Annotated in this window: 43 protein-coding genes and 1 pseudogene (1 of these 44 only partly in view); 18 read left to right on the top strand and 26 right to left on the bottom strand. The window is 69.0% G+C overall.

The window, feature by feature from the left end; translation table 11 throughout:
• The 3 genes and pseudogenes from AB0P11_RS03980 to AB0P11_RS03970 form a co-directional block, all read right to left on the bottom strand.
• A pseudogene (locus AB0P11_RS03980) lies at positions 1-442 on the bottom strand (carbohydrate ABC transporter permease); the annotation flags it as partial.
• On the bottom strand, positions 439-1,416 hold the full coding sequence (locus AB0P11_RS03975; RefSeq protein ID WP_053098892.1) for a sugar ABC transporter permease: 978 nt from the start codon (positions 1,414-1,416) through the stop codon (positions 439-441). The pseudogene AB0P11_RS03980 and the gene AB0P11_RS03975, both read right to left, overlap by 4 nt.
• A 14-nt stretch (positions 1,417-1,430) precedes the next feature.
• Positions 1,431-2,723 carry a sugar ABC transporter substrate-binding protein gene (locus AB0P11_RS03970; RefSeq protein ID WP_363519935.1) on the bottom strand — a complete coding sequence of 431 codons (1,293 nt, stop codon included), beginning with the start codon at positions 2,721-2,723 and terminating at the stop codon, positions 1,431-1,433.
• A gap of 222 nt (positions 2,724-2,945) precedes the next feature.
• On the opposite strand from AB0P11_RS03970, the gene AB0P11_RS03965 reads away from it, so the two are divergent.
• The 3 genes from AB0P11_RS03965 to AB0P11_RS03955 all read left to right on the top strand — a co-directional run bounded on the left by AB0P11_RS03965 (position 2,946) and on the right by AB0P11_RS03955 (position 4,989).
• Positions 2,946-3,806: a fused MFS/spermidine synthase gene (locus AB0P11_RS03965; protein ID WP_053098890.1), complete on the top strand. Its 861-nt coding sequence runs from the start codon at positions 2,946-2,948 to the stop codon at positions 3,804-3,806.
• 100 nt (positions 3,807-3,906) lie between these two features.
• On the top strand, positions 3,907-4,434 hold the full coding sequence (locus AB0P11_RS03960) for a hypothetical protein (protein ID WP_056277172.1): 528 nt from the start codon (positions 3,907-3,909) through the stop codon (positions 4,432-4,434).
• A 66-nt stretch (positions 4,435-4,500) separates the two neighbouring features.
• Positions 4,501-4,989, top strand: coding sequence for a SprT-like domain-containing protein (locus AB0P11_RS03955; protein ID WP_053098888.1), 489 nt, complete (start codon positions 4,501-4,503; stop codon positions 4,987-4,989).
• A gap of 51 nt (positions 4,990-5,040) precedes the next feature.
• Here AB0P11_RS03955 and AB0P11_RS03950 read toward each other — a convergent pair whose 3' ends face one another.
• The 11 genes from AB0P11_RS03950 to AB0P11_RS03900 all read right to left on the bottom strand — a co-directional run bounded on the left by AB0P11_RS03950 (position 5,041) and on the right by AB0P11_RS03900 (position 14,926).
• Positions 5,041-5,559, bottom strand: coding sequence for a DUF3054 domain-containing protein (locus tag AB0P11_RS03950; protein WP_363519930.1), 519 nt, complete (start codon positions 5,557-5,559; stop codon positions 5,041-5,043).
• 137 nt (positions 5,560-5,696) lie between these two features.
• Positions 5,697-6,353 (bottom strand): 2-phosphosulfolactate phosphatase, encoded by a 657-nt coding sequence (locus tag AB0P11_RS03945; RefSeq protein ID WP_187250011.1) that lies wholly within the window; start codon positions 6,351-6,353, stop codon positions 5,697-5,699.
• 80 nt (positions 6,354-6,433) lie between these two features.
• On the bottom strand, positions 6,434-7,906 hold the full coding sequence (locus AB0P11_RS03940) for an ABC transporter permease (protein WP_363519926.1): 1,473 nt from the start codon (positions 7,904-7,906) through the stop codon (positions 6,434-6,436).
• The gene (locus tag AB0P11_RS03935) at positions 7,903-8,664 is read right to left on the bottom strand and encodes an ABC transporter ATP-binding protein (RefSeq protein ID WP_056277163.1); all 762 of its coding nucleotides are present in this window, start codon (positions 8,662-8,664) and stop codon (positions 7,903-7,905) included. The genes AB0P11_RS03940 and AB0P11_RS03935 overlap by 4 nt, the downstream gene beginning before the upstream one ends.
• 94 nt (positions 8,665-8,758) lie before the next feature.
• Positions 8,759-9,394: a response regulator transcription factor gene (locus AB0P11_RS03930; protein WP_053098884.1), complete on the bottom strand. Its 636-nt coding sequence runs from the start codon at positions 9,392-9,394 to the stop codon at positions 8,759-8,761.
• Positions 9,391-10,587 carry a histidine kinase gene (locus tag AB0P11_RS03925; RefSeq protein WP_363519921.1) on the bottom strand — a complete coding sequence of 399 codons (1,197 nt, stop codon included), beginning with the start codon at positions 10,585-10,587 and terminating at the stop codon, positions 9,391-9,393. Before AB0P11_RS03925 ends, AB0P11_RS03930 begins: the two co-directional genes overlap by 4 nt.
• 43 nt (positions 10,588-10,630) lie before the next feature.
• Complete coding sequence (locus tag AB0P11_RS03920; protein WP_320491004.1) at positions 10,631-11,422, bottom strand: methyltransferase domain-containing protein; 792 nt, start codon at positions 11,420-11,422, stop codon at positions 10,631-10,633.
• A 42-nt stretch (positions 11,423-11,464) separates the two neighbouring features.
• Positions 11,465-12,625: an AMP-binding protein gene (locus AB0P11_RS03915; protein ID WP_363519918.1), complete on the bottom strand. Its 1,161-nt coding sequence runs from the start codon at positions 12,623-12,625 to the stop codon at positions 11,465-11,467.
• Positions 12,626-12,641: 16 nt separating this feature from the next.
• Entirely contained in the window at positions 12,642-13,553 is a 912-nt protein-coding gene (locus AB0P11_RS03910; protein ID WP_053098880.1) for a 1,4-dihydroxy-2-naphthoyl-CoA synthase, read from the bottom strand.
• A 79-nt stretch (positions 13,554-13,632) separates the two neighbouring features.
• Positions 13,633-14,592: a permease prefix domain 1-containing protein gene (locus AB0P11_RS03905; RefSeq protein ID WP_363519915.1), complete on the bottom strand. Its 960-nt coding sequence runs from the start codon at positions 14,590-14,592 to the stop codon at positions 13,633-13,635.
• A gap of 1 nt (position 14,593) precedes the next feature.
• Positions 14,594-14,926, bottom strand: coding sequence for a helix-turn-helix transcriptional regulator (locus tag AB0P11_RS03900; RefSeq protein WP_082586537.1), 333 nt, complete (start codon positions 14,924-14,926; stop codon positions 14,594-14,596).
• A gap of 78 nt (positions 14,927-15,004) precedes the next feature.
• Between AB0P11_RS03900 and AB0P11_RS03895 the strand changes: the two genes are divergently transcribed.
• Complete coding sequence (locus AB0P11_RS03895) at positions 15,005-16,024, top strand: GNAT family N-acetyltransferase (RefSeq protein WP_363519911.1); 1,020 nt, start codon at positions 15,005-15,007, stop codon at positions 16,022-16,024.
• Between the two features lie 58 nt (positions 16,025-16,082).
• Positions 16,083-17,060: an o-succinylbenzoate synthase gene (locus tag AB0P11_RS03890; RefSeq protein ID WP_056277139.1), complete on the top strand. Its 978-nt coding sequence runs from the start codon at positions 16,083-16,085 to the stop codon at positions 17,058-17,060.
• Between the two features lie 19 nt (positions 17,061-17,079).
• Here AB0P11_RS03890 and AB0P11_RS03885 read toward each other — a convergent pair whose 3' ends face one another.
• Positions 17,080-17,703 carry a helix-turn-helix domain-containing protein gene (locus AB0P11_RS03885; RefSeq protein ID WP_363519906.1) on the bottom strand — a complete coding sequence of 208 codons (624 nt, stop codon included), beginning with the start codon at positions 17,701-17,703 and terminating at the stop codon, positions 17,080-17,082.
• A 121-nt stretch (positions 17,704-17,824) separates the two neighbouring features.
• Here AB0P11_RS03885 and AB0P11_RS03880 point away from each other — a divergent pair, with 121 nt between their 5' ends.
• From AB0P11_RS03880 to AB0P11_RS03870, 3 genes are all read left to right on the top strand, one after another.
• On the top strand, positions 17,825-20,626 hold the full coding sequence (locus tag AB0P11_RS03880) for an MMPL family transporter (protein ID WP_363519903.1): 2,802 nt from the start codon (positions 17,825-17,827) through the stop codon (positions 20,624-20,626).
• On the top strand, positions 20,623-22,587 hold the full coding sequence (locus AB0P11_RS03875; protein ID WP_363519900.1) for a YhgE/Pip family protein: 1,965 nt from the start codon (positions 20,623-20,625) through the stop codon (positions 22,585-22,587). Before AB0P11_RS03880 ends, AB0P11_RS03875 begins: the two co-directional genes overlap by 4 nt.
• A 165-nt stretch (positions 22,588-22,752) precedes the next feature.
• A complete protein-coding gene (locus AB0P11_RS03870) occupies positions 22,753-23,334 on the top strand; it encodes a 2'-5' RNA ligase family protein (protein ID WP_083569431.1) in 582 nt (193 codons plus the stop codon).
• Positions 23,335-23,349: 15 nt separating this feature from the next.
• On the opposite strand, the gene ccsB is transcribed toward AB0P11_RS03870, so the two are convergent.
• The 5 genes from ccsB to AB0P11_RS03845 all read right to left on the bottom strand — a co-directional run bounded on the left by ccsB (position 23,350) and on the right by AB0P11_RS03845 (position 28,123).
• On the bottom strand, positions 23,350-24,336 hold the full coding sequence (gene ccsB / locus AB0P11_RS03865) for a c-type cytochrome biogenesis protein CcsB (protein ID WP_363519897.1): 987 nt from the start codon (positions 24,334-24,336) through the stop codon (positions 23,350-23,352).
• A gap of 4 nt (positions 24,337-24,340) precedes the next feature.
• Positions 24,341-26,176: a cytochrome c biogenesis protein ResB gene (locus tag AB0P11_RS03860; RefSeq protein ID WP_056277738.1), complete on the bottom strand. Its 1,836-nt coding sequence runs from the start codon at positions 26,174-26,176 to the stop codon at positions 24,341-24,343.
• A gap of 28 nt (positions 26,177-26,204) precedes the next feature.
• Positions 26,205-26,984 carry a cytochrome c biogenesis CcdA family protein gene (locus tag AB0P11_RS03855; protein ID WP_056277130.1) on the bottom strand — a complete coding sequence of 260 codons (780 nt, stop codon included), beginning with the start codon at positions 26,982-26,984 and terminating at the stop codon, positions 26,205-26,207.
• A gap of 16 nt (positions 26,985-27,000) precedes the next feature.
• On the bottom strand, positions 27,001-27,654 hold the full coding sequence (locus AB0P11_RS03850; protein WP_363519893.1) for a TlpA disulfide reductase family protein: 654 nt from the start codon (positions 27,652-27,654) through the stop codon (positions 27,001-27,003).
• A gap of 64 nt (positions 27,655-27,718) precedes the next feature.
• Positions 27,719-28,123 (bottom strand): MerR family transcriptional regulator, encoded by a 405-nt coding sequence (locus AB0P11_RS03845; protein ID WP_053098869.1) that lies wholly within the window; start codon positions 28,121-28,123, stop codon positions 27,719-27,721.
• Between the two features lie 61 nt (positions 28,124-28,184).
• Here AB0P11_RS03845 and AB0P11_RS03840 point away from each other — a divergent pair, with 61 nt between their 5' ends.
• Entirely contained in the window at positions 28,185-29,084 is a 900-nt protein-coding gene (locus AB0P11_RS03840) for an NAD(P)/FAD-dependent oxidoreductase (protein WP_363519890.1), read from the top strand.
• 30 nt (positions 29,085-29,114) lie between these two features.
• On the opposite strand, the gene AB0P11_RS03835 is transcribed toward AB0P11_RS03840, so the two are convergent.
• On the bottom strand, positions 29,115-29,744 hold the full coding sequence (locus AB0P11_RS03835; RefSeq protein WP_053098867.1) for a histidine phosphatase family protein: 630 nt from the start codon (positions 29,742-29,744) through the stop codon (positions 29,115-29,117).
• 1 nt (position 29,745) lies between these two features.
• Positions 29,746-30,120, bottom strand: a complete 375-nt coding sequence (locus tag AB0P11_RS03830; protein ID WP_363519887.1) for a DUF5684 domain-containing protein — start codon at positions 30,118-30,120, stop codon at positions 29,746-29,748.
• 116 nt (positions 30,121-30,236) lie between these two features.
• On the opposite strand from AB0P11_RS03830, the gene aspS reads away from it, so the two are divergent.
• The gene (gene aspS / locus AB0P11_RS03825) at positions 30,237-32,018 is read left to right on the top strand and encodes an aspartate--tRNA ligase (RefSeq protein WP_363519884.1); all 1,782 of its coding nucleotides are present in this window, start codon (positions 30,237-30,239) and stop codon (positions 32,016-32,018) included.
• Positions 32,019-32,264: 246 nt separating this feature from the next.
• On the opposite strand, the gene AB0P11_RS03820 is transcribed toward aspS, so the two are convergent.
• Entirely contained in the window at positions 32,265-33,092 is an 828-nt protein-coding gene (locus tag AB0P11_RS03820) for a TSUP family transporter (RefSeq protein ID WP_363519881.1), read from the bottom strand.
• Positions 33,093-33,261: 169 nt separating this feature from the next.
• Here AB0P11_RS03820 and AB0P11_RS03815 point away from each other — a divergent pair, with 169 nt between their 5' ends.
• The 5 genes from AB0P11_RS03815 to AB0P11_RS03795 all read left to right on the top strand — a co-directional run bounded on the left by AB0P11_RS03815 (position 33,262) and on the right by AB0P11_RS03795 (position 37,478).
• Entirely contained in the window at positions 33,262-34,401 is a 1,140-nt protein-coding gene (locus AB0P11_RS03815) for an extracellular solute-binding protein (RefSeq protein ID WP_053098863.1), read from the top strand.
• 128 nt (positions 34,402-34,529) lie between these two features.
• Positions 34,530-35,348, top strand: coding sequence for an ABC transporter permease (locus tag AB0P11_RS03810; RefSeq protein ID WP_363519958.1), 819 nt, complete (start codon positions 34,530-34,532; stop codon positions 35,346-35,348).
• Positions 35,345-36,139, top strand: coding sequence for an ABC transporter permease subunit (locus tag AB0P11_RS03805; protein WP_363519877.1), 795 nt, complete (start codon positions 35,345-35,347; stop codon positions 36,137-36,139). The genes AB0P11_RS03810 and AB0P11_RS03805 overlap by 4 nt, the downstream gene beginning before the upstream one ends.
• A complete protein-coding gene (locus AB0P11_RS03800) occupies positions 36,136-37,215 on the top strand; it encodes an ABC transporter ATP-binding protein (RefSeq protein WP_363519874.1) in 1,080 nt (359 codons plus the stop codon). The genes AB0P11_RS03805 and AB0P11_RS03800 overlap by 4 nt, the downstream gene beginning before the upstream one ends.
• 86 nt (positions 37,216-37,301) lie before the next feature.
• Positions 37,302-37,478, top strand: coding sequence for a YegP family protein (locus AB0P11_RS03795; protein WP_363519871.1), 177 nt, complete (start codon positions 37,302-37,304; stop codon positions 37,476-37,478).
• Between the two features lie 84 nt (positions 37,479-37,562).
• Here the strand turns inward: AB0P11_RS03795 and AB0P11_RS03790 are convergent, their stop codons facing one another.
• The 3 genes from AB0P11_RS03790 to AB0P11_RS03780 are packed head-to-tail and all read right to left on the bottom strand — an operon-like array spanning position 37,563 to position 39,962.
• A complete protein-coding gene (locus AB0P11_RS03790) occupies positions 37,563-38,318 on the bottom strand; it encodes an amino acid ABC transporter ATP-binding protein (RefSeq protein ID WP_053098859.1) in 756 nt (251 codons plus the stop codon).
• The gene (locus tag AB0P11_RS03785) at positions 38,315-39,112 is read right to left on the bottom strand and encodes an amino acid ABC transporter permease (RefSeq protein WP_053098858.1); all 798 of its coding nucleotides are present in this window, start codon (positions 39,110-39,112) and stop codon (positions 38,315-38,317) included. The genes AB0P11_RS03790 and AB0P11_RS03785 overlap by 4 nt, the downstream gene beginning before the upstream one ends.
• A gap of 34 nt (positions 39,113-39,146) precedes the next feature.
• On the bottom strand, positions 39,147-39,962 hold the full coding sequence (locus tag AB0P11_RS03780; protein ID WP_053098857.1) for a transporter substrate-binding domain-containing protein: 816 nt from the start codon (positions 39,960-39,962) through the stop codon (positions 39,147-39,149).
• A gap of 239 nt (positions 39,963-40,201) precedes the next feature.
• Here AB0P11_RS03780 and AB0P11_RS03775 point away from each other — a divergent pair, with 239 nt between their 5' ends.
• The 3 genes in view from AB0P11_RS03775 to AB0P11_RS03765 are tightly spaced (each overlapping or abutting the next) and all read left to right on the top strand, a layout consistent with a single transcriptional unit that may run on beyond the window.
• Entirely contained in the window at positions 40,202-40,867 is a 666-nt protein-coding gene (locus AB0P11_RS03775) for a hypothetical protein (RefSeq protein WP_363519866.1), read from the top strand.
• Positions 40,857-44,786, top strand: coding sequence for a Pls/PosA family non-ribosomal peptide synthetase (locus tag AB0P11_RS03770; RefSeq protein WP_363519863.1), 3,930 nt, complete (start codon positions 40,857-40,859; stop codon positions 44,784-44,786). Before AB0P11_RS03775 ends, AB0P11_RS03770 begins: the two co-directional genes overlap by 11 nt.
• Positions 44,783-45,217, top strand: partial view of a M1 family metallopeptidase gene (locus AB0P11_RS03765; RefSeq protein ID WP_363519860.1) — the 5' portion only. The gene runs 867 nt beyond the window's last position; only the first 435 of its 1,302 coding nucleotides appear in the window; the start codon lies at positions 44,783-44,785; its stop codon lies beyond the right edge, outside the window. Before AB0P11_RS03770 ends, AB0P11_RS03765 begins: the two co-directional genes overlap by 4 nt.

Below are 45,217 nucleotides of genomic sequence, written 5' to 3'. Positions count from 1 at the left end.
GCGCGACGTACACGACCATCAGGCCGAGGATGCTGTTGAGCAGCCCGAGGCTCTTGACCTGCAGGAAGAGCGGGATGACGAGGGCCTCGAGCGGAACCATCTGCACGACGAGGATCATCATCAGGATGGTCGTGCGGAACTTGAAGCGGAACCGGGCGACTGCGACAGCCGCGAGCAGACACACGAGGGCGCTGACCAGGACGGTGACGAGAGCCACGATCGCGGAGTTGCGGAGGTAGGTGCCGAAACCGCCGTCGGTGAGGACGAAGGCGAAGTTGTCGAACGTGAACTCCTGAGGCAGCAGCGACTGCCCTCCGCTGGACGCCTTGGCGTCGAGCGCACTGGAGACCATCCAGTAGACGGGGAACAGCGTGAAGATCAGGACGGCGGCGATCGCGATGCCGGTGCCGACGCGCGACATGACAGACGGGCGGGGGTTCACAGCTCGTCCTCCTTCATGAGGGAGCGGATGTACACGATCGTGATGCCGATCAGCACGAGGGTGAGCAGCACGGCGAGCGCGGCACCGAAGCCGTAGCGGTTCTGGCCGAAGGATTCGACGTACGACCAGACGCCGAGGTTCAGCACCGATCGGTTGCCGCCGCCTCCACCGGGCATCAGGTAGACCTGCGCGAAGACCTTGAAGTCCCAGATCGTCGACAGGATGATCACGACCGAGAAGACGGGCTTGAGAGTGGGGAAGATGATCTTCCAGAACCGCATCCACGCGTTCGCGCCGTCGAGCGCGGCCGCCTCGAGCATCTCCTTCGAGACGCCGAGCAGGCCCGCGAGCACCGTGATGGCGACGAACGGGAAGCCGTGGTGCACGACGTTCAGCAGCACGATCGCGTAGAACGACCACTGATTGGTGAACCAGTTCACCGGGTCGTCCATCAGGCCGAGATCCTGCAGGACGGTGTTGAAGATGCCGCGGTCGGCATCGAAGATGAACGTCCAGACGTAGGTTCCGGTGACGGCGGGCATCGCCCACGCCACCATGATGCAGCTCGAGACGATGGTGCGCCACACCGTGCCCAGCTTCGCGAGCAGCAGCGCCACGAGCGTGCCGACCGCGACCGTGACGAACACGGCGACGGCGGCGAAGCCGACGGTGTTCGGCAGGACGACGGTCCACAGTGTCGGGTTGGTGAGCGCCTCGACGTAATTGTCGACGCCGATCCAGTTGTTCTCGCCGGTGTTGATCTCGCGAAGACCGTAGTCCTGCAGCGAGAAGATGACGACCTGGATGAGCGGCCAGAGCATGAGCACCGCGAGGATGACCAGCCCGGGGGCGAGAAGAAGCCAGGGGCGGGCCGTGATCAGCGAGAAACCCCGCTTGGGCGGCCGGCCGCCGGCCACGGAGGCGGAGGTGGACTCCGCCTTCGTGACCGGCAGTGGCGCTTGCACCATCGACATGAAGGGATACAGCCTTACTGGTTGAGCAGATCGGTCATCTCAGCGGCGGCGTCCTTCGTCGCGGTGGCGACGTCCTTCTGCCCGCTGAGGATCGCCTGGATCATCGAGTTGGTGGTCTTCTTCGCCTGAACGGCACCAAAGTTCGGGGTGACCGGCACGGATGCGCCGCCCTCGACCATCTGCTGCGCGAACGGAGCGACGAGCGGGTCGGTCGAGGCCAGGGCCTCCTCCATCGCGGACTGCACTCCCGGGAAATATCCGGTCTCGTCAGCCCACTTCTCGGCGAACTCGCCCGTGGTCATCAGCTTGACGAACTCCCATGCGAGGTCGGCGTTCTCGGTCGTGTTGAAGACCGACAGGTGCGAGCCGCCGAGCACGGACGGAGCGATGCCGCCGTCCTCGCCGGGGATCACGGCGGCGCCGATCTTGCCCTCGAGCTCGGGGTTGGCCTCGATCAGAGCCTTCGGGGTCCAGGAGCCCGAGAGCATCATGGCGACGTTGCCCTGCGTGAACGAGTCACGGAGGTCCGTCTCCTTCCAGGTCGTGGCCCCGGCGGAGGAGAAGCCGTGCTCGGTCGCGAGTCCGGTGTAGAAATCGATGCCGGCCTGCGACTCCTTGCTGTCGAGTTCGCTCGTCCAGGTCTTGCCGTCGAGGGTCGCGACCTCGCCGCCGGCGCCCCAGACCCAGGGGTACACCTGGAACTCCGCGTCACCCGCGACGGGGAACGGCAGCATGTCGGGCTTGGCGGCCTTGATGGCCTCGCCAGCGGTGACGATGTCGTCCCACGTCTTCGGGGCCTCGAGACCGAGCTCCTCGAACACGTCGGTGCGGTAGACGATGGAGCGGACTCCGGCGTACCAGGGCATGCCGTACAGCTCGTCTTCGTAGGTGCCGGCGACCGCGAGGCCCTCGACGAGGTCGTCACGCAGGCCGTCTTCGGCGTCGACGTACTCGTCGAGCGGCTCGAGGGCACCGGCGTCCGCGAACTCCGCGGTCCAGGTGGTTCCGGTCTCGGCGATGTCGGGCGTGGTGCCGCCGGCGATCGACGTGACGAAGCGATCGTGAGCGTCCGCCCACTGGATCTCCTCGATCTTGACCGTGGCGCCGGTCTCGTCTTCGAAGGCGCTCGAGACCTCGTCGTAGAACGCGCTCGCGTCCGGGTTCGTGCCCTTCATGATCCAGACGGTGAGCTCCTGGCCCTCTCCGTCGACGGCTCCGCCGGTGTCGGCTCCGCCGCCGGCACAGGCCGCCAGGCCCAGGGTGGCCACGGCGCCCAGCGCCACGACCGGAAGAATGCGCTTGTGCATCAGGGATCTCCTCTTTGAACGTCCTGGCGGCATCGGGTGCCTACCACGTAGGAAAAAGTATTCATCACTAACTAATTCCCTGCAAGTTATTCTCGGAAACGTCATGCGGCCGTAACATCGAGCCTCCGCGGCAGACTCGCGGCGAGTCAGCAGCCCTCAATCCTCCCATCGCGTGAGCCGACCACACGATGTCGAGGCGGAGTGAGCGCGTAGTCTCGGAGGATGGGCAGGACGCGAGCGAAGGACACCGAGCACCCGCAGGTCCGTCTCGACCACGGAGGCATCGCCCGCATCGTGCCGTCGGAGTTCACCAGCGGATTCGAGCTCATCGTCGACGACACCCCGCAGTCGCACGTCGACCTGGATGACCCCACGCACCTGCACTTCGAGTACATCGTGCGGATGGGCGCCGTGATCGACCAGCTCGCCGCCGGTCCCCTGACGGCGGTGCACCTCGGCGCGGGCGCACTGACGATCCCCCGCTACATCGAGGCGACCCGCCCCGGTTCCCGGCAGCAGGTGATCGAGCTCGAGGCACCGCTGGCCACCCTCGTGCGCGAGCACCTCCCCCTGCCGCGAGGCGCGGCCATCCGGCTCCGCATCGGAGATGCCCGCGAGGGCGTCCGCCGCCTCCCCCCGGCGATCGTCGGCACCTGCGATCTGGTGGTGTCCGACGTCTACTCCGGAGCCCAGACGCCGGCCCACCTCACTAGCATCGAGTTCTACCGCGAACTCGCCGAACTGCTCGCGCCCGCCGGCGTGCTGCTCGTGAACGTCGCCGACGGGCCGGGCCTCGCGTTCGCCCGGCGACAGGTCGCGACGATCGCGGAGGTTCTGCCCGAGATCGGCGTCCTCGCCGACACCCAGGTGCTGAAGGGGCGCAGGTTCGGCAACCTCGTGATCGCCGCATCGGCGGCTCCCCTGCCCACCGAATGGCTGCCCAGGATGCTCGCCGCGGGGCCGCATCCGGCGAAGATCGCGCAGGGTGCCGAGGTGACCGCCTTCGTGCAGGGTGCACGCGTGGTGACCGATGCGGATGCCGTCGCCTCCCCTCGTCCGGACGCCTCGCTGTTCCTCCGCTGAGGCCTCGATCGAGATCGGATGCGGGGCCGTGGGGCGTGCCGCCCCGACGACTGCGCCGACGCGAGGCACACTTGACGGGGGACGCTGCGGAAGGAGAGCAATGAGTTTCATCCAGGGATACGACCCGGAGAGCCTTCGCGAGCTGGTCGACCTCGGTGAATGCGCCGCACGGCTGGAGGAGATCGAGAGCCAGCGGAGCCTTCCGGCACTGCTGGAGCGGGTCTGGCTGCTGAAGGTCCTCGACCGTCTGGACGAAGCGCTCCCCCTCGCCGATGAGGCCGTGCGCCAGTCGCGCATGGCGGGCACACGCAAGGACGTCCTGCGCTCGAGGGTGCTGCACGCCACGATCCTGCAGCACCGCGGCGCCCACGCCGCCGCCGAGCAGGAGCTCGCGACGTGCGCCGCCGAAGCCGAGGGACAGCGCTGGCTGTCGATCGCCGCGTTCGCGCACCACCATCACGGCAGGAACGCCTACGAGGCCGGCGACTACGAGACCGCTCGCGAGAGCTTCAAGCAGTCCCTCTTCCTGCGCCGCGAGGCCGGGGCCGAGGACCGAGAGCTCGAGACGGTGCTGCTAGCCATCGAAGCCGCCGAGCGGCGCCGCACGACGCAGCTCGTCGCGGGCTGACGGCAGCACACGCCCGCCGGTGCCCCGCTGAGGGGCAATGTCGGCGGTATGGCTTAGCCTGATCGCATGGCGGAACTTGACCGGGTGCGCGTCTGGGGCGAGGCACTGATCACGCTGCACCTCGACGACAGCTGGTCATTCGGCTTCGACCACGCGAAGCGTCGGGCGGGGCAGTGCGACTACACGAAGAAGCGCATCACCGTGTCGCGGTATCTGGCTGCGCGGTTCGAGGACGACGAGATCCATCAGGTGCTGCTGCACGAGGTGGCGCATGCCCTCGCGGGTCATGAAGCGGCCCACGGCCCGACCTGGAAGCGCGTGGCCCGAGACCTGGGCTACGTCGGCGGAACCACCCACCATGGCGAGACGGCGGTCGAACTCGCGCCGTGGGTCGGCCAGTGCCCCGCTGGTCACGTGACCTACCGCCACCGGCGTCCCTCACGCGCCACATCGTGCGCGCGGTGCTCCCGCTCGTACGACGCGCGCTACCTGTTCGACTGGACTCGGCGCGAGATCACGGCCGACACGAGGCTCGCGGCGCAGATGTCGCGCTGATCCGCGCACGACGTCGACCCGCCCCGAGCGCCGCGAACCCGCAGAGTGCGGTCAGCGCGCGTGAGGACCTGATTCCGGATCGGCCTCGGGCGAGGGTTCCTCCTGCGCTCGCTCCGAGGCTGCCGCGTCGGCGGGTGCGTCCCGGTCGACGGGAGTGTCGTCATCCTCCCGCTCCTCAGGCCGCCCGCGCGCCGCACCGGCATCGCTCGCACGCCCCGCACGCCGACGCAGGAGCGCTGCCAGGGCTCGCCACCCGACGAGGAAGACGCCGAGCACGAGGGTCGTGACGATGATGAACGCGATCTGCGCGGTGTCCCCCGCCACGACGCGCAGCAGCAGCCCGCCGACCACGGTGACGAGCCAGACGACGGCACCCCAGGCCAGCGACCACGGTCGACGCGGCCTCGCCGGCATAAGCGCCGCCACGACGTGACCCAGCAGGAGGGCGACGATGAACGGCCAGGCGGTGAGCAGGAACCCGCCGGGATCTTCTCCGTGCGAGGCACGGCCGATCACGGCGAAGACGAGCACCAGGACGGCATCGACGATGAAAGCGGGGACGAACCTCATGCCATGACCCTACGTCGCGGAACACGAAACCCGTGCCGGATGCACGGCCTGTTGCCGAGCGCGTGCAGGGACGAGATCCACAGGCGCCTCACCCCCGAGCGGGGATGGCCTGCGCGCCGGGGACGACCGCAGACCGCTCAGTCGAAGGCGACGAAGAGCCCGTCACGCAGCACGGGGACGACATCCAGGGCGTCGAGCTCGGCGGCGTCCGACACCGTCGTCGGCGCGGCACCGGATGCCCGCATCCGCTCGGTCGCGGCGACCCCGTCCGCGAGCTCACGCGCCGAACCGCTCGCGCTGACCATGTGGCGCAGCGCTCTCTTCAGCGCGCGGAATCCCTCGGCGGCCACGGCCGCATCGGGCGCCGTGTGGTCGATGCCGAGTTCGGTGAGCGCGGCGACGATCGCGCCGGCTCCCAGGTGGTCTTCGACCGCGAAGCGCACGGTGCCCGCGGCGTCGGCTTCGCCCGCGGCGATCACGCTCACGGAAGTACGTGACTGGTTGCGCTCCTGCAGCGTCGCGATCGCTCGTGCCACTGCCGCCGCGTTGCGGAGACTTCCGATCAGCACGACCGCGTCGCCGGCGCGGGCGGCGACCGCGGCACCGTTGCGGGACCATTCACGCGCGTCGTCGAGCGAGACCGCGGAGCCCGACGCGACAGCGTCTGCCACCGTCGACGAGAAGCGGAGCACGTCGACCACGACGACGACATCGGCGGGCGCGACGCGATCGAGCCCGTCGACGCCCCACTCGAGACGCACCTGATACGTGGACTGGTCGAACGGAGACGGCATCCGTCCAGCCTAGAACGACCGCCCGGGTGCCGATGCCCCGATGACGGATTCGGTCATCGGGGCATCCTCAGGCGTCGTCGTCAGTCGGCGGCCAGTGCGTCGACGGGCGCCACGCGGGTGGCGAGGCGGGTCGGCGTCGCGGCAGCCACCAGGGTCAGCACAGCGGTCGCCGCGACGATGATGACCACGGGCAGCCAGGGCACGTGCGGTGCGACGAGCCCGGCGGCCTCGAAGTCGGGCAGGGTCGGCACGGAGCCGAGCAGCGACTGCGCCGCGATCCATCCGTAGGCGATGCCCAGGATCAACCCGGTCAGCGTAGCAGCCACCGTGATGTGCGCCGCCTCGAGCAGCACCATGCGGCGCACCTGCCCATTGGACAGGCCGATGGACCGGAGGAGTCCGAGCTCGCGACGACGCTGCACGACGCCGATCGTCAGAAGATTGACGAGACCGACCGCGGCGATCACCGCCGACACCGCCACGAGCACCATCATCACCGATGCGAAGGCGTCGAACGGGGTGAAGAACTCTGCAGGCGTCTCGCCCTCGACCTGACCGATCAGCATCTGCTTGACCGATTCGAGCGCGACCGCGAACATCGTGACCAGTGTGACCCCCATCACGACGCCGATCGCCATGCGCGACGAGCGCTCGGGATAGCGGAGGGCGTTCTCGGCCGCGAGTCGTGCCGTGGCAGTCGATCCGAACATCCGCCCGACCAGACGCAGAACGGGAGGCATGAACAGCACCGATCCGAGCGCGAGTCCGGTGAAGGAGAGCAGCCCGCCGACGAAGGCGACGACCACCCCGAGCGGGTGCACGAGGCCGACGACGACCCCTGCCGCCAGCAGCACGGTGCCGGAAGCCAGCAGGATCCATGCGCCGATGTGCCGCCCGGGGCGGGACAGCTCTTCGTGAGTGCGCTCGACCGACCCGCCGATCGCCTGCAGCGGCGTGACGGCGAGGACGCGTCTGGAGCCCACCCATGCCGCCGCCCAGGTCGTGAGCGCGACGCCGACGACCGGCAAGGCGATGAACGGCTGGGCGAGAGAGAACCCCTGCGGCACGTTCTCGATCAGTCCGGAACCGATCTGCACGCCGACCGCGGCGATCACGAGGCCGGCGAGAAGCCCGAGTGCCGCGCCGATGACCCCCACCGCGAAGCCCTGCCGGCCGACCACGGCCCGCTGGGACCTCGCGGTCGCGCCGATGAGGCGCATCAGGGCGATCTGACGCGTGCGCCCGGCGATGATCGTCGAGAACGTGTTCGCGGTGACGATCGCGGCGACGTACATCGCGACGCCCGTGAGCAGAACCGAGAGCAGTCCCACGATGAACGCGAGCGTCTCGCTGTCGCCGATGAAGGGGTCGGCCTGCAGCACGGCTCCGAGGTAGGCCGTGGTCTCGACCAGCACCACTCCGAAGGCGGCCGAGAGCGCTGCGACCAGGATGCTGGCGCCCATGCCCCGGTCGCGCAGCCAGGCGAGGCGCGGACCGGTCGCGGACGTCTGCGGTACGACGGCGAGAGTCGGAGACTCGATGACGGCGCTCATGCCGCGACCTCGGCGGCGAGCATGTAGGCCGAGATCTCCTCGGCGCTCTGGCGCGGGTGGTCGGCGACGATCCGGCCGTCTCCGAGGAACAGCACCCGGTCGGCATGGCTCGCCGCGATCGCGTCGTGGGTGACCATGGCGATGGACTGTCCGTGCTCGCGGCTCGCGGTGGCCAGCAGCTGCAGCACCTCGCGCCCCGTGCGGGAATCGAGATTGCCCGTGGGCTCGTCGGCGAACACGAGATCGGGCGCCGTGGCGAGCGCACGGGCGATGGCGACGCGCTGCTGCTGACCCCCAGAGAGCTGATGCGGTCGGTGCTGCAGACGGGATCCGAGCCCGAGCGTCTGGATCAGTCCGTCGATGCGCGCCTTCTCGATCGCGCTGGGTCGCCGCCCGTCGAGCTCGAACGGCAGCATGATGTTGCCGAGGGCGGTGAGCGTCGGCACGAGGTTGAACGCCTGGAAGATGAAGCCGACCCGGCGGCGGCGCAGGATCGTGAGATCGAGGTCTCCGAGCTCCGTGATCTCGGTGTCGCCGATCCAGCTCCTCCCCTGCGTCGGGGTGTCGAGGCCGGCCATGATGTGCATGAGCGTGGACTTGCCCGAACCGGACGGTCCCATGATGGCGGTGAACTGTCCGCGGCGGATGCCGACGCTGACGTCGTCCAGCGCGTGGACGGTGCCCTCGCCGGCGCCGTAGGTCTTCTTGAGGTGCTGGACGCGGGCTGCGAGCCCGAGGTCGGTGGTCGTGATCTCCATGCCTTCGACGCTACGGACGCCGGCTGCTCCGCCGCGTCGGCCTGACGGCGCATCCGCCTACATCGTAAGGATGATCCCGCGGACAGGAATCGGGTCAGGCGAGTCCGTGCTCGAACGCGAAGACCACCAGCTGCACCCGGTCGCGGAGGGTGAGCTTCGTCAGGATGCGGCTGATGTGGGTCTTGACGGTCGCCTCGCTGAGATATTCGCGAGCGGCGATCTCGGAGTTCGAGAGCCCCCGGGCGGCGAGCGCGAAGATCTCGCGCTCACGCTCGGTCAGCGCGGAGAACTGCACCGGCACCGGCTTCGGCTCCTCGGCGAAGTGCTCGAACAGCTCGCGGGTCGCCGACGCGGCGATGACGCTCGAGCCCGCGTGGACGGTGCGGATCGCGGCGAGGAGGAACTCGGGGTCAGCGTCCTTCAGGAGGAATCCGCTCGCCCCCTGACGGATCGCGCGAGCGGCGGCCTCGTCGAGGTCGAAGGTCGTCAGCATGACGATGCGCGGCGGGTCGGGCTGAGCGAGGATCTCGGCGGTCGCAGCGAGCCCGTCCATGACCGGCATCCTGATGTCCATCAGCACCACGTCCGGTCGAGTCGCGTGCACGAGAGCGACGGCTTCGCGGCCATCGCCCGCTTCTCCGACGACGTCGAGATCGGGCTGCGAGGCGAGCAGCATGCGGACTCCGGCGCGGAACAGCGCCTGATCATCGACGAGGACGACCCTGATCATGCGACTTCTCCGATCGGGAGCGAGGCGCGGACGACGAACTGCGCTCCCTGGCGCTCCGCCTGAAGGCTACCGCCGACGAGCTGCGCCCGTTCACGCATGCCGATCACCCCGTGACCGCCGCCGATCTGCGGCTGATCCCGTCCCACGGTGTTGCGCACCTGGATGTCGACACGGTCGGGAAGCCACGCGAGGTGCACGTCGACCGCGCCGTCGCCGTGACGGATGGCGTTCGTGAGCGCCTCCTGGAGAATCCGGTACACCGCGAGCTGGATGGCTCCCGGCGGCTCCCCCGGGGGCATCGGATCGACGGTGATCCGGGGCTCGACTCCTGCCTGACGCACCTGCGCGAACAGCGACTCGAGGTCTGCGAGCGTCGGCTGGGGACCGTCCCCCTGTCGGTGGCGCAGCTGCGTGAGCAGCAGACGCACGTCGCTCAGGGCGCTGCGAGCGGTCTGGGCGATGGTCCCGAGGGCCTCGGTGGCCATCTCGGGCTTCGCGGCGGCCGCATACCTGGCGCCGTCGGCCTGCGCGATCACCACGGCCAGCGAGTGCGCGACGATGTCGTGCATGTCGCGGGCGATCCGCACACGCTCCTGCTCCTCCGCCGCGAGCGACTCCGCCTTCAGCTGCGCCGAACGGGTGCTCCGCGCGCGCAGCACCACCCGCCACAGCAGACCGCAGACCCACGCGAATCCGAGCGCGAGCACCGAGACGACCAGGAGCAGCGTGCCGGTCGTCAGCTGATCCCACCCGCTGGCGCCGGAGGTGACGCCCGTGACGACGACCAGGTAGACCGCCGAGACCAGAGCACCGAGCAGCGCCGAGCCGAAGCCCCACCACAGCACCGCGCGGGACCCCCAGGCGGCGGTCGCGTAGAGCACAAGGAGGATCGCCACATCGATCGGCAGCGGACCGAATCCGGACAGCATCTGCACGATCGCGCCCGCCCAGGCCACGGCGAGCGCGAGTCCGGGGGCGAGCCTGCCGATCGCGACTCCGCCGAACATCAGGATGCCCGCGGTGACGATCGCCGCGACCGCCGCACCGCTGATCCCCTCGCCGACCGCCCCCGGGCCGTAGAAGACGACGGAGAACGGTGTGAGGATGATGAAGAGCAGCGCCGCCCCGACGATGTCGAGCACGAGCGCCGTACGGGAGAGCGGGCGGATCACTCCCCCCACGCTACGCGGCACGGCATCCGCCTCGCATCCGCCTGCAGATGTATCCGCGGTCCGGTCAGGCGCGGGCGATGATCTCGCCGTGCGGCACGAGGTACCAGCCGTCGCCGTCGTCGGCCCAGCGCTTCCATGCGTCGCTGATCTCCTGCAGGTCGCGCCGCGTCGCCATCTCGCCGTCGACCAGCTGCCGGGCGAGCGCGGACTCGAGGATGCGATCGGCCCACATGCCGCCCCACCATGCGCGGTCCTCGGGGGTCGCGTATGTCCACGTGGAGGACGTCGCCGTGATGTCGTCGAATCCGGCGGCCCGCGCCCAGGCGAGCAGTCGACGCCCCGCATCGGGCTCGCCGCCGTTCGCTCGGGCAGCGCGACGATAGAGGTCGAGCCATCGATCGAGCTCGGGCAGGATCGGGAACCAGAGGAAGCCCGCGTAGTCGGCGTCGCGCACCCCCACGACACCACCCGGCGCCGTCACCCGACGCATCTCCCGGAGCGCCTGCACGGGGTCGCCGACGTGCTGCAGCACCTGGTGCGCATGCACGACGTCGAAGCTGTCGTCGGCGAAGGTCAGTGCATGCACGTCCTCGACCGCGAAGTCGAGGTTGTCCAGTCCCCTGCGCGATGCGAGATCGCGCGACAGCGAGAGTGCGTTCTCATCGATCTCGGTCGCCGTGACATGGGCGACGGTGCCGGCGAAGTCGATCGTGATGGTGCCTGGCCCCGCTCCGACATCGAGAAGCCGGGTGGTCTCTGTCAGGTGCGGGCGGAGGTACTCCGCCGAGTTGGAGATGTCGCGACTGCTGTGCGAGCGGAGGACGGTCTCGTGATGCCCGTGGGTGTAGGTGGCCATGGCTCAGTCTGGCAGTGCTCTTCTCGCCGCTGAAATCCGCCGTCAGTGCAGTTCGGCGACGGCCCGCCTGATCGACTCGCGGTCCGGCTTCCCTGAGGCCAGCACGGCCAGTTCGTCGACCATGATCAGCCGAGCCGGTCTCGCGTGCCTGCCGAGCTCGGCGGCGACGAGATCCCTCGCGTGCGCGAGCTGCTCGGCCTCGCTGCGCCGCAGCGCCTCGCCTCTCGGGGCGACGATGACCGAGGCCTCGCCCCATCGCTCGTCCGGCACGCCGACCACGACCGCATCGGTGAGACCCGGAACGCCGCGCACCAACCGCTCGACCCGATCGAGCGAGATGTTGATGCCGCCGGAGACGATCACGTTATCGGCACGACCGTGCACCCGCACGACGCCGTCGTCGTCGAGCCCGAGATCGCCGGTGTGATACCAGCGGATGCCGTGCTCGTCGCGCGAGAAGTTCTTCGCCGTGAGCTCCCCGTCGCCGAGATAGCCGTCAGCGAGCATCGGACCGGCGATGCGCAGCTCTCCGTCGACCGTGCGCACGGCGACGGTGTCGAGGGGGACGCCGTCGTAGACGCATCCCCCGCTCGTCTCGGTGGAGCCATAGGTGCGGACGAGTCGGATGCCGAGATCGGCGGCGCGGTCGCGCAGCGGTTCCGGCAGTGCCTGGCCACCCACGAGGATTGCCCGGTACGCCTGAAGGGCCGCACGCACAGGTCGGTCGTCTGCCGCATCGAGCAGCGTCGACAGCTGCGCGGGGACGAGCGAGGTGTACAGCTCGGGGATGCCGGCGGAACCGCCCGGCAGCGGGCGGAGCATCGACAGCGTCGCGTCGGCGAACGAATCGGGCGAGAACCGACCGCTCAGCGCGACAGGGTGCGTGCCTGCCATCAGAGACCGCACGATGACCTGGAGTCCGGCAACGTATCCGGCGGGCAGGGCGAGCAGCCAGCGCCCGCCGCCCACTCTCGACGCCGTCGCCTCGGCACTCGCCCGCAGCGCCTCGCCGCTCAACGCGACCCGCTTGGGGACCCCGCTGGAGCCCGAGGTGGCGATCACGACGGCCGTGCCGTCCGGCACCCATTTCGGGGCGTCTCCGAGCATCCCGAATCCGAGCGCCGGCCCGCCGTCGAGCGCGCGCGCCAGAGCGGCCCGCAGTTCGGCCGGATCCTCGGCATCCGTCGGTGTCAGCGCGACCATGTGCGTCTCGATCCGCTCAGTAGTGCCAGGGGAACGAGGTCCAGTCGGCGTCCCGCTTCTCGAGGAACGAGTCGCGGCCCTCGACCGCTTCATCGGTGCCGTAGGCGAGACGCGTGGCCTCGCCCGCGAACACCTGCTGCCCCACGAGCCCGTCGTCCACCGCGTTGAAGGCGAACTTCAGCATGCGGATCGCCGTGGGCGACTTGGTGAGCACGGTGCGCGCCATCTTCAGCGCCTCGCGCTCGAGGTCGGCATGGGGCACGACCCGGTTGACCGCCCCGGCCTCGTACGCCCGCTGCGCCGAGTACTCCTCGGCGAGGAAGAACACCTCGCGCGCGAACTTCTGCCCGGTCTGCCTCGCCATGTACGCCGATCCGTACCCCGCGTCGAAGCTGCCGACATCGGCGTCGGTCTGCTTGAACCGCGCCTCCTCGGCGGAGGCGATCGTGAGGTCGCACACCACGTGCAGCGAGTGCCCTCCGCCGGCCGCCCAGCCCGGCACGACGGCGATGACGACCTTCGGCATGAAGCGGATGAGGCGCTGGACCTCGAGGATGTGCAGGCGACCGGCGCGAGCCGGATCGTGCACGGTCGTCTCGTCATCGGAGTACTTGTATCCGTCGCGGCCGCGGATGCGCTGGTCGCCGCCCGAGCAGAACGCCCACCCGCCGTCCTTCGGACTCGGTCCGTTGCCGGTGAGGAGGACCGCGCCGATGCGGGGGTTCTGCCGTGCGTCGTCGAGTGCCCGGTAGAGCTCGTCGACCGTGTGCGGGCGGAAGGCGTTGCGCACCTCGGGGCGGTTGAACGCGATGCGCGCGACTCCGCCGTCCGTGCTCACGTGGGCGGTGATGTCGGTGTAGTCCTCGGCACCGGGCGCGAGCACCCATTCGTCCGGGTCGAACAGGTCTGAGACGAATGCGCTGGTCACAGCATCCAGCCTATTCCCGCCCGGGTTGCACACGGAGACGGCGTCGCCCCGAAGAGGCGACGCCGTCTGCGTGCGGTGATCAGCCGCGGCGAGCGCGAGCGGTCTTGATCCAGCCGTCGACGATGTCCCAGATCGGGAACGCGATGAGGGCGAACCCGGTGATCACGGTCAGGATGCGCATCGTCTCATCGGTCACGCCGTTGTCGGTGAAGACGAAGCGGAGGAACTCGGGGTTGAGCAGCTCGCCCTGCACCAGCAGCGTCAGCGACCAGACGGCGAACACCGCCGCGAGCAGGGTGTTGACCGCAGCGGCGGCGATCGTCCAGCGGCGGCGAGCGTAGACCACCACCGTCAGCAGCGCCTCGGCGACGAAGAGCCCGAGGAAGAACGTGATCCCCCAGGGCCACAGACCCGGGTTCAGGATCGCGATCGGAGCTCCTTCCGTCGGGAAGAAGCCGATGAATGCGTCCCAGAAGACCGCGCCCACCCCCAGCACGAGGAACACGAGCGACGCGATCGCATCCGCCCTGCCGGCTCCGTTCTGGGTCGGCTCGGGCAGCTGGTCGACGTCCCACTTCACCCCGGTGTCCGCTCCGGTGCGCTCGAGGATGAAGAAGACCAGGGTCACCCAGAAGCAGACGTGCACGATGACCGAGATGCCGACCGTGACGGCGGCGCCGATCATCGTTCCGATGGGTGCGCGCTCGATCGCCTGCGCGATCGCGACACCGCCCATCGCGCACACCGGCACGATGATGAGCAGCAGCTTGAGCAGCCGCCACCACGCGAGGTAGTACCGGGGTCCGATCAGGTGCAGCGGCCGGTCGGCGTAGCCGGCGGCGAGGACGCCGGGGTCGCCCAGCTCTGTGAGGACCGCCCGTTCGGCCTCGGCCGGGTCGTCCCCCTGTTCGAGTCTCGCGTCGATCGCGTCGGCGATGGATCCTTCGAGCTCGGCGCGGACGTCGTCCTGCACCTCGGGTGTGAGGCTGCGGATCGTGGCGCTGATGTATCGCTCGGTGAGCGTGGCTGTCGAGGGCATGTCAGTTCTCCTCAGCTGTGAGGGTCGCGATCGCCGTCGTGAGCGATCGCCATTCTTCGGTCAGGGTGTCGGCGAGCCGGATGCCGGCTTCCGATGTGCGGTAGAACTTGCGGGGCCGCGCCTCGTCGGTGTTCCACTCGCTCGTCAGGTACTCCTGCTTCTCGAGACGCCGAAGCAGCGGGTACAGCGTGTTCGCATCGGTGGCGAAGCCGCGGCGCTCGAGGTCTTCGAGCAGCCCGTAGCCGTACCCCGCCGTGCGCAGCAGCTGCAGGCACGCCAGCACCACGGTGCCGCGGCGCAGTTCCTGCAGATGCGTGTCGAGGGTCTCGTTCATGTCGATCACATTACTGTGCGTCACACACCATTGTCAATCACACATTTATGTGAGGGACAAGGCGCGTACGGTGGTCGCATGGCGATCGAGATCCTCCGCATCTACGCGACCGATGACCGGTCCGTCGATGCGTGGTGGGATGCGTACGCCACCGCCGAACGCGCGGATCGCGGCGCGGATGCCGTCGTGTGGTCGCTCGAGGAGTCGCGCAGCGAGCTGCAGCAGGAGTCGGCCGTCGTCGATCGACGCGCCTATCTGCTGCGCCACGCCGACCGGATCGTCGGCTCCGCGAGCCTCGCGCTCCCCCTGAAGGACAACACCCACGTCGCCCATCTCGCGATCAGCGTGCCGCCCGAGCACCGACGGCGCGGCATCGGCTCCGAGGCCCTCGCGTTCCTCGAGGCAGAGGTCACGGCGTCCGGTCGGACGATCGCGCAGGGGGCGACGTCGTGGCGCCACGCACTCGGTTCGGAAGGTGCCGGATCGCCGGGGCGTGAGTTCGCACGCGCCCGCGGCTACAGCCTGGCCCTCGGCGACGTGCAGAGCAGGCTCGACCTCCCGGTCGACCCCGCACTGCTCGACCGGATCGAGAGCGACATCGCATCGGCGATCGCTCCGTACGAGATCCGCAGCTGGGTCGGCCGCATCCCCGATGAGGTCGTGGAACGCTGGACGATCCTCGACGCCGCCCTCGAGACCGAAGCCCCGACCGGCGAACTCGCCATCGAACCTCAGAGACCCGATGTCGACAGCATCCGCGAGAGTGAGGAACTGCTCGACCGACAGAGGCGCGTGTCGTTCGGGGCCATCGCCCTCGCGGCCGACGGCGAGGCCGCGGCGTATTCGCAGCTCGTCGTGTCGACCGACGACGGCAACGCCTATCAGTGGGGCACGCTCGTGCGCACCGCGGACCGGGGGCACCGGCTCGGCATCGCGGTCAAGGCAGCCAACCTGCGGATGCTGCAGAGGGAGGCGCCGCAGACCCGCGCCGTCTACACCTACAACGCCGAGTCGAACGCGCACATGCTCGCCGTCAACACCGCGCTCGGGTTCCGCCCCAGCGAGCGGATGGGCGAACTGCAGAAGCGCCTGCGCTGAGGCGGACCCGTCGGCACGGCGGATCCCCGACGAGGCGCCGACAGAGCAGAATGAGCACATGCTCCCACCGCTCGCAGATCTGCTCGGCTCGGCCAGGGTCGTCTCGCTTCCGATGCACACCCGCTTCCGCGGGGTCGACAAGAGAGAGGCGCTGCTCGTCGAAGGGCCGGAGGGATGGGCGGAATTCTCTCCGTTCGTCGAGTACGACGATCTCGAGTCGGCCACCTGGCTCGCGGCGGCGATCGACTTCGCCTGGAGGACGCAGCCCGAACCTCTCCGCGAGCGCATCGGCGTGAACGCCACCATCCCGGCTGTCGAGGCGGCGCAGGTCGCCGAAGTGCTGGCCCGCTTCGCCGGCTGCCGCACCGCCAAGGTCAAGGTCGCGGAACCCGGGCAGACGCTCGCAGACGACATCGCCCGTGTGCGGGCCGTGCGCGAGGCCATGGGGCCGGAGGGTCGCATCCGCGTCGATGCCAACGGCCTGTGGAACGTCGACGAGGCCGAGCACGCCGTGCATGCGCTCAACGAGTTCGATCTCGAGTACGTCGAGCAGCCGTGCGCGACAGTGCCGGAGCTCGCCGAACTGCGCACCCGGGTGAAGTACATGGGCATTCCGGTGGCCGCCGACGAGAGCATCCGCAAGTCCTCCGACCCGCTCGCGGTCGCGCGCGAGAAGGCCGCCGACCTGCTCGTCATCAAGGCGCAGCCGCTCGGGGGCATCACGCATGCGCTGCAGATCATCACCGCCGCGGGCCTGCCCGTCGTGGTCTCCAGCGCGCTCGACACCGCGATCGGACTCTCCCAGGGTGCGGCGCTCGCCGCCGCCCTGCCGACTCTCGACTACGACTGCGGGCTCGGCACGGCATCCCTGTTCCTCGACGATGTCGCCGACCTGCGCCCGGTGGACGGCTCGATCCCGGCAGCTCGGGTCACCCCGGATCCCGATGCTTTGGCGCGGCTCGCCGCCTCGGACGACCGACGGGACTGGTGGCTCGATCGCCTCACGCGGTGCTACGCCGTGCTCGACGCGCGCTGACCGCCGTTCGTCTGCGAGGTCACTCCGCGAGCAGCAGCTGCACGAGGCGCCCCAGCTCCTCGCCGCTGGAATGCCGCAGCTGGTCGGAGTCCTGACCGGCCATCGCTCCGCGAACGGTCATGCCCTCCCAGATGATCATGAGCATGCGCGCGGCCTCTTCGGCGGGAACCTTCAGCTCGAGCGAGCTCACCGAGACGATGTCCATGATGATCACGGCGATGCTCGACACCATCTCGCGCTCCTGCACGAGGTAGGCAGCGCCGAACTGATGGTCACGCAGAGCACGGATCCGGATCTCGCTCATCAGCATGACGCCGAGGCGGTCATCGCCGCCCGCGTCCATGATCCGCTGGACGAGCTCGACCGGGTCGCATCCCTCTGACAGACCGCCCTCGGCGGCGATCTCGTCGACGCGGTCACGCACCGCATTGACGCGCTGCTCGCCGACGCTGCCGGCGAGCACGAGGAAGAGCTCGTCCTTCGACTCGAAATTCGAATAGAACGCGCCGCGGGTGAACCCGGCGCGATCGCAGACCGCTTCGACGGAGGCGCCGTCGAGGCCGACCTCGGCGAAGACCTGCGCGGCCGCATCGAGAAGCCGGGCTCGCGTGTTCTCCCGGCTGCGGGTGGCGGGTGTCGTCATCGAATCCTCCTGCCTCTCATTCTCACACCCCGCACACAGACTCCGGGGCTCGGACCACCTTACGATACAGGTATGTATTGGATACACCTGTGTATCCAGCCCGTATTCCCTGAGGAGCCTCGTGTCCACACTCCTGTCCTCGCTCGGTCGCTGGTCCTACCGGCACCCGTGGCGCGTTCTCGTCTCCTGGCTGCTCGCCCTCGGCATCGCGGGGGCCGGCGCCCTCGTCCTCGGGGCTGGCACGGACAACTCCTTCTCGATCCCGGGCACCGAGTCCCAGGCCGGCCTCGAGCAGCTCAACCGCTCGTTCCCCGCGGTCAGCGGCACCAGCGCGCAGATCATCGTGGTCGCCGCCGACGGCGACTCGATCACGGATGACGCATATAAGACCGACATCGAGGATGCCGTCCACCAGCTCGCCGACCTCGACGACTCGGTACTCTCGGCGACCTCCCCGTTCGACGAGATGGTCAGCGGCATGATCAACGACGACGAGACGGCCGGTATCATCCGCCTGCAGTTCGACGGCCAGGCCAGCGATGTCTCGGCGGAGACGCAGGATGACCTGCGAGCCGTCGTGGCCGAACTCGCCGACGAGCTGCCGGACGGATCACAGACCTCCCTCGGCGGAGAGCTCTTCGCCACCTCCATCCCCGGCGTCACGCTCACCGAGGCCGTGGGTCTGCTGATCGCGCTGCTGGTGCTGATCGTCACGTTCCGCTCGTTCGTCGTCGCAGGGCTCCCGCTGCTCACGGCCGTGCTCGGTGTGGGCATCTCGATGGCCGGCATCTTCGCCGCCACCGCCTTCGCCACGGTCTCGTCGACCACTCCCCTCCTCGCCCTGATGCTCGGGCTCGCCGTCGGAATCGACTACGCACTGTTCATCATGGCCAGGCACCAGGATCAGGTCCGCGAGGGAGTCGACCCCGAGGAGTCGACAGCGCGGGCTGTAGGCACGGCAGGCTCGGCGGTGGTGTTCGCGGGCGTGACCGTGCTGATCGCCCTGATCGGACTCGGGTTCGCGGGCATCCCGTTCCTGACGACGATGGGCATCGCGGCCTCCGCCGCCGTCGCGGTCGCCGTCGCCATCGCCGTGACGCTCACCCCCGCTCTGCTCGGCTTCATGAAGGGCCGCGTCGCCGGTCGACCGCGCCGGGCTCCGAAGGCGAAGAAGGGCAAGGCAGCCCCCGCGCAGCGCCGTCGCTTCAGCGAGCGCTGGGTGACCGGCGTCACCCGGCGTCCGATCCTCGTATCCCTGGCCGTCGTGCTCGGGCTCGGCATCGTCGCCGTGCCCGCCCTCAGCCTGAATCTCGCGCTGCCCAACGCGGGCGTGCTGCCGCAGGACTCCGAAGCGCGGCAGAGCTACGACCTGGTCGGTGAGCAGTTCGGTCCCGGGTTCAACGGACCGCTGATCCTGACGGGCACGATCGTCACGTCGACCGATCCGCTGACCCTGATGGAGGATCTCGGCGACGAGGTCGCCCAGATCGACGGGGTCAAGGAGGTCGCCCTCGCCACCCCGAACGAGACCGCAGACACCGGCATCGTGCAGATCATCCCCGAGACCGCACCCGATGACCCCGCGACGGCCGATCTCGTGCGAGAGCTGCGCTCGCACCACGACGAGTGGCTCGACGAGTTCGGCATCGACCTGAAGGTGACCGGGTTCACCGCGGTGGGCATCGACATCTCCGACCAGCTGGGCAACGCCCTTCTCCCGTTCGGCATCTTCGTCATCGGCCTGTCCCTGATCCTGCTCACGATCGTGTTCCGCTCACTCTGGGTGCCGGTCACGGCAGCCGCCGGCTATCTGCTCTCGATCGTCGCCGCGTTCGGCATCGTGGGAGCCGTGTTCGAGTGGGGCTGGTTCGCCGACGCCCTCCATGTCGCGAAGGTCGGTCCGATCATCAGCTTCATGCCGATCATCCTGATGGGTGTGCTGTTCGGGCTCGCGATGGATTACCAGGTGTTCCTGGTGTCTCGGATGCGCGAGGACTTCGTGCACGATCCCGACGGCAGGAGCCCCGATCGCGCGACTCGCCGAGCCGCAGCACTGCGTGCCGTGCGCAGCGGCTTCACGGGATCGGCGAAGGTCGTCACCGCTGCCGGCCTCATCATGTTCGCCGTCTTCGTGGCGTTCGTCCCCGAAGGCGACTCGTCGCTCAAGCCGATCGCGCTGGGCCTTGCGGCCGGCATCGCGATCGACGCGTTCCTGGTGAGGATGACGCTGATCCCTGCACTCATGGCCATCCTCGGGGAACGCGCATGGGAGATCCCGGCCTGGCTGGAGCGGATCCTCCCGAGCGTCGACATCGAAGGAGAGGCGGTCGAACGCGAGCGTCACCTGGCGGGCTGGCCGGGCGATGACTCGATCGTCGCCGCCGACGACCTCGTGCTCGCGGATGCCGGCATCGACCGGCTCCACATCCGGCTCGCTCCCGGCGCCGCCGCCGTGCTCACCGGATCGTCAGCCGGCGCATTGCGCGCGCTCGCTCTGACGATCGCCGGGCGGGCGACTGCGGACGACGGCCGCCTCCGGGTCGCAGGCCATCTTCTGCCCGGTCGATCCGCGTGGGTGCGGGCGCATGTCGGAGCGGTCATGCCCGTGGATGCCGCGAGCCTGTCGGCCGACCTCGCCGAGGCACTGCGCGGACGGCCGGCTCTCGTGGTGATCGACGGAGCCGACCGGCTCTCCCGCCCCGAACGCGATCAGCTCGCGGCGCGACTGCGCGACTCCCGCAGCACGACGGCGATGCTGCTCACCGCGCTCGATCCTCAGGCGGCCCTGGAGATCCTGGCCGATGCCGGCCGTTCATCGGCTGACACGATCGACATCGACGCGCCAGCCGCACAGTCGCAATCCGAGTCCCCGGTGTCCCGCATCGTTGACGGCACCACCGAATCGACCGAGGTGAACGCATGACCCTCCCCATCGAACGCGCCCGTTCGCGCAAGCCCATCACGTGGCTGACGATCCTCGGCGTCCTGCTGCTTCCCGCGGCCGTGGGCGGCATCCTGGTCGCTGCCCTGCAGAATCCCACCGAGCGTCTCGAGTCGATGACCGCGGCGATCGTCAACCTCGACGAGCCCGTCGAGATCGACGGGCAGCTCACTCCGCTCGGTCGACAGCTCGCCTCGGGGCTCGTCGAAGGATCGGACGAGCTCGATTCCAACCTCACCTGGGTGATCTCGAACGAGGACGACGCCGCCGACGGTCTCGCCGACGGCTCGTATCAGGCCGTCATCACGATCCCCGAGGAGTTCTCGGCCGCAGCGACCTCGGCGGGGCAGGCGATCTCGGACGGCGGCGGCGACGCGGAGCAGGCCACGATCCAGGTCACCACCCCGGAGGACGGGCTCGTCGCCGATGACCTGATCACGAGTCAGATCGCGAACGTGGCGGCCTCGAGCATGGGCACACTGCTGTCGGAGGCGACGACGGAGAACATCCTCGTCGGCTTCACCACGATCGGAGACCAGATCGGTGAGGCCGCGGACGGCGCCGCCGAACTCGCCACCGGCGCGCGGGATGCGGCCACGGGAGCCGCGGCGATCCCCGACGGCGCGACTCAGCTCGCCTCCGGTGCCACGGAGCTCGGAAACGGCGCATCCTCCTTGGCATCCGGGCTCGACACACTCGCGTCGAAGACCCGCGAGGCCGCGAACGGCGCGAGCCAGATCGGCACCGGGCTGACCGCAGGCGCGACGGAGCTGCAGAATCAGGCCGGTCAGATGCCCGCGTTGGTGGGGGCTGTCGAGACCGGGACCGCGGCCGCGACGGATACCGCCACCCAGACCGCCGGGCTTGCTCAGCGCCTCGGCGCGATGGCCGCGAGCTGTGACCCCATGACCTCCGGTGATCTGTGCGCCGAGCTCGCCGCCGAGGCCGCGAACGCTGCGGATGCCGCGACGTCGGCCGGAACCGCATCGGGGTACCTCACGACCGTCTCTCCCCAGATCGCGACTCTCCCGGGCGCCTTCACCACTCTCGCGGCCCAGCTCGGCGAGGCGGGTGCGGGGGCGACGGGTCTCGCGGACGGTCTGAACCAGTTGGCGTCGCAGGGTCTCGACGAATCGGCGAGCGGTGCACGAGCACTGGCGACGGGGGCATCCCAGCTGTCGGACGGAGCGACCGAGCTCGCGACCGGGGCCGGCGAGCTCGCGACCGGCCTCGACACCCTCGCCACGGGAACCGGCGATCTCGCGGGCGGCCTGCGCACCGCATCCGATTCGCTCCCCTCGTTCAGCGACTCCGAGTCGACCTCGCTCGCGTCGGTGATCGCCGATCCGGTGGCGTCCAAGGGCGCCGACGGCGCCACGATCTTCGGCCCGACCGCGATTCCGCTGCTCGCCGCCGTGGTGCTGTGGTTCGGGTCTCTCGCCTCGTTCCTGGTCATGCGGGCCTACACCGCGCGCACCCTGACCTCCCGACGCTCGTCGGCCGGACTCGCCCTGCGCGCCTTCGCCCCGGCTGCCGCCATCGGTGCAGCCCAGGGTCTGCTGGTGTCGCTCATCGTGCAGATCGTCGCCGGATACGACGCCGCGGCCTGGTGGGCCTTCGCAGGAATCGCCGTGCTCGCCGGGGTCGCCTTCGCGGCCGTGAACCAGGCACTCGTCGCGGTCTTCGGCGGCGTCGGCCGCTGGGTCAGCGCGCTCGTCGGCGTGCTCGCGATCGCGACCGGTCTGATCTCGACCGTGCCGGGATGGCTGGCGGATCTCGGCGCATCGCTGCCGACCTCCCCCGCGTTCGCCGGGCTGATCACCGCGAACGGAGGCGCAGCCGCAGCCCTCATCGTCTGGGGCGTGCTGTCGCTCGTCGCGACCACCGTCGCGGTGGCACTGCGGCGCACCACCTCCGTGAAGGCGGCCCTCGCGACGGCGTGAACCACCCCACCGAGCACCGCTTCGGACCACGACGCAGGACGCGCCGCGCATCGATCACGATGCGCGGCGCGTCCTGTATCCGCTCCGAATCCGTGCCCGCTCGCGATCGAACGGTATTCGGACGTGTGCCCGCGCACGTACGATCAGAGGATGCGTCGCCCCTTCATGACCTCTCCCGCCCAGCTCGAGTCACTCGAGGGACAGCAGTATCTCGTGCTGCGACCCACGCGGGCCGTGTCGGACGTGTACCGGGCCGAGCAGAGGTCGGCGCTCGGCCGGATGGATGCTCCGCACCCGCACACCGAGCACGTCACCCTGCGCGCGTTCCATGAGCCCGAGCGCCGCGAAGAGCTGCTCGCGCTGATCCGCGAGTGGGCGGTGGCGCAGCGTCCGATCGAGGTCGTCGCGGAGGCCGTCGACGTGTTCCCCGCACCCTGGCAGGTCGTCATCCTGCGGCTGCGGCGCACCGCATCCATCGTGTCGGCGTACTCCACACTCAGCGAAGCGCTCGAGGGAACGGACTTCCGCCGTCTCGACGAGCGCAGCACGGACGACTGGACGTTCCACCTGTCGGTGATCTATGCGAAGACGCTCGCGCCCGCGGCGTGGACGGAGCTGTCGCACAAGTCGCGGCGCTCGCTCAGCTCGCGCCCCGCCGAGACCATCAGCGAAGTCGAGCTCGTATGGTACGAAGACGGAGCCGAGCACTCCGAGGTCATCCCCTTCGGACTGCGCTCGTTCAGATGAGCCGCGCTCGGGCGCTCAGCTGAGGCCCGAGTATGCGTGCAGACCCTTGAAGAAGACGTTGACGATCGTGAAGTTGAAGAGCACGGCCGAGAAGCCGACGATCGCCAGCCACGCCGAGGGGTTGCCGCGCCAGCCGCGCGTCGCGCGAGCGTGGATGTACCCGGCGTAGAGAACCCAGATGACGAAGGTCCAGGTCTCCTTGACGTCGAAGCCCCAGAAGCGGCTCCAGGCGTAGTAGGCCCAGATGGAGCCGGCGATCAGCGTGAACGTCCAGAGGATGAAGCCGATGATCGTGAAGCGGTAGGCCATGCTCTCGAGCCGCTCGGACCCGGGGAACGTGCGCAGGAATCCGGGGCCGGTCTTCTCCGCGCCCTCGGAGATGAGGCGCTCGCGACGCGACTGCATCAGCTGGATCACCGAGAGGGCGAAGGCCAGAGCGAAGAACGCGGTGCCGAGCGAGGCCACGAAGACGTGGATCACCAGCCACACGCTCTTCAGCGGGTCCATCAGGGGCGAGACGTCGACGTAGAAGTTCGTGGCGGAGAGACCCAGCAGCACGACGACCAGACCCGTGATGAACGTGCCGAGGAAGCGCAGATCGATGCGCGTCAGCACCACCAGGAACACGGCGACGATCAGCAGCGTTCCCATCATCGCGAATTCGTAGAGGTTGGCCCACGGCACTCGCCCGGCCGCGAGACCACGGGTGAGCGTGGCGGCGAAATGGAAGATGAACGCGAGCACGGTCAGCGAGGTCCCGATGCGGGCCATCACGAAGCGCTGAGGCGCGGCCTCGGAGCCGGATACCGCGGCAGCCGTCGCCGCCTTGCCGCCGCGCGAGCGGGTTCCGGCTCCGACGAGTTCGAACTCCTGCACGGTCGCCGCGTCCGCGGACAGCTGCGACCGACGGGCGAGGTCGAAGGCGTAGGCCACGAAGGCCGCCGCATAGATCGCGATCGCCGTCCACAGCAGGATCGGCGAGATCACTTCGAGATCGAACATGGTGTCAGTCTACTTTCGGGGTGTCGGATGCGGGGCGCGCGGAGTCGCGGTCGGCTGGCGTCTCGGGTGCCGTCGCCGCCTGGTCGGAGCCATCTGCGTCGGAGCCGTCAGCCTCAGGGTCTTCCGCCTCTGAGGCGTCGGTGTCGGTGTCGGGCTCCTCGACCTCGACCGCCGTCGTGACCCCGGCCGCGTCCATCAGACGCGCATGACCTGCCACGAGGTCGTCGACGGCCGTCGCGAGCGTCGGATCCTCGCCGCGAGCGAGACCGGCGTACTCGAGAGAGACGGTGCCGTCCTGTGCCGTCGCCTTGACCCACACCCGGCGTCGCGGGATGAACAGGGCGAGCATCAGACCGCCGAGCGCGAGAAGCGCGAAGCCGAGCACCCAGGGGCCAGACGCGTCGCGGTGGATCTGCAACGAGGCGAAGCGCTTGACCGATTGCGACGCGTCTGTCGCACCCGCCGGGGACTCGTCTTCGAAGGTCACGGTTCCCATGCCGTTCGGCAGGTCGGCTGTCTGTCCGGGTGCCAGCTCGATCGATTCGAGGTCCGTCGTGCGCCCGGTGACCTTGGTCATGCCGGTGGTGTCGAGCACGTAGACCGACCGCGGAATGCCCTCGTTGATGCCCAGGTCGCCGGTGTAGACGTCGAGCGTGAGGGTCGGGTTGGTGAGGTCGCCGAATCCCGAGAAGAACGCGCCGGTGTCGAGCACCCCCGTCGTCGGGTAGAAGAAGCCGACGAGGCCGACCTGCTCGCTGAGGCCGTCGGGGATCTTGATGACGCCCAGCGAGGTCATGTTGTTGTCCTGCGGCAGGAACGGCGTGCTGTTCGTGAACACCACGTCCCCATCGGGGTTGCGCACGGTGATCGTCGGCGCGTAGCCGTTGCCGAGCAGGAAGACGTTGTCGTCGGCGACGCCGAGGGGCTCGTTGACCTTGACCGATCCGGTGCGCTCCTCGCCGTTCTCCTGCACGGTGACGTTGGCCGAGAAGTCGCCTGCCTGGCCCGAGCCCGGCTCGCCGAACGGCTGGTATGTGACGTCGAAGCTGTCGAGACGCATCGAGTAGGGCGCGAGTGCTCCGTCGCTCACGAAGCGGCCGCGGTTCATCGAGTCGTAGTCGAGCAGGGTGTTCGCGAACGTCTCGCCCTCGACCAGGACGCGCTGTCCGGTGTACGCGAACCCTCCCCCGACGCCCACCGTGATCAGGACGCCGACGAGAGCGAGGTGGAAGAGCAGGTTGCCCGATTCACGCCAGTAGCCGCGCTCGGCCGAGACCGACGACGATCGTTTGTCGTCGTACCGCTCGACCCGGTAGCCCAGGGCTTTGAGCTGCTTCTGCGCGATGTCGATCGATGCGGCGGCCTCTGCCGGAGCATCCGTCGAGGCGCGCTCGACCGCGCGGAAGTCGGCGAGGCGCTTCAGACGTGCAGGGGTGCGCGGGGGGCGTGCCTGCAGGGCCTTCGCATGGTGGCGGATGCGCGGGATGACACAGCCGACGAGCGAGGCGAACAGCAGCAGGTAGATCGCCGAGAACCACGGCGAGAGGTAGACGTCGAACATCTTCAGCCCGTCGAGCACGGGGAAGAGATCGGGGTTGTCGCGCTCCCACTGCGTGACGCCGTTGGGGTCGGCCATCCGCTGGGGGAAGATCGAGCCGGGGATCGCCGCGATCGCGAGCACGAGCAGCAGGATCAGCGCGGTGCGCATCGAGGTCAGCTGACGCCATCCCCAGCGCAGCCAGCCCACGAATCCGAGGCGGGGCTGGGTGATCGACTCTTCGCCGTCGACGTGGTCGGACGGCCGGAGCGGATCGCTCGACCTCTCGGTTGTGCTGCTCACGTCATCCTTCCGATGCGTCTTCTTCTGATCAGATCGGGAGGTCGACACTGCTCATCACCGCCGTCAGTCGGGACATGATGTCCGTCCAGAGCCCCGTGACCATCAGCAGCCCGAGGAGGATGAGCAGCACGCCGCCGATCACGTTCACGACGCGGATGTGCCGGCGCAGGAATCCGATCGCCTTCGTCGCCCATCCGAAGCCGAGCGCGACCAGCAGGAACGGGATGCCGAGGCCGAGCGAGTACGCCAGCCCCAGCAGGCCCGCCCGCACCGGGTCGCCGGCGTTGAACGAGAGGGCGAAGATCGCGGTGAGCGTGGGTCCGAGGCACGGCGCCCATCCGATGCCGAGGGCGATGCCGAGCAGCGGTGCGCCGATCAGGCCGGCCTTCGAGTCGACATGGAATCGCAGCTCGCGCTGGGCGAACCCGAACAGACCGAGGAACACGAGGCCCATCAGGATGATCACGCCGCCTAGGATGCGAGTGATCAGCTCGCCCCACTGCAACAGGAAGACGTTGGCGAGCCCGCCGAGCGCGGTGAGGGACACGAACACGAGGCTGAAGCCGAGGATGAAGAGCAGCACGCCCACGACGAGTCGGCCGCGAGCGGGGGCCTCGACCGTCGACACCGCCGTGCCGTCCGTCGGGTTCGGGACGCGGCGGGGGGCGACCGCTCCCCCGAGGAATCCGAGGTAGCCCGGCACCAGGGGCAGCACGCACGGCGACAGGAACGACACGAGGCCCGCGAGCAGCGCGACGGGGATCGCGAGCCAGAGGGCTCCCGATCCGATGATGACTTCGGGGTTCACGCCGCTCCCGGGAGACTCACGAGTCCTCCGCGAGCGCGTCCTTGACGAGCGTCGAGAGGATCGAGGTGCCGTCGATGGGCCCGATGATGCGGGCGGCCACGCGACCCTGCTTGTCGAGCACGAGAGTGGTGGGGGTCGCCTGGATCGGCACCGACGACGCGAAGGCGAGCTTCGCCTCGGCCGTGTCGACGTCGATGAGGCTCGGGTAGGTCACACCGAACTCGGCGGAGAACGCCTTCGCGGTGTCGGCCTGATCGCGCGTGTTGATGCCCAGGAAGGCGACGTCGTCGCCGCCATGCTCCTGCCAGACGCTCTCGAGGTCTTCCGCCTCGAGGCGGCACGGGGCGCATCCGGCGTACCAGAAGTTGATGACCGTGACCTTGCCCGCGAGGTCAGAGCTGGAGAAGTCCTCGCCGTCCTCGGTGAGTCCGCCGAAATCGGTGACGGGTTCGCCGCGTTCGGCGACCGGAATCTCGACGATCGCTCCGTCTGCCGCGACATAGCCCGGGTTGTCACCGCTGAGGAACGAGTCGTTCACGGGATCGGGAGCGCAGGCGCTCAGACCGATGGCGAGCACCGCGGCGAGCGCGGCCCCGACCGCGCGGCGAGATGGCCGGATGCGGGAGGAGCGGCCGCTGCGGATCGGACGAACCGTCGAGGCGAGTGGCACGATTCCCAGTTTACGCGGGGGTTCCTATGCATGGGCCGGATGCCCCGGGGGTGCTCGCCCGCCGTCAGAGACGCGCGAGGACGTCCTCCACGCTGGCCCGGAAGCGCGGGCAGGTGGCGATGTCGTGCGACCGGCATCCCATCGCGTGCTCGGTCATCTCCCGCGAACGGCGCATGTCCTCCATGCGCCGATCGAGATCGTCGAGGTGCCGCTGCAGCACCTCGTGACGCCCCGCGCTGCCGTCGTCGAGGAGCACGGCGATCTGATCGAGGGTCATCCCGGCTGCCTTGCTGCGCTGGATGACGGCGATGCGCACGACGTCGTCCTGGCCGTAGCGGCGCCTCCCTGCGGTGTCCCGCGCGGGGCGCAGCAGGCCGACCGACTCCCAGTGCCTGAGCACGTTCGTGGGCAGCTCGAAGCGTTCGGCGACCTCTCCCACGGACCACGGACTCTCGATGCTTGACTTCATGTTGACATGAAGTCACAGACTGAGGACGAACGCAAGCGAGCACCCCTCGGAAGGACACCACATGTATGACGCGATCGTGATCGGCGCAGGCCCCGCCGGCCTCCAGGCGGCATTGACCCTCGGGCGGATGCACCGCCCCACGCTGCTTCTGGATTCGGGCGAATACCGCAACGGCACCGTGCTGCACATGCACAACGTCATCGCGAACGACGGGACTCCCCCGACGGAGTTCCGCGCGACGGCGCGAGCGCAGCTCGCCGAGTACCCGGATGTCGAGCTCCGCGACGTCGGAGCACAGACGGTGACCGGCTCAGACGGCGGCTTCGTCGTACGACTCGCCGACGGCGAGACGGTCGAGACCCGACATGTCATCCTCGCGACCGGCGTCGCCGACGATCTCCCCGACATCCCCGGACTTCAGCACCTCTGGGGCACGAAGGCCTTCAGCTGCCCGTTCTGCGACGGTCACGAGCACGCCGGTCGCTCGATCGGCATCCTCGGGCCCGCTCCTCGCGCCGATCACCTGATCGGGCTGCTCGGGCGCATCGTCGGCGACATCACGGTGTTCCCCGTCGAGCAGCCGTTCTCGGCCGACGAGACGCGGACTCTCGAAGGCCTGGGCGTTCGGGTCAGTGCGGAACCGGTGGCCGCCGTCGCGCCGGAGGCGGCTGATGTGCGCATCACCACGGCGTCGACCGCGCACACCGTGGCCGGCGTGTTCGTGGCATCCGGTTCACTGCGCCACCGTGCGCCGTTCGCCGATCAGCTCGGCCTGGAACTGCTGCCCTCCGGCTCGATCGAGATCGACGACTTCGGGCGCACATCGCAGCCCGGGGTCTTCGCGGCGGGCGACCTCGCGCACCGGGCGTCGCTTCCCGGACCCATGGCATCGGTTCTGCTCGCGTCCGCTGCCGGCCAGATGGCGGCGGTCGGCGTCATCCAGTCGCTGATGGCGCACTGACCGCAGCGGAAGGGAGACCGAGGCGAGGGGTCAGACTGCTCCCACGTCCACCGCACCGCCGGTCGCCGCAGGTTCGGCGTAATCGACCTCACGCCACACGTCGCCCACCAGCTCGAACGAGGTGACGCTCGACAGTGCGCAGCGCCGGGTGCGCGGGTCGTGCTGCAGGGGCAGACCCGCCACCCGGAGGTGGGTGATCCAGATCGGCGCCTGATGGGACACCATCACCAGATCGCCGTCGTCGACCGACCGCCACGCCTCGGCCATCATGCCCAGCATCCGCTCGGCGATCGACGCGTAGGGCTCACCCCAGCTGGGCAGCGACGGCTGCCGCAGGTGCCACCACTTGAGCGGGTTCAGAAGCGAGCGGCGCATCTGCGTGCCCTCGAACACGTTGGTCGGCTCGATCAGACGGATGTCGATCTCGGGCGAGAGGCCGAAGCGCTCGGCGAACGGCTCAGCAGACTCCTGCGCCCGCTCGAGCGGAGAGGAGTAGAGCCCCCGGACCGGACGATCGAGCCCGGCGATGTGATCGGCGGCGGCTCGCGCCATCTTCCGTCCCGCCCTGCTCAGGTGATAGTCGGGGAGCCGACCGTAGAGCACGCGCTTGGGGTTGTGCACCTCGCCGTGGCGGACGAGGTGCAGTCGCGATGCCACCACGTCACGCCCTGCTGTAGCGGGAGTCGCCGAAGCCGAGGATGAGATACCCGATATAGGGGAAGACGAAGAGCAGGAAGAAGGAGAAGAGCCCTCCCTTGCCGAACCGCTCGCCGAGTCGCACCGCCACGATGATCCCGAAGACGAAGCCGACGATGGGAATGAGATAGAGCAGTGCGAGCCAGCCGGACATCCCGGCGATCTTCACGAGGAACACCACGTTCACGATCGGGATGACGGCGAGGATGCCGGGGTACCCCGCCTTGGTGAACACCTTCCACAGACCGACCGCGACGAGGATGTAGAAGACGAGCACGATGAGTCCGGTCGTGCCGGAGAAGATCGACGCGTACAGGTCGGAGATGCCGTTGGAGTCCATGGTGACCCTTTCTGTCGTGGCGATCCTACTGACCGATATGCCGCGGGCAGAGGAGGCGACACCCGCCCACGTAGAATGGGCGGGTTCATCATTTCCCAGATCAGGAGGAATCCTCCGTGCTTCGCACCCACTCGGCAGGCTCACTGCGAGCCGAGCATATCGGTCAGACCGTCACCCTCTCGGGTTGGGTCGATCGCCGTCGTGATCACGGAGGAGTCGCGTTCATCGATCTTCGGGATGCGTCCGGCATCGCGCAGGTCGTCATCCGCGATGAGGAGATCGCGCACCCGCTGCGCAACGAGTTCGTCCTCAAGGTCACCGGCGAGGTCTCGCGTCGCCCCGAGGGCAACGCGAACCCCAACCTGCCCACCGGCGAGATCGAGCTCATCGCGACCGACGTCGAGGTGCTGAACGAGTCCGCTCCGTTGCCGTTCCAGGTGTCGACCGCCGTCGCCGACACCGAGACGGTCGGCGAGGAGGCGCGCCTCAAGTACCGCTATCTCGACCTGCGTCGCCCCGCCGCGGCATCCGCTCTGCGTCTGCGCTCGAACGTCTACAAGGCCGTCCGCGATGTGCTGCACGGCGAGGACTTCACCGAGGTCGAGACGCCGACCCTCACGCGCTCGACGCCCGAGGGCGCCCGCGACTTCGTCGTGCCCGCCCGTCTGCACCCGGGCAGCTGGTACGCCCTGCCGCAGTCGCCGCAGCTGTTCAAGCAGCTGCTCATGGTCGGCGGCGTCGAGAAGTACTACCAGATCGCCCGCTGCTACCGCGACGAGGACTTCCGCGCCGACCGCCAGCCGGAGTTCACGCAGCTCGACATCGAGATGAGCTTCGTCGACCAGGAAGACGTCATCACGCTGATGGAGTCGCTCATCGTCGCGATGTGGAAGACCATCGGCGTCGATGTGCAGACCCCGCTGCCCCGCATGACCTACGCCGAGGCGATGGCCAAGTACGGCTCCGACAAGCCCGACCTGCGCTTCGGACTCGAGCTGGTCGAGGCGACCGAGTACTTCGCCGAGACCCCGTTCCGGGTGTTCCAGGCCGAGTACGTCGGCGCGGTCGTCATGCCCGGCGGTGCGAGCCAGCCCCGCAAGCAGCTCGACGCGTGGCAGGACTGGGCCAAGCAGCGCGGTGCGCGTGGCCTCGCGTACGTCCTCTTCAACGAGGACGGCTCGCTCGGCGGCCCCGCCGCCAAGAACCTGTCCGAGGCGGAGCAGGCGGGCCTCGCCGAGTTCGTCGGCGCATCCGCGGGTGACTGCGTGTTCTTCGCCGCCGGATCGACGAAGGAGAGCCGTGCACTGCTCGGCGCCGCCCGCGTCGAGATCGGACGTCGTCTCGGCTTCCTGAACCCCGACGAGTTCGCGTTCACGTGGGTCGTCGACGCTCCGATGTTCGAGCCGGCAGCGGATGCCGTGGCGTCGGGTGACGTCGCCGTCGGCGCCGGAGCCTGGACGGCCGTGCACCACGCGTTCACGGGGCCGAAGCCGGAGTTCCAGGACACGTTCGACACCGACCCCGGTTCGGCTCTCGCCTATGCATACGACATCGTGTGCAACGGCTCCGAGCTCGGCGGCGGATCGATCCGCATCCACCGCGAAGACGTGCAGAAGCGCGTGTTCGAGGTCATGGGCATCAGCGACGAGGTCGCGCAGGAGCAGTTCGGCTTCCTGCTGGACGCTTTCAAGTTCGGCGCCCCGCCGCACGGTGGAATCGCCCTCGGCATGGACCGCGTGCTGCAGCACCTGTCGAAGACCGAGTCGATCCGCGACGTCATCGCCTTCCCGAAGTCGGGCAACGGGTTCGACCCGCTGACAGCCGCTCCGGCACCGATCACGGCCGAGCAGCGCGCCGAGGCCGGCGTCGACTTCGAGCCCGAGGACGGCGAGGCCTGACGCCGCATCGCCCGTCGCACAGAGACCCCGTTCCGCTCAGCGGAGCGGGGTCTCTGCGTATGCGCCAGGCCGGATCCCGGACGCATGCACCGCGCATCCCCCGCTCGGCCGAACGCGTCAGCATCGGCCGGACTCGCCGAATCCGGCCGTGACACGCGCAGAACACCGCGCGGACGGCGAGCGGATGCCGGAGCGCGAGCGGATGCCGGAGCGCAGGCGGAGGCGGATGCGCGGCAGCGCGGATGCTCAGTGCAGCTGCGCGAGCGCCGGAACGATGTTCTCGGTCCACACGTCGACGCCGAGCTTGGCGATGAGGGCGACCACCACGACGAGGAACACGACGCGGATGAAGGTCGTGCCGCGCGAGATGGCCATGCGGGATCCGAGGTAGCTGCCTGCGACGTTCGCGACCGCGAGGATGCCGCCGAGCAGCCACAGCACGGCGCCGTGCGGGATGAAGAGCAGCAGGGCGCCGGTGTTCGTGGCCAGGTTGACGATCTTCGCCTTCGCGCTCGCCTGCAGGAAGTCGTAGCCGAGCAGCGCGACGAGCGAGATCACCAGGAACGTGCCGGTGCCCGGCCCGATCAGACCGTCGTAGAAGCCGATCACGAGCCCTGAGAGACCCGCCATGATGTGGTGCTTGTGCCCGCTGAAGCGCAGCCGCGTCGCGGCGCCCATCTGCGGGCGGAAGGCGGTGAAGAGCGCGACGGCGAGCAGCGCGACCACGATGATCGGCTTGAAGGCGGCGGCCGGCAGAACAGTCGCGACGGCAGCTCCCCCGAACGATCCGACCAGGGCGATCGCGGCCATCGGCAGAGCCGTGCGGATATCGGGTTTCGCACGACGGTAGTAGGTGACGCTGCTCGTGGCCGTGCCGAACACGGAGGCGAGCTTGTTGGTCGCGAGAGCCTGGATCGGCGAGATCCCGGGGATCAGCAGCAGGGCGGGGAGCTGCAGCAGACCACCGCCGCCCACCACCGCATCGATCCACCCGGCAGCGAAGGCCGCGACGACGACGAGGATCAGCGTGCCCCAGGTGAGCTGTTCGAGCCCGAGCACACTGCCGATGTCCATCCGTCCAGGATGTCAGACCACGCGGCACCTCGAACGCCACTGCAGTCCGACCCGTCACACCCTCGACACCTGTCGTTCACCCGAGCCGCGATCATCGGCAACCCTCGGCTCATAGTGTCCTCTCGCAACCCGAATCCGGCTCACAGCGCCGGGCACCGAGAGGACCCTGATGACCAACTTCCACCGCCGCGCACGAATCGGCGCCGGCATCGCCCTGTTCACGACCGCCGCGCTGGGTCTCACCGCCTGCGCCACCGGCGCGGAGACCCCGGCCGCAGGCAGCGACGCTGTCGACGCCGCATCCGCGACCTCGGTCGAGGACTTCGGTTCCTTCTCCGACCTCGAAGAGGCCGCGAAGGCCGAGGGCCAGCTCAACGTCATCGCGCTTCCGCGTGACTGGGCGAACTACGGCGAGATCCTCGACCTCTTCGCCGAGAAGTACCCCGAGATCACGATCAACGAGGCCTCTCCCGACGTGTCGAGCGCCGAGGAGATCCAGGCTGCGAAGACGAACGAGGGCCTCGACACCGCGCCCGACGTGTTCGACCTGGGTCTGACCGTCGCATTGCAGAACACCGACGTCTTCGCGCCGTACCAGGTGCAGACGTGGGATGAGATCCCCGACGCTCTCAAGGAGCCGACCGGCCTCTTCGTCGGCGACTACGGCGGATACATGTCGATCGGCTACGACTCGTCGAAGTTCGACGCTCCCGAGTCGCTCGACGACCTGAAGGATGCCGCCTACAAGGGCGCCGTCGCCATCAACGGAGACCCGACGCAGGCCGGCGCGGCCTTCGCCGCCGTGGGCCTCGCGACCGTGCAGTCCGACGGCACCCTCGACGACTTCCAGCCCGGCATCGACTTCTTCTCCGACCTCCAGAAGGCCGGCAACCTGCTCAAGGTCGATGTGACCACCGCCACCGTGGCCAGCGGCGAGACCCCTGTCGTCTTCGACTGGGACTACCTGAACGCGGCGCACGCCACCGACAACAAGGACTGGAAGGTCGTCGTCCTCGACGGCACCGGCTACGCGGGCTACTACAACCAGGCGATCAACAAGGATGCTCCGAACCCGGCCGCCGCACGCCTGTGGCAGGAGTTCCTCTACAGCGACGAGGTGCAGAACCTGTGGCTCAAGGGCGGCGCACGCCCGGCCCGCATGGAGGCCATGACCGAGGCCGGCACCATCGACGCCGACCTGGCTGCTGCTCTTCCCGAGGTCCCCAGCGAGACGGTCGTCCCGACCGAGGAGCAGTCGACGAACGCCGGCACGCTGCTCGGCGAGAAGTGGGCCGCGGCGGTCCAGTGAAGACTGCCACCGCAGCGGGGGCGGATGCCACGGCATCCGCCCCCGTCTCCCCCGCAGCGCACAGCGCTGGGCCTGCGACCTCGTCGCGGGCCCAGCGCTCCGCGCCGTCCGTCGCCTGGCTCGGTCTCGTGCCGTTCGCCGCTTACGTCGTGCTCTTCCTCGCCGTTCCCACCCTCCTCGCGATCGGCTCCGGCTTCTTCACGAAGGACGGGTCGTTCACCTGGTCGAACCTGTCGGCCCTGGCAGACCCCGTCGTCCTCACCACGTTCGCCAACTCCGCCGGCCTGTCGCTGCTGACCGCCGTCGTCGGCGCGATCGCGGGTGCTCTGGTCTGCTATGCCCTGCTCGGCATGAACCCGGACGGCGCCGTGCGCTCGACCGTGGATGCTGCGGCCGGCGTCCTCGCCCAGTTCGGCGGCGTGATGCTCGCCTTCGCCTTCATCGCCACGATCGGCATCCAGGGGGTCGTCACCCTCTTCCTCAAGAACGACCTCGGCATCGACATCTTCGCGAACGGCACGTGGCTCTACGAGCTTCCCGGGCTGATCCTCCCGTACATCTACTTCCAGATCCCGCTCATGGTGATCACCTTCATGCCCGCCCTCGCAGCCCTCAAGCCGCAGTGGGCCGAGGCGAACCTCACGCTCGGCGGCACGCGCGCGAGCTTCTGGCTGCGCATCGGCGTCCCCGTGCTCGCACCCTCGTTCCTCGCGAGCCTCCTGCTGCTCTTCGCGAACGCCTTCTCGTCGTACGCCACCGCCGCCGCCCTCGCCAGTCAGGGTTCGCAGATCGTGCCGCTGCAGATCCGCGCCGCCCTCACGAGCGAGACCCTTCTCGGCCGTGAGAATCTCGCCGGCGCGCTCGCGCTCGGCATGATCGTCATCGTGGGAGTCGTGATGGCCCTGTACTCGCTCATCCAGCGTCGGGCAGCGAGGTGGCAGTCATGAACCGCCTCGGCCCGTCACTCGCGACCCGCTGGATCATCGGCGTGGTCGTCGGCGCATTCTTCGCGATCCCGCTCGTCTCGACCCTGCTCTACACGCTGCGCCAGACCGACGGCAGTCTCGGCCTCGAGCGGTGGGCCGCGCTCTTCGATCCCGCGAAGTCGGCGGCGATCAGGCCGATCTGGATGGGCCTGGGCAACTCCCTGGTCCTCGCGGTCGTGACCGTCGCGATCGTGCTCCTGCTGCTCGCACCGACCATGATCCTGGTGAACCTGCGCTTCGCGAAGCTCAAACCCGTCTTCGAGTTCGCCGTGCTGCTGCCGATCTCGATCCCCGCGATCGTGCTGGTCGTGGGTCTCGCACCGATCTACCTGCAGATCGGACGCACCCTCGGCACCGGCACGTGGACGCTGGCCTTCGCCTACGGCATCACCGTGCTGCCGTTCGCGTACCGCTCGATCCAGGCCTCCATCGACGCCGCCGACCTGCGCACGCTCGCCGAAGCCGCCCGATCCCTCGGCGCCGGCTGGCCTACCGTCGTGCTGAAGGTGCTCGCTCCCAACCTGCGTCAGGGACTCCTCGCGGCGTCTCTCATCTCGATCGCCGTCGTGCTCGGCGAGTTCACGATCGCCTCGCTCCTCAACCGCCAGGTGTTCCAGACGGCCATGGTCGTCGTACAGAAGCAGGATCCGTACGCTCCGGCGATCTTCACCCTGCTGGCGCTGCTGTTCGTCTTCCTGCTTCTGATTCTCATCGGCCGCGTCGCCCGCGGCACCGGAAAGGCCCGCTCATGACCCTCCCCCAGACCGCCGACAACATGCTGCTCGCCGAAGCCGGAGAGGGCACACGCGTGCAGCTGCAGGGCATCGTGAAGAGCTACTCGGGCAACACGGTGCTGCACGGCGTCGATCTCGACATCGCCCCCGGTGAGTTCGTCTCGCTGCTCGGCCCCTCCGGCTGCGGCAAGACGACGCTGCTTCGCGTGCTCGCCGGACTCGAGGGGCTCGACAGCGGTGCGGTGCTGCTCGGCGGCAACGATGTCTCCCGGGTGCCCACGAACAAGCGGGACATCGGCATGGTGTTCCAGTCGTACTCCCTGTTCCCGCACCTGCGGGTCGCGGAGAACACGGCGTTCGGGCTGCGTCGCCGCGGCGTCGGCAGGGCCGAGGCGGCAACGCGCGCCCTCGACGCCCTCGCGCTCGTGGGGCTCTCGGACTTCGCCGATCGCTACCCGCATCAGCTCTCCGGAGGTCAGCAGCAGCGCGTCGCGCTCGCCCGCGCTCTGGTCACCGAGCCGAAGGTCCTGCTTCTCGACGAGCCGCTCTCTGCCCTCGATGCGAAGGTGCGGGTGCAGCTGCGCGATGAGATCCGGCGCATCCAGCTGCGGCTCGGCATCACCACAGTGTTCGTCACGCACGACCAGGAGGAGGCCCTCGCGGTCTCCGACCGGATCGCCGTGATGAACGCCGGCACCATCGAGCAGATCGGAACCCCGGAGCAGCTCTACACGACGCCGTCCACGGCGGGCGTCGCCGCCTTCGTCGGGCTCTCGAGCGTCGTCTCGGGTGTCGCCGAGGGTGATCACGTGGTCGTGTGGGGTCAGAAGCTTCCCCTGCAGTCGCCGGCCGACGGGCCCGTCGACGTGTATCTGCGCCCGGAGAACGTGCACTTCGCCTCCGAGGCCGATGCCGCGACCGATGCGCTGGTGCAGGAGAGCACGTTCCTCGGCAGCATGCGCCGCACGCTCGTGCGCACCGAATCCGGCGAGCTGGTGCGCCTCCAGCACGCTCCGGGCATCCACCCGGCCTTCGGCGATCGCGTGCGGATCGCCGTCGCTCCCGAGCCCGTCGCCGTGCATCCGCGCGGCTGACCGAGCCCTATCGCTGGCGCAGTACTCCGAGATACCGTGATGCTCGAGGGCCTCGTGCCCTCCTCACCGTCGAGAAAGGACACCTCATGGCAGGCACGTTCGAGCTGTACACCGACAAGTCCGGCGAATACCGGTTCCGCCTCAAGTCCGGCAACGGCGAGGTGATCGCGATCAGCGAGGGCTACTCGTCGAAATCGTCCGCGCTGAACGGCATCGACTCGATGCGCCGCAACGCCGCGGATGCCGAGGTCGTGGAGGCCTGACCTCGCACAGCACTCTCCGCACACGAGACCCCCTCGCGCTGACTCAGCGGGAGGGGGTCTCGTCGTGACAGGTGAGACGCGAACTCAGAGGACGCGAGCCAGGAAGTCCTGCGTACGCGGATGCTGCGGGTTCGCGAGCACTTCGCGCGGGTCGCCCTCTTCGACGATGTAGCCGCCGTCCATGAAGATCAGACGTGATCCGACCTCGCGGGCGAAGCCCATCTCGTGCGTGACGACGAGCATCGTCATGCCCTCGTCCGCGAGCGAGCGCATGACCTGCAGCACCTCGCCGACGAGCTCGGGGTCGAGCGCCGACGTCGGCTCGTCGAACAGCATCATGTCCGGGTTCATGCACAGCGCCCGCGCGATCGCGACACGCTGCTGCTGACCGCCCGACAGGTGTCCGGGAAAGGCGTCCGCCTTCTCGGCGAGCCCGACGCGTCCGAGCATCTCCTTCGCGACCCGCTCAGCCTCAGCCTTGGACCGCTTCTTCACGCGCTGCTGCGCGATCATGAGATTGCCCATCACATCGAGGTGGGGGAAGAGGTTGAAGCTCTGGAACACCATGCCGATGCGGGTGCGCACCCGGTCGATGTCGACATCGGGATCAGTGATGTCGATCCCCTCGATGAGCACCTTGCCGCCGGTCGGCTCCTCGAGCAGGTTCACCGAGCGCAGCAGCGTCGACTTGCCCGAGCCCGACGGGCCGATGATGCAGACGACCTCTCCGGCGGTGACGGTGAGGTCGATGCCCTTGAGCACCTCGTTGTCGCCGAAGCTCTTCACGAGCCCCTGCAGGTCGATCGCGGGGGCGTGGACGTCAATCAGATCGGTGATCATCGCTGCCTCGACATCCTTCGTTCCAGGTACGCACTGAAGCGCGTGAGGGGGATCGTCACGATCAGGTAGAGGGCCGCCGCCATGATGAGCGGCGTTCCGTTCGCGTTCTGCGTGCTCGCGTCACGCGCGAAGTTCGTCAGCTCCTTCGACCAGATGAAGGAACCTGCCACGAAGAGCAGCGACGTGTCCTTCAGCAGCAGGACGAACTCGTTGGTCAGCGGCGGGATGATGATGCGGAACCCCTGCGGGACCACGATCCAGAACGTCGTCTTCATGGGCGACATGCCGAGCGAACGTGCCGCCTCGGTCTGCCCCTTCGGAACGGCCTGGATGCCGGCGCGGATCGTCTCGGCCATGTACGCCGATGCGACCAGGATCAGACCGATCAGGCCGAGCACGACCGGTCCGCCGAGCTTCGTGCCCGGCACGCCGAGTCCGATCGGCAGGATGAACGCGATGGCGAAGATCGTGAGGATCGCGGGAAGCCCGCGGAAGAGCTCGATCCACGCCGTCGCGATCCATCGGAAGGGTCCGATGGACGACAGCTTCAGCAGCGCGAGCACGACGCCGAGCAGCAGACCGCCGGCGAACGCGACGGCCGTGAACCACAGAGTGTTCACGAGCGCCGTGGTGATGATGCCCGGAAGCATCTTCGCCGCGACCTCCGGGTTGAAATACAGCTGCGCGATGCGGGCCCAGTCGGTGCTGACGATCAGCCAGACGGCGACCGCGATCAGCACCGCATAGACGGTGTACCGATACAGCTTGCTCTTCGTGGTGCGCCTCAACGCCATTGTCAAGGTCTCCCTGTCCTACGTCGCTCGCCGATTACTTCGCGGTGAAGTAGGTGTCGTAGATCGTCTGGTAGTCGCCGCTGTCGCGGAGATCCTGCAGCGCGCCGTCGATCGCCTCGCGCAGAGCGTCCTTCTCGCCCTTCGCGTATGCGAAACCGTACGACTCGCCGGTCTCGTACTCCTCGACGATCTTGTACGCGCTGTCGGCCTTCTCGTGCTCGAGGTTCACCGGCTGGTCCTGAAGGATCGCGTCGATCTGTCCGGCCTGCATCGCGGGCCACAGCTCTCCGTCGGAGGGGTACTGGACGAGTTCTGCGCCCTCGGCGTTCTCGGTCGCGTAGGCCTCTCCGGTGGTGCCCTGCTGCACTCCGACGTTCTTGCCCGAGAGGTCGTCGATCGACTCGATGCCCGAGTCGGTGCGCACGAGCAGCGACTGCAGCGACTCGTAGTAGGGCTCGGAGAAGTCGATGTTCGCCTTGCGCTCGTCGGTGATCGTCATGGCCGAGGCGCCGACGTCGCACTGTCCGGCGGCGAGCGTGGTGCCCGACTGCAGCGCGTCGAATCCGACGTCCTGCACCGAGAGCTTCAGGTCGAGCTCCTTCGCGATCGCGTCGAGCAGGTCGATGTCGAAGCCGGTGTAACCCGTGCCGTTGTCGCCGCCCTCGAACTCGAACGGTGCGTAAGGGATGTCGGAGCAGACCGTCAGGGTGCCCGCCTCGATGAGGTCGTACTCGTCGCCGGCCGCAGGCTCACCCGATCCCGCGTCACTGCCGCCGGTCGCGCATCCGGCGAGGGCGAGGGTGGCGGTCGCGGCGAGCGCGATCCCGGCGATGATGTTGCGACGCTGCATGTCAGCTCCTGAAGGACGAGGGTGTGGTTCCCCACGGACGGGTAGGAGAACATCTAAACATGCACCACCGGGCGGAACCCGCCGTCGGCCGCCTTCTGCGGATCACATTTGTGTTGCAAGTGTGACCGAATATGACGGGCGTGTTACGCACGATGCGGCACCGATTGTTCACCTTGCCTGAGTATCCTCTGTGCCGACAGCCCGAGCCGACACGCTCCGGACTCAGAGGAGACCCGATCATGGCAAAGAAGACCTCAGCACAGCGCACCGCCGAAGCCGCTCTCGACGCGGCGAAGGATGCGGCGAAGGATGCGAAGAAGCTGATCAAGTCCCTGCCCAAGAAAGACGCCAAGAAGCTGAAGCCTCTCGTCGAGGACGCGAAGGACGCGGCGAAAGTCTCGAAGAAGAAGGTCGCGGATCGGCCCAAGAAGGTCGCGAAGTCGGCGACCGCGGCGACCGCGCGCCTCACCCAGGCCACCGCACGCCTGGAGGCCGAGAAGAAGGCGTCGGACAGGAAGTCCGCCGCGAAGAAGGATCAGAAGAAGGCCGACAAGAAGTCCGCCGTCGAGCCGACGCTGGATGCGAAGCAGCCGGCCCCCAAGAAGGCCACCAAGAAGGCCGAGGCGAAGAAGGCCGTGGCCAAGAAGGCCGTGGTCGCGGCTCCGACCGTCGAGCCGACGGTCACGATCACGACCCCGACGTCGGCACCCGCACTGGCACCAGCACCAGCACCAGCACCAGCACCAGCACCGGCACCGGCACCGGCACCAACAGAGACCTCTGCAGCGGCACCGGAGCTCAGCGCGCTGACCCTGGTCCAGCTGCGCGCCCGCGCCCGCGCCGAGGGCCGCACCGGATACTCGCGCCTGACGAAGGCCGCTCTGCTCGACCTCCTTGCGCGCTGACGTGCAGGAGGCGCTCGACCGGGGCGCCGACGCGCCTCCTCCCCGCACGCTGATCGACATCCTTCAGGAGACGACCCGGCGATATCCCGACGCCTCGGCCGTCGAGGACGCGGACGGGGCGCTCAGCTACGCCGAGTTGCTCGCGCACGTCTGGCGTACGGCGGCCCTGCTGCACGAGAGAGGCGTGCGCCGCGGCGACCGCGTCGGCATCCGCATGTCGTCCGGACACCGCGAGCTGTACATCGCGATCCTCGGCACCATCGCGGCGGGCGCCGCCTATGTCCCCGTCGATGCCGACGACCCGCAGGAGCGTGCCGATCTCGTGTTCCACGAGGCCCGCATCGCGGGCACGATCACCGACGCCGGCTACATGCCGGCCGGAGCGACCGAGGCGGTCGATCTCCTCGGCGGCGAGTCACCTCATCCGCGCACCTCCGCGATCCCGATCGTCGCGCCGCCGACGGTCGACGACGATGCCTGGATCATCTTCACCTCCGGGTCGACCGGCGTGCCCAAGGGCGTCGCGGTCTCGCACCGTTCGGCCGCGGCCTTCGTCGACGCCGAGGCACGTCTGTTCCTCCAGGCCGCACCGCTGAGTCCCGGTGATCGCGTGCTCGCAGGCCTCTCGGTCGCCTTCGACGCGTCCTGTGAGGAGATGTGGCTCGCGTGGGGCCACGGCGCCTGCCTGGTGCCCGCACCGCGAGCTCTCGTGCGCTCGGGCGAAGACCTGGGGCCCTGGCTGCTCGGCCACGGCATCACCGTCGTCTCGACGGTGCCGACGCTCGCCGCCCTCTGGCCGCAGGACGCGATCGAGAACGTGCGCCTGCTGATCTTCGGCGGGGAGGCCTGCCCGCCCGAGCTCGTCGCCCGATTGGCATCGGACGGACGTGAGGTGTGGAACACCTACGGCCCGACCGAGGCCACGGTCGTGGCCTGCGCCTCGCTGATGGACGGTACGGGTCCCGTGCGCATCGGCCTCCCGCTCGACGGGTGGTCGCTCGCCGTGGTCGATGCTGACGGACAGCGCGTCGCCGAGGGCGAGACCGGCGAGCTGATCATCGGCGGAGTCGGTCTCGCCCGGTACCTCGACCCTGCGAAGGATGCCGAGAAGTACGCGCCCATGCCCACTCTCGGCTGGGACCGGGCCTACCGCTCCGGCGACGTTGTGCGGGTCGAGTCCGAGGGACTGATCTTCCAGGGGCGCGCCGATGACCAGGTCAAGATCGGCGGCCGCCGCATCGAGCTCGGCGAGGTCGAGGCGGCGCTGCAGGCGCTGAGCTCCGTCTCGGCGGCGACCGTGGTGGTGCAGAAGACCGAGACGGGCATGCCGATCCTCGTCGGCTATGTCGTGCCCGACGAGGGGTTCGACCGGCGGGTGGCGCGTGGTGAGCTCTCGGAGACGCTTCCCGCTCCGCTGATCCCCCTGCTCGCCGTCGTCGACGACCTGCCCGTCCGCACGTCCGGGAAGGTCGACAAGGCGGCTCTCCCCTGGCCGCTCGATTCCGGCGACGCGAACGACTCGTCCCTGTCCGGCACGGCGGCGTGGCTCGCCGAGCAGTGGTTCGCCGTGCTCGGCGTGCGCCCGGGCGACGAGGACGCCGACTTCTTCCAGCTCGGCGGCGGGTCGCTCGCGGCCGCCCAGCTGGTCTCCCGCCTGCGCACCCGGGCGCCGGAGTTCACGATGACCGACGTCTACGATCTGCCGCGGCTGCGCCAGATGTCGGATGCCGTCGACGATGAGGCCGATGATGAGGACGCCGAGGAACGCGTCTTCAGCCAGCCCGTCCCGACCCCCCGACGGATGCAGTGGGTGCAGACGATCGCGGGTCTCCCGCTGTTCGTGTTCACCGGCATCCGCTGGCTGCTGTACCTGCTCGCCGCGAGCTGGCTCCTGCGGCTGTCCCCCGGATTCGAATTCCTGCCCGCTGTTCCGGTGTGGACGATCATCGTCGGCCTGCTGATCTTCGTCACCCCGGTGGGGAAGATGACGATCGCCGCCGTCGCCGCGCGTCTGCTGCTCGCCGGACTCCGCCCTGGCGACTATCCGCGCGGCGGCGGAGTGCATCTGCGTCTGTGGCTCGCGGAGCAGATCGCCCAGCAGGTCGACCCGGTCGGCCTGGCCGGTGCTCCCTGGGTCGTCTACTACGCACGAGCTCTCGGCGCCCGCATCCACAGAGATGTCGATCTGCACACCGTCCCGCCGATCACGGGCATGCTCGACATCGGCTCCGGAGCCTCCATCGAGCCCGAGGTCGACCTCACCGGCTATTGGATCGATGGCGACACCGTGCGCATCGGCGGCATCCGCATCGGCGCGGGAGCGACCATCGGCGCCCGCAGCACCCTCGCCCCCGGCACGAAGATCGGTCGCGGCGCCGAGATCGCACCCGGCTCGGCCGTGTTCGGTCGGGTCCGCGCCGGGCAGCGCTGGGCAGGATCGCCGGCGGCACGCGTCGGCGGAGTGTCGCGGCCGTTCGCGGAGGGCCGCCCACCCAGCCGCACCCGGTGGTTGTGGGCCTACGCCGTCTCCTCCGCCGCGCTCGGCGTCCTCCCTGTCCTCTCGCTCGCCGCCGGCGCCTGGGTGCTCGCGCTGGGCATGCGCGGGTCCGACTCCCTGATAGCGGCCGTCCCGAGCATCCTGGCGCTGCTGGTTCCTGCAGTGCTGCTCGCCGGATTCGTGTTCGCCGGTCTCGTGCTCGTCTTCGTGCGTGTGCTCGGAGCCGGTCTCGGCGAAGGCGTGTACCCGGTGCGCTCGCGCATCGCCTGGCAGGCGTGGACGACCGAGCGTCTGCTCGATTCCGCCCGTACCTTCCTCTTCCCGCTGTACTCGAGCAGTGCCACTCCCTTCTGGCTCAGGGCCCTCGGGGCCGAGGTCGGGCGCGACGTCGAGGCGTCGACCGTGCTGCTCATCCCGAAGCTCACGACCATCGCCGACGGAGCGTTCCTCGCCGACGACACCATGGTCGCGACCTACGAGCTGCAGGGCGGATGGATGCGGCTGGGCACCGCGCGCATCGGCAAGCGCGCGTTCCTCGGCAACTCCGGCATGGCCGCCGGTGGGCACAACGTGCCTCGCGACGGCCTCGTCGCCGTCCTGTCCGTCGCTCCACCCAAGGCCAAGGCGGGCTCATCGTGGCTGGGCTCGCCCGCCGCGCGACTGCGCCGTGTGGTGAACGACTCCGATCTCGAGCGCACGTATCGCCCGCGCCCGGGACTCCGCCTCGCGCGGGCTCTGTGGGAGCTGTGCCGCATCATCCCGGTGTTCGTGACCTGCGCGATCGGAGTGAGTGTGATGCTCACGCTCGCCGCGGTGGTCGAGGCCTGGGGACTCGCATGGGCTGTGCTGCTCTCGAGCGCCGTGATGCTCGCCGCAGGCGCCTTCGCCGCTCTGATCACCACCGCCGCCAAGTGGCTGATCGTGGGGCCGATCCGTGCCGGCGAGCATCCGCTCTGGTCGAGCTTCGTGTGGCGCACGGAGGTGTCGGACACCTTCACGGAGATGGTGGCCGCACCCTGGTTCGCCAACGCCGCATCAGGCACTCCTGCACTCGCCATCTGGCTGCGCACCCTCGGCGCGAAGATCGGCCGAGGCGTCTGGACCGACAGCTACTGGCTGCCCGAGCCCGACCTGGTCACCCTCGGGGACGGTGCGACCGTGAACCGCGGATGTGTGGTTCAGACGCATCTGTTCCATGATCGAGTGATGAGCATCGACGCAGTGACCCTCGAGAGCGGTGCGACCCTCGGTCCGCACAGCGTGATCCTGCCCGCGGCCACGATCGGATCGGATGCCACGGTCGGGCCCGCCTCACTCGTGATGCGGGGCGAGTTCGTGCCGATCGGCAGTCGATGGAGCGGCAACCCCATCGGACCGTGGCGTGCCGTCAAAGTGCGCTCCTACCAGGCCTCGAACGCATGACCGTCGACCCCTACACCCCGCACAGCGGCGATCGGCGCTACGGGGTGCTGCACTACGACCTGGCCATCGACTATCGCGTGACCACGAACCGCATCGCGGGCACGGCGACGATCCGACTGCAGATGCAGGAATCGGCGAAGCACGTCTCGTTCGACCTCGTCGGGCTCAAAGTCACGAAGGTGCGGGTGGTCGGTGATCGCGCCGCCTCGTTCAGACAGGACGACCGGCGACTCAAAGTGGTCTTCGGGGGCGAGCGGGCGAGCGGTCAGGAGCTCACGGTCGCGGTCGAGTACTCCGGTTCTCCGTCGCCCCGGCGCACTCGATGGGGACTCCTCGGGTGGGAAGAACTCGAAGACGGCGTGCTCGTCGCGTCGCAGCCGACCGGCGCGCCGACCTGGTTCCCCTGCAACGACCTGCCCTCGGACAAGGCG

This window comes from Microbacterium sp. NPDC079176, from assembly GCF_040686675.1.
Lineage (GTDB): Bacteria > Actinomycetota > Actinomycetes > Actinomycetales > Microbacteriaceae > Microbacterium.
This window is presented reverse-complemented; position numbering and strand designations above follow the sequence as displayed.

Bases quoted from the DNA above. Each gene is read 5' to 3' on its own strand.
- AB0P11_RS03975 (WP_053098892.1), bottom strand. From the start codon at position 1,416: ATGTCGATGGTGCAAGCGCCACTGCCGGTCACGAAGGCGGAGTCCACC.
- AB0P11_RS03970 (WP_363519935.1), bottom strand. From the start codon at position 2,723: ATGCACAAGCGCATTCTTCCGGTCGTGGCGCTGGGCGCCGTGGCCACC.
- AB0P11_RS03965 (WP_053098890.1), top strand. From the start codon at position 2,946: ATGGGCAGGACGCGAGCGAAGGACACCGAGCACCCGCAGGTCCGTCTC.
- AB0P11_RS03960 (WP_056277172.1), top strand. From the start codon at position 3,907: ATGAGTTTCATCCAGGGATACGACCCGGAGAGCCTTCGCGAGCTGGTC.
- AB0P11_RS03955 (WP_053098888.1), top strand. From the start codon at position 4,501: ATGGCGGAACTTGACCGGGTGCGCGTCTGGGGCGAGGCACTGATCACG.
- AB0P11_RS03950 (WP_363519930.1), bottom strand. From the start codon at position 5,559: ATGAGGTTCGTCCCCGCTTTCATCGTCGATGCCGTCCTGGTGCTCGTC.
- AB0P11_RS03945 (WP_187250011.1), bottom strand. From the start codon at position 6,353: ATGCCGTCTCCGTTCGACCAGTCCACGTATCAGGTGCGTCTCGAGTGG.
- AB0P11_RS03940 (WP_363519926.1), bottom strand. From the start codon at position 7,906: ATGAGCGCCGTCATCGAGTCTCCGACTCTCGCCGTCGTACCGCAGACG.
- AB0P11_RS03935 (WP_056277163.1), bottom strand. From the start codon at position 8,664: ATGGAGATCACGACCACCGACCTCGGGCTCGCAGCCCGCGTCCAGCAC.
- AB0P11_RS03930 (WP_053098884.1), bottom strand. From the start codon at position 9,394: ATGATCAGGGTCGTCCTCGTCGATGATCAGGCGCTGTTCCGCGCCGGA.
- AB0P11_RS03920 (WP_320491004.1), bottom strand. From the start codon at position 11,422: ATGGCCACCTACACCCACGGGCATCACGAGACCGTCCTCCGCTCGCAC.
- AB0P11_RS03915 (WP_363519918.1), bottom strand. From the start codon at position 12,625: ATGGTCGCGCTGACACCGACGGATGCCGAGGATCCGGCCGAACTGCGG.
- AB0P11_RS03905 (WP_363519915.1), bottom strand. From the start codon at position 14,592: ATGCCCTCGACAGCCACGCTCACCGAGCGATACATCAGCGCCACGATC.
- AB0P11_RS03900 (WP_082586537.1), bottom strand. From the start codon at position 14,926: ATGAACGAGACCCTCGACACGCATCTGCAGGAACTGCGCCGCGGCACC.
- AB0P11_RS03895 (WP_363519911.1), top strand. From the start codon at position 15,005: ATGGCGATCGAGATCCTCCGCATCTACGCGACCGATGACCGGTCCGTC.
- AB0P11_RS03890 (WP_056277139.1), top strand. From the start codon at position 16,083: ATGCTCCCACCGCTCGCAGATCTGCTCGGCTCGGCCAGGGTCGTCTCG.
- AB0P11_RS03885 (WP_363519906.1), bottom strand. From the start codon at position 17,703: ATGACGACACCCGCCACCCGCAGCCGGGAGAACACGCGAGCCCGGCTT.
- AB0P11_RS03875 (WP_363519900.1), top strand. From the start codon at position 20,623: ATGACCCTCCCCATCGAACGCGCCCGTTCGCGCAAGCCCATCACGTGG.
- AB0P11_RS03870 (WP_083569431.1), top strand. From the start codon at position 22,753: ATGACCTCTCCCGCCCAGCTCGAGTCACTCGAGGGACAGCAGTATCTC.
- ccsB (WP_363519897.1), bottom strand. From the start codon at position 24,336: ATGTTCGATCTCGAAGTGATCTCGCCGATCCTGCTGTGGACGGCGATC.
- AB0P11_RS03845 (WP_053098869.1), bottom strand. From the start codon at position 28,123: ATGAAGTCAAGCATCGAGAGTCCGTGGTCCGTGGGAGAGGTCGCCGAA.
- AB0P11_RS03840 (WP_363519890.1), top strand. From the start codon at position 28,185: ATGTATGACGCGATCGTGATCGGCGCAGGCCCCGCCGGCCTCCAGGCG.
- AB0P11_RS03830 (WP_363519887.1), bottom strand. From the start codon at position 30,120: ATGGACTCCAACGGCATCTCCGACCTGTACGCGTCGATCTTCTCCGGC.
- AB0P11_RS03820 (WP_363519881.1), bottom strand. From the start codon at position 33,092: ATGGACATCGGCAGTGTGCTCGGGCTCGAACAGCTCACCTGGGGCACG.
- AB0P11_RS03815 (WP_053098863.1), top strand. From the start codon at position 33,262: ATGACCAACTTCCACCGCCGCGCACGAATCGGCGCCGGCATCGCCCTG.
- AB0P11_RS03805 (WP_363519877.1), top strand. From the start codon at position 35,345: ATGAACCGCCTCGGCCCGTCACTCGCGACCCGCTGGATCATCGGCGTG.
- AB0P11_RS03800 (WP_363519874.1), top strand. From the start codon at position 36,136: ATGACCCTCCCCCAGACCGCCGACAACATGCTGCTCGCCGAAGCCGGA.
- AB0P11_RS03795 (WP_363519871.1), top strand. From the start codon at position 37,302: ATGGCAGGCACGTTCGAGCTGTACACCGACAAGTCCGGCGAATACCGG.
- AB0P11_RS03790 (WP_053098859.1), bottom strand. From the start codon at position 38,318: ATGATCACCGATCTGATTGACGTCCACGCCCCCGCGATCGACCTGCAG.
- AB0P11_RS03785 (WP_053098858.1), bottom strand. From the start codon at position 39,112: ATGGCGTTGAGGCGCACCACGAAGAGCAAGCTGTATCGGTACACCGTC.
- AB0P11_RS03780 (WP_053098857.1), bottom strand. From the start codon at position 39,962: ATGCAGCGTCGCAACATCATCGCCGGGATCGCGCTCGCCGCGACCGCC.
- AB0P11_RS03775 (WP_363519866.1), top strand. From the start codon at position 40,202: ATGGCAAAGAAGACCTCAGCACAGCGCACCGCCGAAGCCGCTCTCGAC.